General features: G+C 62.0%; 54 protein-coding genes, 2 pseudogenes and 1 riboswitch. Of the genes and pseudogenes, 37 read left to right on the forward strand and 19 right to left on the reverse strand.

The genetic code is table 11. The features are described from left to right. The 3 genes from ANI01nite_RS13690 to ANI01nite_RS13700 form a co-directional block, all read left to right on the forward strand. Positions 1 to 1,096, forward strand: a 1,096-nt coding sequence (locus ANI01nite_RS13690; RefSeq protein ID WP_141358607.1) for an FHA domain-containing protein, incomplete at its 5' end; no start/stop codon positions are given. Continuing rightward, complete coding sequence (locus tag ANI01nite_RS13695; protein WP_141358609.1) at positions 1,093 to 2,643, forward strand: serine/threonine-protein kinase; 1,551 nt, start codon at positions 1,093 to 1,095, stop codon at positions 2,641 to 2,643. The genes ANI01nite_RS13690 and ANI01nite_RS13695, both read left to right, overlap by 4 nt. Before the next feature lie 18 nt (positions 2,644 to 2,661). Beyond that, positions 2,662 to 3,363: an FHA domain-containing protein gene (locus tag ANI01nite_RS13700; protein ID WP_141358611.1), complete on the forward strand. Its 702-nt coding sequence runs from the start codon at positions 2,662 to 2,664 to the stop codon at positions 3,361 to 3,363. A 79-nt stretch (positions 3,364 to 3,442) separates the two neighbouring features. Here the strand turns inward: ANI01nite_RS13700 and ANI01nite_RS16765 are convergent, their stop codons facing one another. Then, on the reverse strand, positions 3,443 to 3,661 hold the full coding sequence (locus ANI01nite_RS16765) for an acyl-CoA carboxylase subunit epsilon (RefSeq protein ID WP_073706666.1): 219 nt from the start codon (positions 3,659 to 3,661) through the stop codon (positions 3,443 to 3,445). A 52-nt stretch (positions 3,662 to 3,713) separates the two neighbouring features. Beyond that, positions 3,714 to 5,324, reverse strand: a complete 1,611-nt coding sequence (locus ANI01nite_RS13710; protein WP_038989817.1) for an acyl-CoA carboxylase subunit beta — start codon at positions 5,322 to 5,324, stop codon at positions 3,714 to 3,716. A gap of 195 nt (positions 5,325 to 5,519) precedes the next feature. On the opposite strand from ANI01nite_RS13710, the gene ANI01nite_RS13715 reads away from it, so the two are divergent. The 7 genes from ANI01nite_RS13715 to ANI01nite_RS13745 all read left to right on the forward strand — a co-directional run bounded on the left by ANI01nite_RS13715 (position 5,520) and on the right by ANI01nite_RS13745 (position 13,228). Then, positions 5,520 to 6,377 carry an SDR family oxidoreductase gene (locus ANI01nite_RS13715; protein ID WP_141358613.1) on the forward strand — a complete coding sequence of 286 codons (858 nt, stop codon included), beginning with the start codon at positions 5,520 to 5,522 and terminating at the stop codon, positions 6,375 to 6,377. 58 nt (positions 6,378 to 6,435) lie between these two features. Beyond that, the gene (locus ANI01nite_RS13720; protein ID WP_170214657.1) at positions 6,436 to 7,302 is read left to right on the forward strand and encodes a biotin--[acetyl-CoA-carboxylase] ligase; all 867 of its coding nucleotides are present in this window, start codon (positions 6,436 to 6,438) and stop codon (positions 7,300 to 7,302) included. An 86-nt stretch (positions 7,303 to 7,388) separates the two neighbouring features. Beyond that, on the forward strand, positions 7,389 to 7,937 hold the full coding sequence (locus ANI01nite_RS13725; RefSeq protein WP_141358617.1) for a hypothetical protein: 549 nt from the start codon (positions 7,389 to 7,391) through the stop codon (positions 7,935 to 7,937). Further along, entirely contained in the window at positions 7,934 to 9,145 is a 1,212-nt protein-coding gene (locus ANI01nite_RS13730; protein WP_141358619.1) for an adenylate/guanylate cyclase domain-containing protein, read from the forward strand. The genes ANI01nite_RS13725 and ANI01nite_RS13730 overlap by 4 nt, the downstream gene beginning before the upstream one ends. Further along, positions 9,145 to 10,101, forward strand: a complete 957-nt coding sequence (locus ANI01nite_RS13735; RefSeq protein ID WP_052253520.1) for a PP2C family protein-serine/threonine phosphatase — start codon at positions 9,145 to 9,147, stop codon at positions 10,099 to 10,101. Before ANI01nite_RS13730 ends, ANI01nite_RS13735 begins: the two co-directional genes overlap by 1 nt. A 47-nt stretch (positions 10,102 to 10,148) precedes the next feature. Next, positions 10,149 to 12,425, forward strand: a complete 2,277-nt coding sequence (ligA, locus tag ANI01nite_RS13740) for an NAD-dependent DNA ligase LigA (RefSeq protein WP_255314545.1) — start codon at positions 10,149 to 10,151, stop codon at positions 12,423 to 12,425. Between the two features lie 2 nt (positions 12,426 to 12,427). After that, on the forward strand, positions 12,428 to 13,228 hold the full coding sequence (locus ANI01nite_RS13745) for an inositol monophosphatase family protein (protein ID WP_141358623.1): 801 nt from the start codon (positions 12,428 to 12,430) through the stop codon (positions 13,226 to 13,228). On the opposite strand, the gene ANI01nite_RS13750 is transcribed toward ANI01nite_RS13745, so the two are convergent. The 4 genes from ANI01nite_RS13750 to ANI01nite_RS13765 all read right to left on the reverse strand — a co-directional run bounded on the left by ANI01nite_RS13750 (position 13,225) and on the right by ANI01nite_RS13765 (position 16,485). Further along, positions 13,225 to 13,845 carry a hypothetical protein gene (locus tag ANI01nite_RS13750; RefSeq protein WP_141358625.1) on the reverse strand — a complete coding sequence of 207 codons (621 nt, stop codon included), beginning with the start codon at positions 13,843 to 13,845 and terminating at the stop codon, positions 13,225 to 13,227. The genes ANI01nite_RS13745 and ANI01nite_RS13750 overlap by 4 nt on opposite strands. A gap of 84 nt (positions 13,846 to 13,929) precedes the next feature. Further along, the gene (locus tag ANI01nite_RS13755; RefSeq protein ID WP_073706673.1) at positions 13,930 to 14,379 is read right to left on the reverse strand and encodes an SRPBCC family protein; all 450 of its coding nucleotides are present in this window, start codon (positions 14,377 to 14,379) and stop codon (positions 13,930 to 13,932) included. A 29-nt stretch (positions 14,380 to 14,408) separates the two neighbouring features. After that, a complete protein-coding gene (gene nagB, locus ANI01nite_RS13760) occupies positions 14,409 to 15,215 on the reverse strand; it encodes a glucosamine-6-phosphate deaminase (RefSeq protein WP_073706674.1) in 807 nt (268 codons plus the stop codon). 70 nt (positions 15,216 to 15,285) lie between these two features. Further along, entirely contained in the window at positions 15,286 to 16,485 is a 1,200-nt protein-coding gene (locus ANI01nite_RS13765; protein ID WP_141358627.1) for an ROK family transcriptional regulator, read from the reverse strand. A 121-nt stretch (positions 16,486 to 16,606) separates the two neighbouring features. On the opposite strand from ANI01nite_RS13765, the gene ANI01nite_RS13770 reads away from it, so the two are divergent. Both ANI01nite_RS13770 and ANI01nite_RS13775 read left to right on the forward strand, forming a co-directional pair. Then, complete coding sequence (locus tag ANI01nite_RS13770; protein ID WP_141358629.1) at positions 16,607 to 17,137, forward strand: GNAT family N-acetyltransferase; 531 nt, start codon at positions 16,607 to 16,609, stop codon at positions 17,135 to 17,137. A 93-nt stretch (positions 17,138 to 17,230) separates the two neighbouring features. Then, complete coding sequence (locus tag ANI01nite_RS13775) at positions 17,231 to 19,144, forward strand: penicillin-binding transpeptidase domain-containing protein (protein ID WP_141358631.1); 1,914 nt, start codon at positions 17,231 to 17,233, stop codon at positions 19,142 to 19,144. Between the two features lie 16 nt (positions 19,145 to 19,160). Here the strand turns inward: ANI01nite_RS13775 and ANI01nite_RS13780 are convergent, their stop codons facing one another. Further along, the gene (locus tag ANI01nite_RS13780; protein ID WP_170214658.1) at positions 19,161 to 19,760 is read right to left on the reverse strand and encodes a GNAT family N-acetyltransferase; all 600 of its coding nucleotides are present in this window, start codon (positions 19,758 to 19,760) and stop codon (positions 19,161 to 19,163) included. Positions 19,761 to 19,845: 85 nt separating this feature from the next. On the opposite strand from ANI01nite_RS13780, the gene ANI01nite_RS13785 reads away from it, so the two are divergent. The 5 genes from ANI01nite_RS13785 to ANI01nite_RS13805 all read left to right on the forward strand — a co-directional run bounded on the left by ANI01nite_RS13785 (position 19,846) and on the right by ANI01nite_RS13805 (position 24,738). Next, positions 19,846 to 20,397 carry a maltokinase N-terminal cap-like domain-containing protein gene (locus ANI01nite_RS13785; protein ID WP_083586679.1) on the forward strand — a complete coding sequence of 184 codons (552 nt, stop codon included), beginning with the start codon at positions 19,846 to 19,848 and terminating at the stop codon, positions 20,395 to 20,397. A gap of 84 nt (positions 20,398 to 20,481) precedes the next feature. Next, a complete protein-coding gene (gatC, locus tag ANI01nite_RS13790; protein ID WP_038989805.1) occupies positions 20,482 to 20,778 on the forward strand; it encodes an Asp-tRNA(Asn)/Glu-tRNA(Gln) amidotransferase subunit GatC in 297 nt (98 codons plus the stop codon). 5 nt (positions 20,779 to 20,783) lie between these two features. Next, positions 20,784 to 22,322, forward strand: coding sequence for an Asp-tRNA(Asn)/Glu-tRNA(Gln) amidotransferase subunit GatA (gatA, locus tag ANI01nite_RS13795; protein ID WP_371858973.1), 1,539 nt, complete (start codon positions 20,784 to 20,786; stop codon positions 22,320 to 22,322). 5 nt (positions 22,323 to 22,327) lie between these two features. Beyond that, positions 22,328 to 23,836, forward strand: a complete 1,509-nt coding sequence (gene gatB, locus ANI01nite_RS13800) for an Asp-tRNA(Asn)/Glu-tRNA(Gln) amidotransferase subunit GatB (protein WP_141358637.1) — start codon at positions 22,328 to 22,330, stop codon at positions 23,834 to 23,836. Between the two features lie 314 nt (positions 23,837 to 24,150). Continuing rightward, on the forward strand, positions 24,151 to 24,738 hold the full coding sequence (locus tag ANI01nite_RS13805; protein ID WP_141358639.1) for a GNAT family N-acetyltransferase: 588 nt from the start codon (positions 24,151 to 24,153) through the stop codon (positions 24,736 to 24,738). Between the two features lie 169 nt (positions 24,739 to 24,907). Here the strand turns inward: ANI01nite_RS13805 and ANI01nite_RS13810 are convergent, their stop codons facing one another. Beyond that, complete coding sequence (locus ANI01nite_RS13810; RefSeq protein WP_141358641.1) at positions 24,908 to 25,855, reverse strand: GlxA family transcriptional regulator; 948 nt, start codon at positions 25,853 to 25,855, stop codon at positions 24,908 to 24,910. A gap of 70 nt (positions 25,856 to 25,925) precedes the next feature. On the opposite strand from ANI01nite_RS13810, the gene ANI01nite_RS13815 reads away from it, so the two are divergent. The 4 genes from ANI01nite_RS13815 to ANI01nite_RS13830 all read left to right on the forward strand — a co-directional run bounded on the left by ANI01nite_RS13815 (position 25,926) and on the right by ANI01nite_RS13830 (position 28,687). Beyond that, on the forward strand, positions 25,926 to 26,501 hold the full coding sequence (locus tag ANI01nite_RS13815) for a cysteine hydrolase family protein (protein WP_218024324.1): 576 nt from the start codon (positions 25,926 to 25,928) through the stop codon (positions 26,499 to 26,501). A 92-nt stretch (positions 26,502 to 26,593) separates the two neighbouring features. Further along, the gene (locus ANI01nite_RS13820) at positions 26,594 to 27,127 is read left to right on the forward strand and encodes a GNAT family N-acetyltransferase (RefSeq protein WP_141358643.1); all 534 of its coding nucleotides are present in this window, start codon (positions 26,594 to 26,596) and stop codon (positions 27,125 to 27,127) included. Between the two features lie 177 nt (positions 27,128 to 27,304). After that, entirely contained in the window at positions 27,305 to 28,216 is a 912-nt protein-coding gene (locus ANI01nite_RS13825) for an aminoglycoside phosphotransferase family protein (RefSeq protein WP_084083616.1), read from the forward strand. Between the two features lie 168 nt (positions 28,217 to 28,384). Then, a complete protein-coding gene (locus tag ANI01nite_RS13830) occupies positions 28,385 to 28,687 on the forward strand; it encodes a hypothetical protein (RefSeq protein ID WP_141358645.1) in 303 nt (100 codons plus the stop codon). A 263-nt stretch (positions 28,688 to 28,950) separates the two neighbouring features. On the opposite strand, the gene ANI01nite_RS13835 is transcribed toward ANI01nite_RS13830, so the two are convergent. Together ANI01nite_RS13835 and ANI01nite_RS13840 are read right to left on the reverse strand one after the other, a co-directional pair. Beyond that, the gene (locus ANI01nite_RS13835; protein ID WP_141358647.1) at positions 28,951 to 29,634 is read right to left on the reverse strand and encodes an HAD family hydrolase; all 684 of its coding nucleotides are present in this window, start codon (positions 29,632 to 29,634) and stop codon (positions 28,951 to 28,953) included. Between the two features lie 30 nt (positions 29,635 to 29,664). Continuing rightward, entirely contained in the window at positions 29,665 to 30,111 is a 447-nt protein-coding gene (locus tag ANI01nite_RS13840; RefSeq protein ID WP_038989796.1) for a MarR family winged helix-turn-helix transcriptional regulator, read from the reverse strand. A gap of 114 nt (positions 30,112 to 30,225) precedes the next feature. Here ANI01nite_RS13840 and ANI01nite_RS13845 point away from each other — a divergent pair, with 114 nt between their 5' ends. Together ANI01nite_RS13845 and ANI01nite_RS13850 are read left to right on the forward strand one after the other, a co-directional pair. Further along, complete coding sequence (locus ANI01nite_RS13845) at positions 30,226 to 31,407, forward strand: MFS transporter (RefSeq protein WP_141358649.1); 1,182 nt, start codon at positions 30,226 to 30,228, stop codon at positions 31,405 to 31,407. A gap of 45 nt (positions 31,408 to 31,452) precedes the next feature. Beyond that, on the forward strand, positions 31,453 to 32,283 hold the full coding sequence (locus ANI01nite_RS13850; RefSeq protein ID WP_141358651.1) for an aldo/keto reductase: 831 nt from the start codon (positions 31,453 to 31,455) through the stop codon (positions 32,281 to 32,283). 60 nt (positions 32,284 to 32,343) lie between these two features. On the opposite strand, the pseudogene ANI01nite_RS13855 reads toward ANI01nite_RS13850, so the two are convergent. The 3 genes and pseudogenes from ANI01nite_RS13855 to ANI01nite_RS13865 form a co-directional block, all read right to left on the reverse strand. Next, a pseudogene (locus tag ANI01nite_RS13855) lies at positions 32,344 to 32,920 on the reverse strand (GNAT family N-acetyltransferase). A 92-nt stretch (positions 32,921 to 33,012) separates the two neighbouring features. Then, positions 33,013 to 34,200, reverse strand: a complete 1,188-nt coding sequence (locus ANI01nite_RS13860; protein ID WP_255314546.1) for an MFS transporter — start codon at positions 34,198 to 34,200, stop codon at positions 33,013 to 33,015. 146 nt (positions 34,201 to 34,346) lie between these two features. Then, entirely contained in the window at positions 34,347 to 35,252 is a 906-nt protein-coding gene (locus ANI01nite_RS13865) for a LysR family transcriptional regulator (protein ID WP_141358653.1), read from the reverse strand. 134 nt (positions 35,253 to 35,386) lie between these two features. On the opposite strand from ANI01nite_RS13865, the gene tdh reads away from it, so the two are divergent. From tdh to hutI, 7 genes and pseudogenes are all read left to right on the forward strand, one after another. Beyond that, on the forward strand, positions 35,387 to 36,439 hold the full coding sequence (tdh, locus tag ANI01nite_RS13870; protein ID WP_038989792.1) for an L-threonine 3-dehydrogenase: 1,053 nt from the start codon (positions 35,387 to 35,389) through the stop codon (positions 36,437 to 36,439). Positions 36,440 to 36,470: 31 nt separating this feature from the next. Further along, positions 36,471 to 37,670 (forward strand): glycine C-acetyltransferase, encoded by a 1,200-nt coding sequence (locus tag ANI01nite_RS13875; protein WP_141358655.1) that lies wholly within the window; start codon positions 36,471 to 36,473, stop codon positions 37,668 to 37,670. Between the two features lie 70 nt (positions 37,671 to 37,740). After that, on the forward strand, positions 37,741 to 38,757 hold the full coding sequence (locus ANI01nite_RS13880) for a LacI family DNA-binding transcriptional regulator (protein WP_141358657.1): 1,017 nt from the start codon (positions 37,741 to 37,743) through the stop codon (positions 38,755 to 38,757). A gap of 134 nt (positions 38,758 to 38,891) precedes the next feature. Further along, positions 38,892 to 40,250, forward strand: coding sequence for an ABC transporter substrate-binding protein (locus ANI01nite_RS13885; protein WP_141358659.1), 1,359 nt, complete (start codon positions 38,892 to 38,894; stop codon positions 40,248 to 40,250). A 68-nt stretch (positions 40,251 to 40,318) separates the two neighbouring features. After that, a complete protein-coding gene (locus ANI01nite_RS13890) occupies positions 40,319 to 41,458 on the forward strand; it encodes a carbohydrate ABC transporter permease (protein ID WP_038989787.1) in 1,140 nt (379 codons plus the stop codon). Then, positions 41,455 to 42,403, forward strand: a pseudogene (locus tag ANI01nite_RS13895) (carbohydrate ABC transporter permease). The gene ANI01nite_RS13890 and the pseudogene ANI01nite_RS13895 overlap by 4 nt, the downstream one beginning before the upstream one ends. Positions 42,404 to 42,538: 135 nt before the next feature. Continuing rightward, positions 42,539 to 43,738 (forward strand): imidazolonepropionase, encoded by a 1,200-nt coding sequence (gene hutI / locus ANI01nite_RS13900; RefSeq protein WP_141358661.1) that lies wholly within the window; start codon positions 42,539 to 42,541, stop codon positions 43,736 to 43,738. A 180-nt stretch (positions 43,739 to 43,918) separates the two neighbouring features. Here hutI and ANI01nite_RS13905 read toward each other — a convergent pair whose 3' ends face one another. Continuing rightward, on the reverse strand, positions 43,919 to 44,545 hold the full coding sequence (locus ANI01nite_RS13905; RefSeq protein WP_066139503.1) for a class I SAM-dependent methyltransferase: 627 nt from the start codon (positions 44,543 to 44,545) through the stop codon (positions 43,919 to 43,921). Between the two features lie 98 nt (positions 44,546 to 44,643). Between ANI01nite_RS13905 and tpx the strand changes: the two genes are divergently transcribed. Next, entirely contained in the window at positions 44,644 to 45,141 is a 498-nt protein-coding gene (gene tpx / locus ANI01nite_RS13910; protein WP_066139500.1) for a thiol peroxidase, read from the forward strand. A gap of 110 nt (positions 45,142 to 45,251) precedes the next feature. Here the strand turns inward: tpx and ANI01nite_RS13915 are convergent, their stop codons facing one another. Continuing rightward, a complete protein-coding gene (locus tag ANI01nite_RS13915) occupies positions 45,252 to 46,097 on the reverse strand; it encodes a phosphotransferase family protein (RefSeq protein ID WP_141358663.1) in 846 nt (281 codons plus the stop codon). A gap of 96 nt (positions 46,098 to 46,193) precedes the next feature. On the opposite strand from ANI01nite_RS13915, the gene ANI01nite_RS13920 reads away from it, so the two are divergent. After that, a complete protein-coding gene (locus ANI01nite_RS13920) occupies positions 46,194 to 46,976 on the forward strand; it encodes a CPBP family intramembrane glutamic endopeptidase (RefSeq protein ID WP_141358665.1) in 783 nt (260 codons plus the stop codon). A 97-nt stretch (positions 46,977 to 47,073) separates the two neighbouring features. Here the strand turns inward: ANI01nite_RS13920 and ANI01nite_RS13925 are convergent, their stop codons facing one another. Then, the gene (locus ANI01nite_RS13925) at positions 47,074 to 47,718 is read right to left on the reverse strand and encodes a VOC family protein (RefSeq protein ID WP_038989778.1); all 645 of its coding nucleotides are present in this window, start codon (positions 47,716 to 47,718) and stop codon (positions 47,074 to 47,076) included. Positions 47,719 to 47,890: 172 nt separating this feature from the next. After that, positions 47,891 to 48,010, forward strand: a riboswitch (SAM riboswitch). 92 nt (positions 48,011 to 48,102) lie between these two features. On the opposite strand from ANI01nite_RS13925, the gene ANI01nite_RS13930 reads away from it, so the two are divergent. Both ANI01nite_RS13930 and metX read left to right on the forward strand, forming a co-directional pair. Continuing rightward, complete coding sequence (locus tag ANI01nite_RS13930; RefSeq protein ID WP_141358696.1) at positions 48,103 to 49,446, forward strand: bifunctional o-acetylhomoserine/o-acetylserine sulfhydrylase; 1,344 nt, start codon at positions 48,103 to 48,105, stop codon at positions 49,444 to 49,446. A gap of 2 nt (positions 49,447 to 49,448) precedes the next feature. Further along, entirely contained in the window at positions 49,449 to 50,594 is a 1,146-nt protein-coding gene (metX, locus tag ANI01nite_RS13935; protein ID WP_141358667.1) for a homoserine O-acetyltransferase MetX, read from the forward strand. A gap of 80 nt (positions 50,595 to 50,674) precedes the next feature. Here the strand turns inward: metX and ANI01nite_RS13940 are convergent, their stop codons facing one another. Together ANI01nite_RS13940 and ANI01nite_RS13945 are read right to left on the reverse strand one after the other, a co-directional pair. Then, positions 50,675 to 51,532 carry an SGNH/GDSL hydrolase family protein gene (locus ANI01nite_RS13940; RefSeq protein ID WP_038989775.1) on the reverse strand — a complete coding sequence of 286 codons (858 nt, stop codon included), beginning with the start codon at positions 51,530 to 51,532 and terminating at the stop codon, positions 50,675 to 50,677. Between the two features lie 67 nt (positions 51,533 to 51,599). Then, entirely contained in the window at positions 51,600 to 51,998 is a 399-nt protein-coding gene (locus tag ANI01nite_RS13945; protein ID WP_141358669.1) for an SHOCT domain-containing protein, read from the reverse strand. A 333-nt stretch (positions 51,999 to 52,331) separates the two neighbouring features. On the opposite strand from ANI01nite_RS13945, the gene ANI01nite_RS13950 reads away from it, so the two are divergent. Beyond that, on the forward strand, positions 52,332 to 52,982 hold the full coding sequence (locus ANI01nite_RS13950; RefSeq protein WP_141358671.1) for an alpha/beta hydrolase: 651 nt from the start codon (positions 52,332 to 52,334) through the stop codon (positions 52,980 to 52,982). Here ANI01nite_RS13950 and ANI01nite_RS13955 read toward each other — a convergent pair whose 3' ends face one another. Beyond that, positions 52,983 to 53,213 (reverse strand): RNA-binding S4 domain-containing protein, encoded by a 231-nt coding sequence (locus ANI01nite_RS13955; RefSeq protein WP_073706704.1) that lies wholly within the window; start codon positions 53,211 to 53,213, stop codon positions 52,983 to 52,985. A 180-nt stretch (positions 53,214 to 53,393) separates the two neighbouring features. Here ANI01nite_RS13955 and ANI01nite_RS13960 point away from each other — a divergent pair, with 180 nt between their 5' ends. Beyond that, positions 53,394 to 54,779: a glycine--tRNA ligase gene (locus tag ANI01nite_RS13960; protein WP_066139473.1), complete on the forward strand. Its 1,386-nt coding sequence runs from the start codon at positions 53,394 to 53,396 to the stop codon at positions 54,777 to 54,779. A 6-nt stretch (positions 54,780 to 54,785) separates the two neighbouring features. Continuing rightward, entirely contained in the window at positions 54,786 to 55,715 is a 930-nt protein-coding gene (locus tag ANI01nite_RS13965) for a GNAT family N-acetyltransferase (RefSeq protein WP_038989766.1), read from the forward strand. Positions 55,716 to 55,795: the final 80 nt, after the last annotated feature.

Here is a 55,795-nt window from a genome sequence, read left to right on the forward strand (position 1 = left end):
TAAGGCTGCTTCCGCATCTGATGCGGCCAAACCAGCTGAGGCGCCAGCAAAGGACCCGGCACCGGCTGCGGCCAAGCCAGCTTCTGCTCCGGCTAAGGCTGCTTCCGCATCTGATGCGGCCAAACCAACTGAGGCGCCAGCAAAGGACACGGCACCGGCGGCGGCCAAGCCTGCTGCTGCACCGAACGCTGCACTAGCCAAGGAAGCTGCAGATCCCAAGGGCCCAGCTGATGTGCTGGCACGGGCAGCTGACGCTGCCAAGGCGGCCGATGAGGCCACGCTAGTCAAGGCATCGGCAAAGGATGCCGAGGACGACCGGACCTTTGACTCAGAAGCAACCCAGGATCCAGCGCAATACGAGCAGGAAGTTGTCTCGGAGGAACTCTCGCTTGCCGGGCAGCTGCTCGGAGCCAGAGGTGCGGCAGAGACCGTTTACGATACCGGCCAGGGCGATGACCAGGACACGATTATCAAGTCCCGTCCGGCAGGTCCTGCCATCGCTGGGCCTCCCGCCGAACCAGCTGACGACGAGCACACGATCATCCGCGGCTCCAGTGTTCCGAAATCCAGGCCTTCATCAGGGTTGGATGCCAAGGACGGTACAGAAAGTTCGGTGTCCCTGAATGAATTCATCCTGGCGCGCTCTTGCTCCAAGCGGCACCCCAATCCACCCACCGCGTCGACGTGCAGGCAATGCGGCGAGCGATTGACCGCCCAGGCGCAGCAGGTTCGCAAGCCTGCCATGGGCCGCATGATTGTCAGCGACCACGGCGGTACCCGCGAATACGCCCACGAGCTGAACCGCTCGGTGGTTCTCGGACGCCAGCCAAGCGCAGGAGCCGTCAAATCCGACAGCGAACCCCGCCTGCTGAAGGTTGAAAGCCCCAGCGGCGACATCTCCCGTTCGCACCTGCACGTGCGTGTGGAGGGATGGCATGTGCAACTGGTGGACCTTGGTGCGACCAATGGCACCGTGCTGCTGCGCGAAGGGCAGCGGCCACGGCGCCTGTCCCGCCACCAGGAGATCATGCTGATCAACGGCGACGTCGCTGACTTGGGTGATGGCGTCAGCATCCGCTTCGAGGATCTGCCGTGAGTCCAAAGCGCGCGCCAGCTCCGGCACCGCAAATACCGGGATTCGCGTACGTCAAGCCACTGGGTACCGGCGGATTCTCCGATGTCTATCTTTACGAGCAGCACCGGCCCAACCGCAAGGTGGCGGTCAAGGTGCTGCTGGCTGATGTCAGTGATGAGGAAGCCCGCCAACGTTTCGAGGCCGAGGCCAATTTGATGGCCCAGCTGTCCACCCATCCTTATATCGTCACGATCTACCAAGCGGAGATCACCGATGACGGACGTTCCTATCTGGCCATGGAGTATTGCTCCCGGCCTTCCTTGGATGCCCGTTACCGCCGCGGTGTCTTGAGCATCGATGAAACGCTGACCTTGGCCATCCAATTGTGCTCAGCGGTCCATACCGCGCATCTAGCGGGCATCGTGCATCGAGACATCAAGCCGGGAAACGTGCTGACTACTGACTACAACCGGCCGGCCCTGACCGACTTCGGCATCTCGGGAACCATCGGATCGCACACCGCAGGGCTGTCGGTGCCATGGTCCGCCCCGGAAGCGTTCAGCGGCGACACGCCTCCGGGCGTGCGCATGGACGTATACTCGCTCGGTGCCACGATCTATACAGTTCTGGCAGGGCATTCGCCGTTCGTCCGGCCGGGACAGGATAATGCGCAGCCAGTGCTCATTGAGCGGATCTGCAATTCTCCATTGAAACCGTTGGAGCGGCTTGACGTTCCCGAGTCGCTGAACCAGGCGTTGTCGGTAGCCATGGCGAAGAACCCGGCTTCGCGATTCGGCTCGGCCGCCGAATTCGCCCGCTCCCTGCAGCGAATCCAGATCGAGTTGGGCTTCTCGGTCACTCCTTTTGAGGTTATCGAAGAACCTGCCGAAGCGGCTGAGGAGGAGGACGGTGAAAGCACTCGCGTCCGCAATGTCATTTCGATCAGCGACGTGCAGCGTCCGCTGCCTTCTGCACCGATGATTTCCTCCGTTCCCGGGCAACACGCACGGCGGGTACGACCGTCAGCGCCGATACCGCGGCTGCACATGCCGAAGGAACCTGCGCCGGCTCCGAACCCAGAAGATAACGCGCAAGACGAATCCGGAACGCCATCGGCCAAGCCGGCAGAGCCGAAGCAACGCCAGAGCCTGCCGAAGGTATTCATCGCGGTGGGCATAGTGCTGTTCATCTTGGTTGGCGGCGCCTTCATTGCAAACATGTTCTTGCCGGAGCAGGAAGCCGCGCAGCGTACCGGCCCGCCCATTACCGCCACGGACGGTCCCAAGGACGCATTAGTTGGCGGCACCGTCCCCAAGGTGGATAATTTCGAGTACTCTACGGTGGGAGAAACGGTAACCTTCCGCTGGTCCAACCCGGAACCGAATAAGGATGACCATTACCGTTGGGCTCCCATTACCGCAACGGAAACGGGAGAGTTCAAGCAGACGAAGTCTCCCAGCGCGACTACCGACATCGGCGAAGGCGGGCAAACTTGTATCGAGGTCAAGCTCGTGCGCGATGATGGACGTATCTCGGATGGAGCACGGTTCTGCACCGGAGCAGGTTAAGCAAGGTAGGCATAAGCGATGAGTGAAGTAACTATCGAGTACTGCGGGCAGTACTATCCTGTCCAGGACGGCACGCCCTTCACCATCGGACGTGAAGGCGACCTCGCAATCGACGACAATCCGTACTTGCACCGGCACTTCCTGACGATTAGCAAGCACAGCGGGCTGTGGTGGCTCAACAACGTGGGCAGCCGGCTGACCGCGACCATTGCGGATCGAACCGGCGGCCTGCAAGCCTGGCTGTCGCCGGAGTCGAGCCTGCCGCTGGTGCTCAATCGGGTGGGCGTGGTGTTCACTGCCGGTCCCACCACCTATGAGCTGTCGATTCATGTCGCGCAGCCGGCATTCCGCCAGGACTACCTGGAATACGATGCCTGCGGCGAAACCACCATTGGGCCGGTGCTGCTGACCAGTGCCCAGCGGGCGCTGGTTGTGGTCTTGGCTGAGCCGATGCTGCGCCGCGAAGGCACCGGGCTGAGCTCGATTCCCACCAGCGCGGCGGCTGCCGCACGGCTGGGGTGGGGAATTACGAAGTTCAATCGCAAACTCGATAACGTGTGCGACAAATTGGACAAGGCGGGCGTTGCCGGACTGCGCGGGGGACCGGGAAAACTGGCCACCAACCGTCGCGCTCGGCTGGTGGAGCACGCCGTGAGTTCGCATCTGGTCACCCGTGCCGATTTGGCCATCTTGGATGCCGAAGTACCCGACGAAGACTAGGTTCCCGGCTGGTACGCCAAAGGCCAATGGGCTGGACGATTCCCTGCGGTATTGTTCAGCACATTGGCCTTTGGAATGCTCAGCGGCGTCCGATGGTCCAGCCTAAACGCGGAACGAGTGCGCGGCGCCGGCGAATCCGATCTACGCGCTTCTTGGGCTCTGCGGCCTGCGGTGCAGGCGCGGGAGCGTTGCCCATGGCAGCGAGCAATGCGGTGACCACCGCCAATTCCTCGTCACTCGGGTTTCCCTTGGTGACGCGGATCTGCGGGGCAACAGGCAAGGCGCTGTTCTGGTCCATCGGCGTGCTCCTTTGTGGTTCTGGTGGGTACTGGTCGGGCAGGATCTGCCGCTTACAGCGGAATGTTGCCGTGCTTCTTCGGAGGCAGGGTCGCATGCTTCTCGCGCAGCGCGCGCAGACCGCGAACCAGCTGGAAGCGGGTCTCGCTCGGGGCGATGACCGCATCCACGTAGCCCAGCTCAGCGGCCTGGTAGGGGTTGAGCAGTTCGGCCTCGTAGTTGTCGATGATCTGCTTGCGGCGGGCCTCGACGTCTCCGCCTTCGGCTTCCACCGCGGCCAGATCGCGGCGGTAGAGGATGTTCACCGCGCCCTGGGCACCCATCACGCCGATCTGCGCGGTAGGCCAAGCCAGATTCAGGTCTGCGCCCAGCTTCTTCGAGCCCATCACGATGTACGCTCCGCCGTAGGCCTTGCGGGTGATCACGGTCAGCTTCGGCACGGTGGCCTCGGCGTAGGCGTAGAGCAGCTTTGCACCGCGGCGGATGATGCCCTGGAACTCCTGGTCCTTGCCCGGCAGGAAGCCCGGCACGTCCACGAAGGTGAGGATCGGGATGTTGAAGGCGTCGCAGTTGCGCACGAAGCGGGCGGCCTTTTCCGAGGCGGCAATGTCCAAGGTGCCGGCGAACTGCATTGGCTGGTTGGCGACAATGCCCACGGTGCGGCCTTCGATGCGGGCGTAGCCAATCATCACGTTGGGTGCGTAGAGCGACTGCATCTCGAAGAAGTGCTCATCATCGACAACCGACTCGATCACGGTGCGCATGTCATAAGGCTGGTTTGCCGAATCCGGGATGAGCGTATCGAGCTCCAGGTCCTCGGCGGTGATATCCAGTTCTTCATCGAATTCGGCAATCAGCGGATCCGAGAGGTTGGAGGACGGGAGGAAGTCCAGCAGTTCCTTGCAGAACTCCACAGCGTCTTCCTCATCGGAGGCAAGGTAGGTGGCGGTACCGGTATTGGCGTTGTGCTGGCGGGCGCCGCCCAGGGTTTCCATGTCGATTTCCTCGCCGGTCACCGTCTTGATGACGTCCGGGCCGGTGATGAACATGTGGCTGGTCTTGTCGACCATGATCACGTAGTCGGTCAGCGCGGGGGAGTAGGCGGCGCCGCCGGCCGATGGGCCCATGATCAGCGAGATCTGCGGGACAACGCCCGAGGCGTGGACATTGTTGCGGAAGATGTCAGCGAACATGGCCAGGGACGCGACGCCCTCCTGGATGCGGGCACCGCCGCCATCGAGGATGCCGACTACCGGGCAGCCGTTGCGCAGCGCGAATTCCTGGACCTTGACGATTTTCTCGCCGTTGACCTGGGACAGCGAGCCGCCGTAAACGGTGAAGTCCTGCGAGTAGACGGCCACCAGGCGGCCATCCACGGTGCCGTAGCCGGAGACCAGGCCATCGCCCAATGGCTTCTTCTTCTCCATGCCGAAGGCGGTGGAGCGGTGGACTGCAAGTGCGTCGAACTCGACGAAGGAGTCTTCGTCCATGAGCATTTCAATGCGTTCGCGGGCAGTGTGCTTGCCGCGGGAGTGCTGCTTTTCGATCGCCGCTTCGCCGCTTGGCGCTTCAGCGAGCTTCTGGCGGCGGCGGAACTCAGCAAGCTTTCCGGCGGTGGTGGACAGGTCGATTGACTCGGCTGCCTCAGTTCTGCCCTGCGTCATGCCTTCGACTCCCTTGAGTTGTCTTCAATGTGTAGGAATGGCACAAGAAAAATGCCATCCAAGCCAGTCTAGCTGGGGAAACAGCTCTTTCGGTTGTAGGAATCTTACAAAATGGCCCGATATCTGGTGCGTGGCACGCCAGAATAAGTTACTGATCGGTAGCTTAGTGGCGGATCATCGCGTAATCTGTATCACATGACTACTGAATCGCGCACTCTTATCGCGCCCGTTCCCGGCAACCTGAAGAACCGTACCATCCTGATGAGCGGGGGCAGCCGCGGCATCGGCCTGGCCATCGCGTTGGCCGCAGCCCGGCAAGGGGCCAACGTGGTTCTGCTCTCCAAGACCGATACACCTCACCCGACGCTGGAAGGGACCATCCATACCGCCGTTGCGCAGATTGAGGAAGCCGGCGGCCAGGGCTTGGCCGTTGTCGGCGATGTCCGCGTGGACGCCGACGTGCAGCGCGCCGTGGAGGAAGCGGTGGCAAAATTCGGCGGCATCGACATCGTGGTCAACAACGCCTCGGCCATCAACCTGGCCAAGACCGACCAGGTCGATATGAAGCGCTACGACCTGATGCAGGACATCAACGTCCGAGGCACCTTCCTGCTGTCCAAGACCGCGCTCCTGTACCTGCGCGCCTCCGAGCATGCCCATATCCTGACCCTCTCCCCGCCACTGAACCTGGACCCCAAGTGGGCAGGGCAGCATCTGGCCTACACCATGGCCAAGTACGGGATGTCGCTGACCACCCTTGGGCTGGCTGAAGAGCTGAAGGAAGACAGCATCGGGGTGAACTCGCTCTGGCCTGAAACCCTGATCGACACCGCAGCAATCCGCAACCTGCCAGGCGGGCAGAAAATGGTCCAGGGCGCACGCGACGCTTCGGTCGTGGCAGACGCGGCCATGGCAATTCTTGCCAGCCCGCCCGCGGGCGTCAGCGGCAATTTCTTCACCGACGGCCAGGTGCTGACCTTGGCCGGGGAAACGGATCTGGAGAAGTACACCCTGAACCCGCAGATCCCGCTGGTCCAGGACATCTTCTTGTAAGCGGTCAAGCGGGGTAAAACAGGGAATAATGGGCGGCCGGTGCCATAGGGTTGGAGATATGGAAAACCCGTATGGCACCGACCGCGCTGTTCTCGATCCCCGGATCTTCAATGAGCTCACCGCCCCGTTGGATTTGGGGCTGGTCAATCTCAAGCCAACCTCCGGTTCTACGAATACCGAGCTGGCGCAACTGGCCAGCACCGGCGAGGCCGGACATCTCAGCGTGTACTACACCGAGCACCAGCAGGCCGGCAAGGGGCGCTTGGGCCGTGAATGGGTGACCCCGGCAGGATCTTCCCTCACCGTCAGCGTCCTGGCCGTGCCCGGACCTGGCTTCCCTCCCGAATCCCTCTCCTGGTACACCATGCTGGCGGCGCTGGCCTGGAGCCGGGCGGCCGAGAATACCTGCGGCGTTCCACTGGGCATCAAATGGCCCAACGACCTCTTGGCTGGCGAGCAGAAAGTCTGCGGCATCCTGGCGCAAATGGTTCCTGCCGGCAACGGCTATGGCGTGGTGGTCGGGACCGGAATCAATGTGAACCAGAGCCGGGAGGAACTTCCGGTGGCTACCGCGACATCCCTGCGGCTGGCCGGTGCGAAGAACCTGAACCGCACCGAATTGCTGGCTGAGTACCTGAAGCAATTTGCGGCTTTGGACCGGGGATTCCGCCAAGTCGGCGGCATGGCGCAGATGCCGTTGCCTGGAAACAACGGGAAATCCTTGCACCAGCTGGTCAGCGCCAAGCTGGCCACGCTGGGACATGACGTGCGTGTGGAATTCCCTGACGGGTCCACGCTGGTGGGCACTGCCGTAGAGCTGGGCACCGATGGCTCGCTGGTGCTGGAACACGGCACCGGGCAGCGTGAACATGTGCTGGCAGGCGACGTGCACCACGTGCGGCGCGCCGACGGAAAGTATGCCTAACCCGGCTTGGGTATTGGCCCGGGACTAGTATTGGAAGAGACGACCGAAGCACTCAGCCGGGAACAGGAGGGACGAGGAACAACACGATGAAGTTGCCGCTGCATGAAAGGGAACGAATGATCATCAAAACTCGTGAGCATTCCCGAGTGCTGCGCCAGCCCGTGGGGGCCTTCCTCGTCTTGACCGCACTATGCACGTTTTCGCTTGGCTATCTTTCCCGGGATGATCTGTCGGACTGGCTGGCTTCCAATGCAAATGTGTGGATGATCGTTGCGGTAGTCCTTTGGGCCGCGCTGGTGCTCATCTGGAGCGTGATTCCCTGGGCCCGGTGGCTGCGCAGCCGCATCGTGCTGACTACCGAGCGGATCATGTTCCGGCCGACGTATAACGACGGCAAGCTGCAATCTGTAGGATTATTTACAGTTCGCGACCTGGTCGCGCACAGCAAGGCGAAAAATGCCATGACGCGTGCGGGAACCTTGGATATCGTGCTGAACCAGGGATACGTGCGGCTCACGCATGTGCCCTCGGTACAGTATTTCCGTTCCCTGGCCATGGAGGCGATGGCGAACCTGCGCAGCAGCCAGAGTATGGCGCACACCGAAACGACGAACAGTGAGGGCATGGGGGCATGAGCACCGAGCACACCAACACACCTCGGGCAGACTCTCCGCAGTCCGCCGCCGAGGCTGTCCGTGGCGCCCGCCAGCACGCTCCCGCGGCAACCCCCGCCGAATCGGATCCAATTCTCGAACTTGCCGAGGCCATGGAAGGCCCGCTGCGCATTCCGGCCCACACCCCCGAGGCTGTCCGCGACACCGTCGCCTCGCTGGAAAAACGGCTCATCGGCGGCCAGCGCGAATTCCGCCGCCGCGAAGTCGCCTCCGAGGCAGGGGTCTCCCTGCACTCGGCACGCAAGCTGTGGCGCGCCATGGGCTTCCCGGAACTCAGCGATGACGAAGTGTTCTTCACCGAGGCCGACAAGAAAGCCCTGGGCACCATGGTGGGCATGGTCCGCGAAGGCACGCTGACCGAGGAAACCGCCATCTCGCTGATGCGTTCGGTGGGCCAGATGACCGACCGCATGGTGGTCTGGCAGATCGAGGCCCTGGTCGAAGACATGATCGCCAACCAGAACCTGTCCGACCGCCAGGCCCGCCGCCAGCTGTTCAGCCTGCTGCCTGAAATCATCCCCGCCATCGAGGACCTGCTGCTCTACTCGTGGCGCCGCCAGCTGAACTCCGCCGTGCACCGCATGGCCTTGCGCGTGGAAACCGGCGTGGCCGCCTACAACCAGGACCGCGGCGAGGACGATGGCGGCACCCCGTTGCCGCTGGCCCGTGCGGTGGGCTTCGCCGACCTGGTCTCCTACACCTCGCTGTCGCGGCGCATGAACGAGCGCACGCTGGCCCAGCTGGTCCAGCGTTTCGAGGCCAAGTGCGCGGAAATCATTTCCGTGGGCGGCGGCCGCCTGGTCAAGACCATCGGCGATGAAGTGCTCTACGTGGCAGAAACCCCGCAGGCCGGCGCGCAGATCGCGCTGTCCCTGTCGCGCGAGCTGGCCAAGGACGAGCTCTTCCCGCAAACCCGCGGAGCGGTGGTCTGGGGCCGGCTGCTCTCGCGCCTGGGCGATATCTACGGACCGACGGTGAACATGGCGGCCCGGCTGACCTCGCTGGCCGAGCCCGGCACCGTGCTGACCGATGCGATTACCGCGAATACGCTGCGCAATGATGTACGCTTCGTGCTCACCGCCCAGGAAATTACCGCGGTGCGCGGCTTCGGGGATATCCAACCCTACGAACTCTCGGCAGGCGAGGGAGCAGGACTGGTGATTGACTGATGGCTAATGAACCAGCCCCGGTTCCCTTCATCCTCGCCGCGGCGGGCCTGACGGACGTGGGACGCAAGCGCTCGCAGAACCAAGACCGTATCCTGATGCACGACATCGTGTACGCGGTTGCCGACGGCATGGGCGGGCATGAAGCCGGCGAGGTGGCCAGCCAGCTTGCGGTGGAAACCATGGAAGAAATCTGCACCTTCGCCAATAAGACCTCGGTGCGGAAACTGCCCTCGGTGCCGGATGTCCAGCGGCAGGTGCAGCTGGCCGATGACCGCATCCGCGAAGCGCTTGAATCGCGCGGCGGCACCACCCTGTGCGCCCTGGTGCAGATCAAGACCCCCAGCAAGGGCCGGGACAGCGTGACCGCTCCGCTGGCCGCCGTGCCGCCGTGGACCTCCAGCTTCGCAATGACGCAGAATACCGACGTGATTTCCAAGATCACTCCGCAAATGCTGGAGAACCACCGCGCCAATTTGGCGCCGGCTACCGCGCCGCTGCCGGTGGCCACCGAGGAAGTCCCGAGCCTGCTGCTGGTCAACGTGGGAGATTCGCGCGGCTATCGGCTGCGCGACGGTGCGCTGCAGCAGCTGACCCGCGACCACTCGGCCGTGCAGGAAATGGTGGATGCCGGGCAGATCACCGAGCTGGAAGCGCGCAACCATCCGCACCGGAACCTGATTACCCGCGCCCTGGGCGCAGGCGCCGAAAGCCAGCCGGACGTCACCGTCCTGCAGCCACGCATCGGCGACCGCTACATGCTGTGCAGCGACGGGCTCTCCGGCGAATTGACCGAGGACATTTTGCAGACCCTGCTGGTGAACTACAAGGACCGCACCGAAGCGGCCCGGATTCTCACTGCGGCTGCGCTGGAAGCCGGCGGCCGGGACAACATCGCAGTGATCGTGATTGACGTGCTGGCAGCCGAACCCGCACCAGCGGACGCACCTGGGAACTAGGGCTCCAAGCCAGCTAAACTGTCCGCCGGTGGGGCACAATTGAATACGTGAGTGAAAAAGACGCAGCACCAGTCGAGACCGCCGACGTACCGCCGGAAGCTGACAAGACCCGCTATGAACAGCTGGTCGAGCAGATCCGCGCCCACCGCGAGGCCTATTACCAAAATGATGCTCCCCTGGTCTCCGACGCAGAATACGACGCGCTGTTCCAGGAGCTCCAGCTGCTCGAGGCGACCTATCCCATCCTTGCTGGACAGGACTCGCCTACCCAGGAAGTCGGCGGCGAAGCCTCCGCCGCCTTCGCATCGGTCACCCACGCCAGCCGGATGTACTCGCTGGAAGACGTTTTCTCGCTTGATGAACTCGACGCGTGGCTGGAACGAGCACAGGCCAACGCCGAACGCCTGCACCCGCAGACCCCGGTCAAATGGCTGTGCGAAGTCAAAATCGACGGCCTGGCACTGAACCTGACCTACCGCGAGGGCAAGCTGATTCGCGCGGCCACCCGCGGGGACGGCACCACCGGAGAAGACGTGACCCACAATGCGCTGACCATCAGCGATATCCCGCAACAGCTGTCCGGCTCCGGCTGGCCTGCGGAATTCGAAGTCCGCGGCGAAGTCTTCATCGCCACCGAGGACTTCAACAAGTTCAATGAGGCACTGATTGCCCAGGGCAAGGCGCCGCTGGCCAACCCGCGCAACGCCGCCGCCGGGTCCTTGCGCCAGAAGGATCCGGAGCAGACCGCCAAGCGTCCGCTGCGCATGTTCGTGCATGGCCTGGGCCGCAGCCGCGATTTCAACCTGACCGAGCAGTCCCAGGCCTATGAGCTGATGCGCAGCTGGGGCCTGCCGGTCTCTCCGTACGGCCGCGTGGTCGGCAGCCGCCAGGAAGCCAAGGACTACATCGCCGAGCACGGCGAGAAGCGCCATGATTTGATCCACGACATCGATGGCATTGTCATCAAGGTCGATGACCTGGCCACCCAGGAACAGCTGGGCTACACCTCCCGGGTTCCGCGCTGGGCCGTCGCCTACAAGTACCCGCCCGAAGAAGTGCACACCAAGCTGCTGGACATCCAGGTCCAGGTGGGCCGCACCGGCCGCGTGACCCCCTTCGGCGTGATGGAACCAGTCCTCGTCGCCGGCTCCACCGTCGCGCGCGCGACTTTGCACAACCAGGAAGTCGTCAAGGCGAAAAACGTCAAAATCGGCGACACCGTCATCCTGCGCAAGGCCGGAGACGTCATCCCGGAGATTGTCGGCCCGGTGCTCCCGCTGCGCGATGGTAACGAGGACCTGCGTGATTTCGTCATGCCCACCGAATGCCCTTCCTGCGGGCAACCGCTGGCCCCGGCCAAGGAAGGCGACGTGGATATCCGTTGCCTCAACGCCGAATCCTGCCCGGCACAGCTCACCGAGCGCGTGGCATACCTTGCCGGACGCAGTGCACTGGACATCGAAGCCCTCGGCTACGAAGCGGCAGCTGCCCTGACCAGCGGTCCGGGCGAGGACCCGGCCACCCAGGGCGGCGTCATCCTGCCCGCCGGACCCGGCCCGCTGAAGAACGAGGCTGACCTGTTCAACCTCAAGGACAAGCTCGACGAGCTTGGAGAAGTCAAGGTCTGGCGGGAAAAGCGCTCCAAGGGGGAGGGCACCGGCAAGTACGAGCTCGTCCCGTACTTCTATTCCAAAGCCACCGCCAAGAAGCCTTCGGTGCCGACCAAGAGCACCCTGAAGCTGCTTGATGAGCTGGAGAAGGCCAAGGGCAACCCGCTGTGGCGGGTGCTGGTAGCCCTGTCCATCCGCCACGTCGGCCCGAACGCCTCGCGGGCCATTGCCACCCGCTACGGCTCCATGGACGCCCTTCTTCAGGTCCTTGACTCGGGCAACGCTGTGGCGGAACTGGCCGAAATCGATTCGGTGGGCACCATTATCGCCGAAGCGCTGGTTGACTGGTTCGCGGTGGATTGGCACCGCGAGATCGTCTCCTCCTGGCAGGCCTCCGGCGTGCAGATGGAAGACGAGCAGGATGCGAACATCACCAAGAACCTCGAAGGCCTGGCCATCGTGGTGACCGGTACCCTGGAGAACTATTCCCGGGATACCGCCAAGGAAGCGATCATTGTCCGTGGCGGCAAGGCCACCGGCAGCGTCTCGAAGAAGACCGACTTCCTGGTGGCCGGCGAATCCGCCGGGTCGAAGCTGGACAAAGCCCAGTCCCTGGGCGTTCCGGTACTGGACGAAGCCGGATTCGGCATCCTGCTGGAGCAAGGACCAGAAGCAGCACGCAAGGCAGCACTCGCCGCACCAACGGAAGGCTAGATATGGACCGCGCAGTAACCCACGATCCGCTGGTGATGGTGGCCCGCCGGGCTGCCGCCGCCGGCGCCGAAGTACTTGGCCGCCGCGACGAATCGCAGTTCAACCTCACCGACAAGTCGGCGGCAGGGGACTGGGTCACCGACTTCGACCGCGCCGCCGAGGAAGCGATTCGCGAGGCCATTGTGACCTCCCGGCCCAACGACGAGTTGACCGGCGAAGAATATCCCAGCGCCAAGCCGGTGCATCCCAGCGGGCTGCGCTGGAGCATTGATCCGCTGGATGGCACCACGAACTTCGTGCGCAACATTGCCTACTACTGCTCTTCGGTGGGCGTCTGCCAGCGCAACGATGATGGCAGCGAGACCTGGCTGGCCGCGGCCATCGTCGCCCCTGCCTTGCAGGTGGAGTACTTTGCCGGCAAGGGATTAGGCGCATGGAAACTCGACCTGCGTTCCGGAAAGCTCACCCAGCTCACCGGACCCGAGGAATCGGAAACCAGGATCCTGGCCACCGGCTTCGGCTATGATTCCGGGCGCCGGCAGTTCCAAGCCGAGGTGCTTGGGAAGATGCTTGAGGACTATGTGAATGTGCGCCGGCTCGGCTCGGCTGCGCTGGATTTGTGCCTCGTGGCCGAGGGGTCTTTGGACGCCTACGCCGAATACGGCACCCAGGAGTATGACTGGGCCGCCGGCGCGCTGATTGCCGAGGAAGCAGGATGCCAGGTTGGCCGGCCCATCAGCAATCCGGGCTGGCAGTACGCCGGATTGGTGGACCCGGCTAAGCTCACGGAGCCTGGCGCTTAAAGCAGAACGGCTGCCATCCACTCATGCGCGTAGTGGATGGCAATGCCCACGGCGACACCGCCACACACTTGTGTGGCGGTGTGCTGGAAACTGCGGATGCGTGCCCAGGACAGCACCGCAATGAAGAACACCACCAGCGGCATCAGCTCGTTCAACTGCCCGGCCACCTGCAAGATCACGTAGGTGCCCACGGCCAGGTGCACCGAGACCTTCCACCACATATTGATCACAGCGACGACTGCCAATCCCAGCAGGATGCTGAGCACTTCGAGGTACATCCGCGTCCCGGCGTCCATGAGCCGCAGTACGAGCAGGCCGCAGAGGATCAATCCGGCGGTATAGGCGTAGATCCAATGCCGCTGATGCCTTACGGTCACGTGCATGTCGGTGACCTTGCCACGCAGTTTCGCGCCGGCCAGGATCAGCCACGGAATAATCGTGGTGAACAGGGCCGCGGTGACCGACTCGCTGAAGCGCACCGAAGCATCCCGCCATGGAGTGGCCAGCAGCAGCACGGTAGCCAAGATGATAGGGGAGAGCAGGTGGGAAACCACCAGAGCGAATTTCCGCTCTGTGGTCGGGGCGTTGGCTTGCGAGGTCTGCTGCATTCGGGTCATTGGCCTTCATCTGGGTAGCGGGTTGCTGACGACTATGCGACTAGTCCACTGTACAAGCAGTTCCGGTGCTACCATTCTGCAGAGTCAGCTTTGCTCCGCGACCAGGTAGTCATTGCGGATCCGGATGAGCTTGGGCAGGTACCAGCCGAGGACGAGCCGTTCGGCCAGCCACCCCAATGGACCAAGCGGAGCACTGAATTGGATCTTGTCGACCATCAACGTCCCGTGGTCCATTGCATGGAATTCATGGACGTGGTGGAAGGATTTGAACGGTCCGCGCAGCTGCTGGTCGGTGAAGCTGCGCGGGGCATCCACGGCGGAAATCGTGGAGGTCATCCGGATGGGAATGCCAAAATGCTTGGCCCGCCAGGTTACGTGCTGGCCCAGGCCAATGGTTCCGCTGGTCACCCCAGCCACTGCCTGCTCCTGCGAATCGGCCATCGAACCGGTATGCGCGTCGATGCTCAACGATTTCTCGAAGAGCTCAGCAGGGCTGAGGTTGGCTTGCGTAACGCATTCAAAGTAGACGGCCATGGCTAAAGTATGCCACTGGCAAGGGAGTTTTAGCGGACGGTGAGGTCCAGAACGGTCAGATCTTCAGCCGCGTCGTCGTAGTAGTCACGCAGCTTCAGGCCCTTGGCCGCTGCCTCGTCAACGACTACCACTGCGTCCTGGTGCAGCTGCAGGACAGATGCCGGGCAGGAAGCTGAGATCGGGCCTTCCACGGCAGCGGCAATTGCATCTGCCTTGCCGGAGCCCACGGCAACCAGGACCAGGCGGCCTGCGTCCAGGATCGTGCCGAGGCCCTGGGTGACGCAGTGGGTGGGAACATGCTCAATGCCGTCGAAGAAGCGCGCATTGTCTTCACGGGTATTCGCCGCCAAGCGCTTGATCCGGGTGCGGCTTCGCAGCGCGCTGCCCGGTTCGTTGAAGCCCAAGTGGCCGTTTGATCCGATGCCCAGGATTTGCACATCGATGCCTCCGGCCTGTGCGATGGACGCATCGTACGCGCGGGCCGCTGCCTCAATGGCTTCAACCGAGGCTGCCATGCCCTGCGGAACATGCAATGAGTCCGCAGACAAGCCGATGACGTCGCAGACTTCGTTGAGCAGGGTCTGTCGGTAGGACTGTTCATGGGTGTCGGGGATCCCGATGTATTCATCGAGGGCGAATCCCTGTGCACGGCTGAAATCGGCGCGACCTTCCTGAACTGCGCGGGACAATTCACGATACAGTCCTAGCGGGGAGGAGCCCGTGGCAAGCCCTAGAACCGGTTCAGCGCCAGCGCTGTGGTGAGCCAGGCCGGCCAACACGTTGTCGGACGCGATCTTTGCGACTTCTTCCGGGGATGAACCAATGAGTACTCGCATGGTGTGGACTCTCCGATCTTGGCATTGATGATTAGTGGAATAGCAGAAACAAGTGGGCGAAAAGGAGCCGCTAAGCGATCCCTAGTTCGTGGAACCGCACGTTCACGGCGCAACCCCGGAGCACCAGATGCTCTGGATCTTCGCTGAGTGAAAGTCTGAAGTTTTCGGAGCGAGCCGTATGCGAGCGCAGGGCCAGTGCTTCGCGCAACGCTTGTGCGAGAGGCTGATCTACGATGTCTGGGGTGCCGGTGAAAATGACGTTTCGAATGTCCAGAATTGAAAGAAGCGGAGCAACTGCGCCAGCAAGATAGGCCGCGACCCGCTGGTTCAATTGCCCTTTCTCTTCCCCTTCGGCCAAGGACTTCCAAATTGCAGGAACGGAAGCATAGGCTTCCAGGCAGCCGATTTCTCCGCAGCTGCATAAGGCCGTGTCCTCTGCACGCTGGCGGACATGGCCCAGCTCGCCGGCGGCAAAATCCGAGCCGCGCACCAAAGTGTTGTGGGTGATGACGCCGCAACCTACACCGCGCCCGAGGCGCAGCAAGACCATGTGGTCGCTGCCTTGGCCAAACGTGTGCTCGGAGAGAATGGCGCAGTCGGCGTCATTGAGGATATGGGTGTTGATGCCGGTAGCCTGTTCGACTGCGGCGCCCAAGTCGAAGCCGCGCCAAACGAACTTTTCGGCAGCAATGACAATTCCCTTATCGGTCACTACCCCGGGGGAACCGATGCCGATGCCAAGAATCGGTGCGTCGCAGTGCCGTATCGCAGTGTCGATCAGTTCCAGGAGCTGGGCTACCGCCGCTTCCCTTGTTGCATCGCGCTTCGGGGAAGAAAAGCTCTGGAGAATGGCACCATCCAGATCCATGATCGCTGCGCGGAACGGGACAACGCCGGATAAATCCACACCGATGATCCTGAGCCCGGGACGATTCAAATCGAGGAGGGTTGAGGGTTTTCCCGGGCGTTTGCCTTCTTGCTGTCCGGTCTCGATAACGTGGGAACGATTGATCAATTCGGCGACAAGTTCTGAGATGGTGACACGTGTCAGACCGGTCGCGCGTGCCAGATCGGCACGGCTCATTTCGCCTTGGTCTGAAAGTGTTTGCAGAATCAGCGAGAGGTTGTGTTCCCTTCCATGGGACGGCAAAATGGCGCTGCCGTGGGACAGCATATTCCAATCCTTGCGCGGGGAAGTCACAAGGTTAGTTAACTCTATTAACAAACTTTTGGGCAAGTCTTCTCCGGTACATTGCCTTGCAAGATCCATTACCGCCAATGGCTGCAGATCGGAGAATCGTCGGCGGCAACGGCTTGCAGCAATGCATTATTTCCGCAGCGGCCGCTGAACTGCGGCAGACCGCCAAAAGCCGTGGCACACTTGGAAGATCATGACTGACGAGCAAACTTTTTCATACTGCAGTGGCGATCTGTCGATTGAACTAGCCACGCCGGCCGATTACCAGCGGGTGGGGGAGCTGACCGCTGAGTCCTACTTTGCCGCTGGGCATTTCAGCAGCCCGCAGGACGAATACCTGAACTTTGTCCGCAAGGTTGCCGAGCGGGCAACGCAGACCGAAGTCTATGTGGTCCGCCGAGCCGGTGAAATTGTAGGTTCCATGACCTTGATCCGTGCGGGCAGCGACTATGCGGATATCGCCCGAGCCGACGAGCTGGAAATCCGCATGCTCAGCGTTGATCCGGCCGCTCAGCGCGGCGGGATCGGGCGGGCCATGGTGCTGGCCGCCATTGATCGTGCCCGGCTTATTCCGGGAATCAACGCCGTCTCCTTGACCACCGGCAGCACGTGGGCTTCCGCCCGGGGTTTGTATGAAACCCTCGGATTCGCCCACCATCCAGAACGCGATTGGGTGGTGCCGAACACCGATATCAAATTGGTGGTCTACGCCTACCGCCTCTAGCCACGGCGGATTCCTCCACACTCCAGCTGAACCGCCCATGACATAGGCAGACACGCATTGTGGTCTGCCAAAGCGCATGAATAGAATGGCGCCATGAGTGCTGTTCGCCGAAGTGTCACCGCCATGTCCGTCGCCGCTCTCGCCCTCGGGCCGCTGAGCGCCTGCAGCGCCGGCGCACCCGACCCGGCACCATCAGCCGATGCGCTGGTGGCCGCCATGAACAGCGGCGATTTCGCCGGCGTGCAATTTACCGGCACCAGCCCGCAGGACGCGGCGAAGGCCCAGGAAACAGCCTTTGGCACCATGGGCGAAATCAAGCACACGAGTACCGTCAGCTCGGTAGCAGAGGACGAAGAGGAACAAGACGGAGTCAAGACGGCCACCGCGAACATCACCACGGTGTGGGATGTCGACGCATCGGACAAGGACCTGAGCTATGACACCCGGGCCGTCTGGGAATACGACAAGGAAGCCGAGGCCTGGAAACTGCGCTTCGACCCGTCAATCCTCGCCCCGGGATTCGAAAGCGGCGACTACCTCAAGGCGGCATTCGAGCCGGCAGCACGCGGCAGCATCACCGATGCAGAAGGCCAGAACATTGTCGCTGACCGGCCGGTGATACGTGTCGGCATGGACAAGACCCATACCGGCAAGGAGAACTGGGAAAGCTCAGCGAAGAAGCTGGCCAAGCTGGTGGACATCGATGAGGACGCGTACGCGAAACGCGTGATGGCCGCAGGCGATAAGGCATGGGTGGAAGCCATCGTCTTGCGCGATGACGCAACCCGTGAGGTTACCGACGAAGAAATCAAGGCCATCCCGGGAGCCAACTTCCAGAATGACGAGCTGCCATTGGCACCCACCCGTTCCTTCGCCCGTCCGCTGCTGGGCAGCGTAGGAAAGGCCACTGCGGAAATCATCGAGAAGTCCGAGGGCAAGGTCAAGGCCGGCGACCAGGTAGGCAAATCGGGATTGCAGGCCGCCTACAATGACACCCTCTCGGGAACCGCCGGAGTCACGGTGTCGCAATACGATGCTGAGCATGAAGAGCTAGCGGAACTGTTCGCCAACGCCCCGGTGCCAGGCAAGGACCTGAAGACCACCCTTGATACCAGCCTGCAGCAAGCAGCGGATGAACTGCTGGAAGATGCCGAATCGAACTCGGCCATAGTGGTTATCCGGCCCTCGGACGGCAGCGTCCTGGCTGCGTCTTCCGGCCCGGTATCCTCCGGCTTGAACACCGCCCTGCAAGCGTCCTATGCGCCGGGCTCCTCCTTCAAGGTCATCAGCGCCTTGGTCATGCTGCGTGAAGGCGCCACCCCGGGCTCCGAGGTCAAATGCCCGGCAACCACGGTGGTGGACGGAAAGAGCTTCAAGAACTACGACGGCTACCCGGCGTCCGCGGTAGGCACCATCCCGCTCTCCGAGGCGATTGCCCAATCCTGCAACACGGTCTTCGTGAACCAGGGGCAGGAGATCAGCGGCAAGAAGCTGGCCGAGGCCGCAACCTCGCTCGGCTTGCTGGCCGAGGACGGCACCGGCACCGGCGCCGTGTTCGGTTCGGTGCCCGAGGATTCGACAGGCACCACCCAGGCCGCGAACATGATTGGCCAGGGCGTGGTGGAAGCCTCGCCGCTGGGCATGGCCACCGTGATGGCATCTATCCAGGCCAAATCCACCGTGCAACCCAAGCTGGTGCTCTCGCCTGAACCCGAGGCGGCTGCCAAGCCGGCCTCTACGCTCACCGAAAAGGAAGCCGAGCAGCTGTCGGCGATGATGGCCGAGGTCGTGGACCATGGAACCCTGAAGGATTTGAAGGGGACAGGCAGCGGCAAGATCATCGGCAAGAGCGGCACCGCAGAATACGACAGCGAGAAGAACGCGCATGCCTGGGCCATCGCCGCCCAGGGCGATCTGGCCATTGCCGCATTCGTCGAGGACGGGGACGGCGGTGCCCAATCGGCCGGACCACTGGTGAAGTCCATGCTCCAGGAAGCTGCCAAGTAGCTTCGCGGGGTGCCGCTCAGCCTTGCTGGGCGAAATATTCTTCGGAGAGCAGGCTCAGCAGCACCTGGTCGTGGAATGCCCCGTCATGGAAGTGCACCTCGCGTTGGCGTCCTTCCTGGATGTACCCGGCGTTTTCATAGGCCTTGATGGCCCGCTGGTTGAAGGCGGCAACGCACAGGCTGATCCGGTGCAGCCCCAGCTCGCGGAAACCGTAGGCTGACATCAGCTTCGTGGCGCGGGTGCCGAAGCCCTGGCCGACAAAGTCCGGGCCAATCATCACCGCCAGCTCGGCCGCGCGATGCGGCAGCTGTCCGCCATGCAGCGTGATGTGGCCGATGAAGCTTCCGGTGCCGCGCTCAAAGATGCTGAAACCGGCATCGCCGCTATTCGGCTCGTTGCGGCTCCACTGGGCGAACATGTCCATGAGCCCAGTCTCGGGGCGCGGCTTGATGATCCGCTGCTGGAGCACCGCCCAAGCCGGGTCATTCCACCACCGGGCCATGGCCGCGAAGTCCTCCGGCTCGGACTCGCGAAGTTCAACGGCGGCATCGCGCAGCAGGCGCTCGCCGTACTGCTGCGCCTGCTGGAGATCATTCCACGGCTCATCGGTGTGCATGGATCTATCGTAGGAGCTTTTGCCCGGACCAAGAACCATTGCGCCAACACTTGTGCCTAATACGAGCTGTTGACAGACTATGCTCATGGGAATCGTCTACAACACCACCATGTCTCCAACGAAGACCGAGCTGGTGACCGCCTGGCTGGCCAAGCAGGAGTTCTACACCGGCCAGGGCGCCCCGAAACTTGAGAACATCGGCGGATTCCGCCTCGAAGACCCGCAGGGCGAGGTCGGCATCGAGCTGAGCTTCTACGCCGACCACGCCGACACCTCCGACGTGGTCTACCACGTTCCATTGACCTATCGAGATGCCCCTATCGAAGGCGCGGAGCAGCACCTGCTGGGCACCAGCGAGCACGCGATCCTGGGCCTGCGCTACGTCTACGATGCCGCCGGCGATCCCGTCTTCCTCGCCCAGGCCCGCGAGCTGCTGGCCGGGAACGCGGTGCCGCAGCACCGCACCGAATCCTTCACCGACGATCCGCGGATCCGAGTCAGCGGGCAGACCGCCGGCAAGCAGGCGGTGATCATCCGCAAGCCGGTGGCCGGCGAACCAGCCGAAGCAGGGGTGATCGGGTTCTGGGAGAACGCCCTCGGGCAGGATCTGAGCGGTTTGGTATTGCGCACAGCATAATGAAGGCCCCGGAATAATGCGTCGGGCCCGGCGCGCAAGGGATAGACTTGTCTATGAAACCCAACCGCCATTCTAGGGAGATACATGTCTGCCATCAGCCGTGAGGACGTTGTGCATCTGGCACACCTTGCCCACATCGAGATGAGCGACGCGGAGCTGGACAAAATGACCGGTGAACTCGACGCTATCGTCGGTGCCATCGCGTCCGTCAGCGAAGTCGCCGCCTCCGACGTCCCAGCCACCAGCCACCCGATCCCGCTGACCAACGTGTTGCGCGAAGATACGGTGGGGCAGACGCTGAGCATCGAGGAAGTTCTGCTCAACGCGCCTGATTCGGACTCGGACCGCTTCAAGGTCCCGGCAATTCTGGATGGTGAATAATCCCAGTGAATGAACTGATCAAGCTTTCCGCCACCGAGCTGGCAGCCAAGCTGCGCGCCGGCGAGGTGACCTCCGTCGAAGCAGTGCAGGCCCACCTTGACCGCATCGCCGAAGTCGACGGCACCCTGAACGCCTTCCTGCACGTGAACGCCAAAGAGGCGCTCGCCGTGGCCGCCGAGGTGGACGCCATCCGCGCCGCCGGCGGTGCCGGAGCCGAAGCCCTGCACCCGCTGGCCGGCGTGCCGATCGCCATCAAGGACCTGATCGTCACCAAGGGCCAGCCCACCACCGCGGCATCGAAGATGCTCGAGGGCTGGATGAGCCCGTACGACGCGACCGTGATCGAGAAGATCCGCGCCGCCAAGCTGCCGATGCTGGGCAAGACCAACCTGGACGAATTCGCCATGGGTTCCTCCACCGAGCACTCCGCCTACGGCGTGACCCGCAACCCGTGGGACCTGAACCGCATTCCGGGCGGTTCCGGCGGCGGTTCGGCCGCAGCCGTGGCCTCCTTCGAGGCACCGCTGGCCCTGGGCACCGACACCGGCGGCTCCATCCGCCAGCCGGGCGCCGTCACCGGCACCGTCGGCGTGAAGCCGACCTACGGTGCTGTCTCGCGCTACGGCGCGATCGCCATGGCCTCCTCGCTGGACCAGATCGGCCCGGTCTCCCGTACCGTGCTGGACTCGGCCTACCTGCAGGAACTGATCGGCGGGCACGACCCGAAGGATTCCACCTCGCTGCCGAACGCCCTGGAAGGCCTGGTGGCCGCCGCCGAATCCGGCGCCGCCGGGGACCTGGAGGGCCTGCGCATCGGCGTCATCAAGGAATTGACCGGCGAGGGCTACCAGGAAGGCGTGCAGGCGCGCTTCAACGAGTCGCTGGAACTGCTCAAGGCTGCCGGCGCCGAGATCGTCGAGGTCTCTTGCCCGAACTTCAAGTACGCGCTGGGCGCCTACTACCTGATCATGCCTTCGGAGGTCTCCTCCAACCTGGCCAAGTTCGACGGGGTGCGCTACGGAAAGCGCGTGCTGCCGGAAGACGGCCCGATGACCATCGAGCGCGTCATGGGCGCCACCCGCGCCGCAGGCTTCGGCGACGAAGTCAAGCGCCGCATCATCCTGGGCACCTACGCGCTGTCCGCCGGCTACTACGACGCCTACTACGGCTCGGCGCAGAAGGTCCGCACGCTGATCCAGCGCGACTTCGCCGCAGCCTTCGAGCAGGCTGACGTGCTGGTCTCGCCGACCGCGCCGACCGTGGCTTTCGAGCTGGGCGCGAACGACAACGACCCGCTGGCCATGTACCTCAACGACGTGGCCACCATCCCGGCCAACCTCGCCGGCGTCCCGGGCATCACCGTGCCTGGCGGCCTGTCCGAGAACCTGCCGGTGGGCATCCAGTTCCTGGCTCCGGCCTACGAGGATGCCCGCTTGTACCGTGCCGGCGCGGCGCTGGAAGCGCTGCTCGAAAAGCAGTGGGGCCACTCGCTGATCTCGCAGGCACCAGCCATTGACACCGCTTCGATCGCGCAGGAGGCCTAGGCACCATGAGCAACTACACCGATGAACTGGTCGACTTCGATACGGCGCTGGACCGCTACGACCCGGTCCTGGGCTTCGAGGTCCACGTCGAGCTGAACACCAAGACCAAGATGTTCTCCGACGCCCCGAACGCCTTCGGCGACGAGCCGAACACCAACGTCACCCCGGTGGACCTGGGCCTGCCCGGCGTGCTGCCAGTGGTCAACAAGACCGCCGTGGAGTACTCCATCCTGATCGGCCTGGCATTGAATTGCCAGATTGCCGAGAAGTGCGGCTTCGCCCGGAAGAACTACTTCTACCCGGACACCCCGAAGAACTTCCAGACCTCGCAGTACGATGACCCGATCGCCCACGACGGCTGGCTGGATATCGAGCTGGAGGACGGCGAGGTCTTCCGCGTGGAGATCGAGCGCGCCCACATGGAGGAGGATGCCGGCAAGCTGACCCACATGGGTGGCGCTGCCGGGCGCATCCAGGGTGCGGACTACTCGCTGGTTGACTACAACCGTGCTGGTGTTCCGCTGGTGGAAATCGTCACCAAGCCGATCGTGGGCGCCGGCAAGCGCGCCCCGGAGCTGGCCCGCGCCTATGTGGCGGCGATCCGCGAGATCGTGAAGAACCTGGGCGTCTCGGATGCGAAGATGGAACGCGGCAACGTGCGCTGCGACGCCAACGTGTCGCTGATGCCAAAGGACGCGGACAAGTTCGGCACCCGTACCGAGACCAAGAACGTGAACTCCCTGCGCGCTGTGGAGCACGCCGTGCGTTTCGAGATCGAGCGCCACGCTGCCGTACTGGATTCCGGGGCGAAGATTGTCCAGGAAACCCGCCACTGGCATGAGGACACCCGCTCCACCACCTCGGGGCGCCCGAAGTCGGACGCCGATGACTACCGCTACTTCCCGGAGCCTGACCTGGTGCCGATCGTTACCACCGCCGAGTGGGTCGAAGAGCTGCGCTCACGCCTGCCGGAGCCTCCAGCCGAGCGCCGCAAGCGCCTGAAGGCCGAGTGGGGCTACGCGGACAAGGAATTCCGCGACGTGGTCAACGCGGGTGTGCTCGACGAGATCGAAGCCACCGTGGCTGCCGGCGCAAGCGCTGCCGTGGCCCGCAAGTGGTGGATGGGCGAGATCGCGCGCCTGGCCAAGGCCGCGGACAAGGAGATCGCTGATCTGGGCGTCACCCCTCAAACCATCGTCGAGTTGAACTCGTTGATCGAGGGCAAGAAGATCAACGACAAGATCGCCCGCCAGGTGCTTGAATTCGTCATCGCCGGCGAAGGCACCCCAAGCGAAATCGTCGAGAAGCGCGGCTTGGCTGTGGTGAATGACGATGATGCCCTGGGCAAGGCAGTGGATGAGGCCATGGCCGCCATGCCTGATGTGGTCGAGAAGATCAAGGGCGGCAAGATGCAGGCCATCGGTGCGCTGATGGGCCCTGTCATGAAGGCCACCCGCGGACAGGCCGATGCCGGCCGCGTTCGCGAGATCGTGATGGAGAAGCTGGGCCTGTAAGGTCCGCATTCTTGCAGCGGCGGCCCGTATTCCCGGTGGGGAGTACGGGCCGCCGCTGTCTCGTTTGGGCTTCTTCGTCATCGGCTCCCTGCTTGCACTGCATCGAAGCTGGCCGAAGGGCCGGCATCACGGCACTGCCGGGGCGCCGAGTGCTGGTTATCAAGCCGAATGCGGCTTGGCGGCTGCACGCGGATGGATTCGGAGAGGTCGAACCCGGACTCCGGGTTCGCTAGAGTATGCGTAAGCACATGCACAGGCCCCTCCGGGGGGGCTGGGTCGGATGCATTGAGCTGACCGAGGCTGAAGGAATCGCAATGATCGAAATCAAACGGGTTGATGCACTGGCCGGATTTCAGCCATCGGACATTGCCGCGGTGCTCGTCGGCGGTTTCGCCGAGGACTTCGCCTACTTTTCCAAGGATCAGGAAACGTTGGCGCGGGCGTTTGCCCACATGATCATCCCGGAACGTTTTTATGTGGCGTTGGTGGACGGGGTTCCCGCCGCCATCGCGAGCCTCACCGAAGCCGATCAGGAGTGCTTCACGCCGGACCGGAGCGAATTCCAGCGCCATCTCGGAACGTGGCACGGGCTGATCAGTTATTTCATCGTCCGCACGCAGTTCCTGGGAGCTTTCAAGGGGGCTCGGCCCGGACTGGCGGAAATCGGATTCGTGACTACCGCACCCCAATACCAAGGCCGTGGGGTGGCCACGGAGTTGATGAAGCACCTGCTGGCCCTGCCGTTCGATGAATTCGTGCTCCGCGATATCAAGGACACCAATGTCGCTGCGTTGTCGTTGTACCGCAAGCTCGGTTTTAGCGAGTCGGATTCGCGCCCGGCCAGGTTCGCGAAACGTGCTGGCTTTTCGCGCTACGTTTCTATGAACAGGAAAGCCGCATAGCCATCCCTGTGCCGCTCCGGGTCCCCTGGCATCGAGCAATACGAAGTTGCCACGGTGGTCGGCCGAAGCATTGCATTTCTGGCGATTGCAGAAGCTGATCTGAAAAGGGACCGGGCCAAGAGCGTTGGCATTTGCAGCCATGGCTGCTCCAGCGGCAAGCCTCAATCCTCTACGGACGTTGCTGGCGGAAAACTGCCGCGTGGCCCGTTGGGGTAATTCCCAAGCGGGAAGTGAAATGCTTGCGCAATGGATCGTCCGAAGCAAAGCCGACCTGCTGGGCGACGGCGCCAACCGGCAGGTCACTCTGCTCAAGCAGGCGTTGGGCCTCGCGTACCCGAAGATCATTGAGCCACGTAATTGGGGTCGTCCCGACCGTGTCGGAGAACCAGCGGTGAAAAGTCCGCGTTGACATAGCACAGACTGCCGCGAGTTCCTTGACGCTCCAGTGCTGTTGGAGATCCCTGCTGACCTCCAATTGCAGTTTCTCCACTGATGGCGAGGATTTGGCAGGAAGATTTGTATCCGCGTACTGGGCTTGTGTGCCCGGCCTGAACACTGGGGTGACCATAGCCTTCGCTATGGTCTGTGCGGCGTCGGCACCCCAATCTTGGCGGACCAAATGCAAAAGGAGATCAATTCCGGCAGTAACTCCGGCTGAAGTCCACAGCTTGCCTTCACCGCAATATAAATCCCGGGCGCGGACGTCGACACTGGGGTAGCGGCGGGAAAGCTCATCGGCAAAACGCCAATGTGTCGTAGCCTGGCGCCCGTTGAGCAATCCAGCAGCGGCCAGGGTGAAGGCTCCGGTGCACAACGATGCCACGAGTACTCCAGCCGCTGCAGCGCGGGCCACGACCGCGACTTCCTGACAGGATGGTTCCGAATGCGGATTGTCGCTTCCAGGCACCACAAGGATGTCGAGTTCTTCGACAGTGGAGAAGTCGTGGGTACGTCGTATTGAGTGCACGGGGTCAAGCACCGTGACGGCTTGGGCCGCGAGGAGGCGCACTGCAGGTCGGGGGAGTCCTCGATCCGAACGGTCATCGTACACCTCGCGTGCCACGGAGATATCAAAAGCGCGGCGCTCCGGACCCACCAGAATTCCCACATTCGTCATGGCGCAATCTTATCGGACTATGTCATTCATGCCACTGGCCCGGTCCCGCCAGCACTGATGAACTAGAGGCATGATGAGAAATGACAAGACGGCATTGATCGTGGTTGACATGCAGAACGGCTTCTATGACGCTTGGTGGGGCAACACGGTCAATTACCCGGGATGCGAGAACAATGTCGAGCTGTTGCTGATGGCGTGGTCCGAACGGAAGATGCCCATAGTGATCGTCAGACACGATAGCATCAATCCGAGCTCGCCGCTCTTCTCCGGTGGGCCAGGAAATGCGCTTCAAGAATCGGTGGGAGCGGTGCCCGCGGACCTGGTCGTGGCAAAGACGGTGAACTCCTCGTTCTATGGGACCCCGGATCTGGAACAGTGGCTGCGCTCTAGCAGAATTGAGCACATAGTCGTTTGCGGGATACAAACCAACATGTGCGTCGAGACGACGGCACGCATGGGTGGCAACCTCGGGTTCGACGTCATTATTCCGCTCGATGCGACGCGCACCTTCGATCTGGCAGGACCTGATGGCACCGTCATTTCAGCAACAGCGCTGATGCAAGCCACGGCAGCAAATCTGCATGGCGGAGAATTTGCTCAGGTCCTATCCACTCAGGACGTTCTGGACTGGTTGGCGAATGCATGAAACTGGCCTGTATTCGCGCAATGGCCAACGCCTGCTTGGAGAATCCACCATCCTGCAAGCCATACCTCGGTCGAAGTGGATAGGCTTGGGCCATGAATATCTCGTTCACGCCGTTGGGTCCTGAAGACAGCGATGGCATCGTCGCATTTCTGCTCGGCAACAAGTTCCCCTTCCATGTCCGTCGAGACTGGACGCAGACGGAGCTGCGGGCACTGGTTGATGGCGGAAGATATTGGAACAGCGAGAGCCAAGGTTTCTGGATCATGGGCAATGGCGATTGCCTGGGCATGGTTGTTCTTGAAGATCTGGAAGACGACACCCCGATGTTCGACCTCCGCCTTGCGGAGGCTTATCGGGGGCAAGGATTGGGTACGCGGATACTGAAGGAACTGTGCACCAAGGTCTTCAATGAGAACCCGGAGACTGTGCGCTTCGAAGGGCAAACCCGGGAAGACAACATTGCGATGCGCAAGGTGTTCCTGAAGTCCGGCTTCCTCAAGGAAGCTCACTACCGGATGGGCTGGCCAGCTGAAGACGGCTTACGATTGGCTTCGGTCGCCTACGCCATTCTCCGCCAGGACTGGGAGTCAGGAGAAACGACCGCCTTCGACTGGAACGATGTGTAAATCTGAGTTCTACGCCCAGGGTTTCAAGAAGCGGGGAGGACCAGCACGTCCCGGGTGATTTCCAGATGCCCCAAGTGCTGGTTGAATTCGATTTGCGCCTGACTCTGCGTGATTTTGGGCAGATCGGCCTGAAGAACAAGGTTGAGGCCTGCGAATGAGGACGATTACGATTGAGCGATGAACCTGCCACCGGCTAAGAAGACAGCCATGCCCGAGGCTGAAGTGTCCATTGATCTGGCATTGGTGCGCGAGTTGATTGCAGCACAAGCTCCGCAATGGGACCATGAAAAGATCAGTTACCTGGCTACCGGTTGGGATAACGAAGTCTATCGTCTCGGAGAATCCCTGCTGATTCGTTTGCCCCGGCGACAGCTGGGGGAGGACATCGGAGTCAAGGAGCGACGCTGGCTCCCTCAGCTGGCACACGACTCCGGGGTGGACATCGACCTGGCGATCTTTGAAGGCCGTCCCACTTCCAGTTATCCCTTTACCTTTTCGATCTGCCCCTACGTTCCGGGCATAAGTGCAGCTCGGCTCAATCGGCAGGAACGCGATGAATACGTGCAGGAGTTTGCTCGTTTGCTGAGAGCCATCCATCAAATCGCAAACTCGACGGAACCACGAAGCGACTTCCGAGGCTGCGCATTGTCCCAAGTTGATGAGCGGACTCGAGTGCAAATCTCAACCTTGGACCCGTCGTTTCAGAGGGCGGCATTGGAACTTTGGCAGGAAGCGCTGGATGCGGAGGTGTACGAGGGCAGCCCAGTGTGGCTGCACGGAGATCCGCATCCATCCAACACTGTTGTAGACGGCGAAGAGCCATCCCTGACCGTTTCTCTGATTGACTACGGTGACTTATGCGTCGGCGACCCGGCATCAGATCTAGGCATGTGCTGGATGCATTTCAGTTCCGCGGGCATCGGCCAAGCCTTCGAGGCATACGGCATCGCAGTGGGAAGCCCAACGTGGAGGCGAGCGCGAGGCTGGGGTCTGCGCTACGCCATGATGACCGCAAATCTAGGCGCCGACGATCTTCTGGGCATAGTTGGGCGGGAGACCCTGAACTCACTCTTGGGTAGTTCCGTTTAGGCGCACTCCAGATCCATCCGACCTGTCTCAGTCCGTCAGCTGAGTTCCAAATGACCTAAGGAATCCTGATCGGTCCTTTTGACGATAGAACGATTTCAACGTCAATCGTAGGATTCATAATCGGAGGTCGTCGGTAACGCCGCAGGAGTGTTTCCTTAGACTTGATTCATGGAGACCAGCAAGCGCCAAAAGTACGTTGATTACTTGGTGGGTGAACACGGATATGACGCCCGGGTAACACCATGGGGTATCTATATTGAATACCCCAATTTCGACGACAACGGCACGGCCGTCGTGAATTGGCGGGTTACGGAACACGAACTTGCTGGTTTGAACGGCATTCGAATGCCGAGAGGGTTTACCGGTGGCCAACAGTACGCATTTTCGGAATTGACAGCAGCTCTTCATGCATTCACTGGTTCACGCGGGACCATGCACGGGGCAAGGATGAGGATAGAAATAGATAACTGACAACGGCTACAGAGCCAAACCTCGGTAGACCTGATTTTCCGTCCTGATTCGTACCAAAATTCGGCACGTATCCCCTTACAGCTGGCGAGCATCGACCGGTAGGATCAGCCAAGCCTTGACCAGTTATCAAGAACGTGATTTTGAGCCGAGTGCTCGATTCCGTTCGCGTGGTTGAGCTGGCGCTCGTGCCACAGCAACGACTTCGCTCGAGAACCGTGGGGCTGGGTTGAAGTGATGTCCGGGTCTGGGAGGCATGAACTCAGTTAATTCTGGGTGAGAAGTCCTGGCAACTGAGCCATGTCCGTGAACACGGCGGTGGCCCCCGCGGCTAAGAGCTTTTCCTTGGTGCTGCTGATAGGTCCGCCTGGGCAGTAGCCGAAGACCGTAGCTCCGGCCGCGACGCCTGCAGTTACGCCGGTGACAGTGTCCTCGATGACCGCTGCCTGGCTCGGATCGATTCCCAAGCCAGCAGCCGCTGCCAGATAGACATCCGGAGCAGGTTTGCTCTGCGCGCACTCCATGCCGCTGTAAACATGCTCGCCGAAGAATGGTGCCATCTTCGTCAGGGATAACTGCATCTCGACTTTTCCGCGGTCAGCGCCCGTAGCGCATGCAACTCTGCCGTTGTAGCTGGCAGAGATGTGCTTCACCGCATCCAGGGCACCAGGTATGGCCTGCAAGCCTTCACGTAGGGCAATATCTCGACGCTGCCTGAAGCCAGCGATCCACTGCTCATCAATTCGTACACCCGTATTAACAAAGATGGGTACCCACTGGTCTTTCAGGGCCTTGCCGATGAAGATGCTGATGCATTCTTCCTGGCTGATGTTCCATCCCAACTCAATGAGCATTTCGCGGAGCACTGCGTTGGTGATGGATTCGGAATCGACCAACACGCCATCGCAATCGAACAGGGCGGCGGAGAATTTTGGACGCGACAAGGACATGGCTGGCTCTTCCTTCAAATGTGCGATTCGCTAGACTGCGGAGAATTCATGAAGAATGCGGGCCAGCGGCGCCAGCTCAGGCTGTTCTTCGGCCTGTTTCAGTACGCGTTCCAACGTGGCATCGTGAATGGGCTTGGCTTTTTGATACAGCTCGTGGCCTGCGGGGGTCAGCTCGGTATAGATTCCACGGCGGTCATCGGCGCACAGAACTCGCGAAAGCAGGTTGCGGTCTTCGAGCCGGGTGACCAAGCGCGTGGTTGCACTCGGGCTCAAGGCGGTGGCGCGGGCGAGCTGAGCCATGCGCATATGCCACCCATCCTGCCGATTCAAGGCGTCCAATAATGTGTACTCGACCACAGAAAGGCCTACCTGGGCAGTCAGATCCTTTTCCAGTGCGGCATCGATTAATCCGTGCAATGACGCCAAAGTGCGCCATCCGCGAGCACGGATTTCGACAGCATCATCTGCGATTCCCATGGTTCCTCCAAGAAATACTTGCTTGCGCCGGTTGCTTGCGTGTGCAACGATATTGGATATCGCGCAATAACAAGCGTGTGCAACTAATCTATCCAGTCTATCAGGAGTATCGCTATGCCGCTCGGCCTTATTGCGTTAGCCATCGGTGCCTTCGGCATCGGGCTTACTGAATTTGTCATCATGGGCTTGTTGCCAGATGTGGCCGCCGACTTCGCCGTCAGCGAGGCAGCAGCTGGTTGGCTCATTTCCGGATACGCACTCAGCGTTGTGGTTGGTGCATTGGGGCTTACAGCGGCAACCATCCGCTTGCCGCGCAAGCCGGTGCTTGTCGGCCTGCTGGTCTTGTTTATCGTTGGCAACTCGCTCACCGCAATCGCTTCAACTTATGAAGTGGCCATGCTCGGCAGGGTGATTGCCGCCTTGTGCCATGGTGCCTTCTTCGGCATCGGCTCGGTTGTAGCTGCCGACATGGTGCCGGCCAACAAGCAGGCCGGCGCCATTGCCATCATGTTCACTGGCCTGACCGCAGCCAACGTTTTGGGCGTACCCTTTGGAACCCTGCTCGGCCAGCACTCAGGGTGGCGTTCGACCTTCTGGGCAATCTCCGGCATCGGCGTTCTGGCGCTCGTTGGGATTCTTGCACTGGTTCCGGCCATCAGGCACGTCGCCGAGGGAATCTCGCTGCGCCAGGAAATTGGCGCATTCACCTCGCTGCAGGTCTGGCTGTCCCTGGGCGTCACCATCCTGGGCTACGGCGGCATGTTCGGTGCCTTCACCTACATCGCCTACACCTTGACCGAAATTACCGGATTCAACGCAACCACCGTGCCTTGGCTGCTGATGCTCTTCGGAGTTGGCCTCTTCGCAGGCAACTGGATCGGCGGGCGCATGGCCGATAAGAGCATCGACCGCACACTGCTCTTCTTCATCTCCGCGCTGCTGGTGGTGCTTGTCCTCTTCGGATTCTTTGCTGGCAATCAGGTCGCCACCGTACTCGCTTTGCTGTTCATGGGCGGTTTCGGTTTCGGCACCGTTCCAGGACTGCAAAGCCGCATAATGCAGTACGCCGGCAATGCACCGACCCTGGCATCCGGCGCCAATATCGGTGCATTCAATGTCGGCAATGCGCTGGGCGCATGGGCTGGCGGCCTGGGTATTGCGGCAGGCTTGGGCTACACCTCGCCGATCTGGATTGGTGCACTGATCACCCTCGTTGCGTTGCTCGTTATCGTTCTGGCCATGATCTTGGCCAAGAAGGCTTCAGTCGCATCGCCCCAGCTGGTCGCAGCCGGCTAATCCGCAGTTTTCCCCTCTCCCCCAACCAATTTTTAGGAGCTAGGCATGGTTACCGCCATTCCAACCATCACCCTGAACAACGGCGTTGAAATGCCCCAAGTAGGATTTGGAGTCTTCCAGGTCCCCAACCAGGAAACCACCGACGCAGTGAGGTCGGCTCTCAAGGCTGGCTACCGCAGCATCGATACCGCCGCGATTTACGGCAACGAAGGGGGCGTCGGCAAGGCTTTGGCCGAGTCGGGCATTGCTCGCGAAGAACTGTTCATCACCTCCAAGGTCTGGATCGCCGACATGGGGTACGAACAGACACTTGAAGCCTTTGACGCAAGCCTGCGGCGCTTGGGCCTCGACTACCTGGACCTGTTCTTGATCCATTGGCCAGCTCCCGAAAAGGACCTCTACGTTGAGACGTGGAAGGCCTTGGAAAAGCTGTACGCAGAGAACAAGGTCCGTGCCATTGGCGTGTCGAACTTCCAGCCGGATCACCTGGACAAGCTGATCGCCGAGGGAACTATCGTTCCTGCCGTGAACCAGGTGGAATTGCATCCGGCGTTGCAGAACCGCGAGGTGATTGCCGCCAACGGGCAGCACGGAATTGCCACCGAAGCCTGGAGCCCGCTCGCTCAGGGAGCGCTGCTCGCCGACGAGACCATCCTGGAGATCGCGCAGGCCCATCAGGTGACCGCCGCCCAGGTGATCCTGCGCTGGCACCTGCAGCAGGGCCGGGTGATCATCCCGAAGTCGGTGACCCCGTCACGCATCGCCGCGAACCTAGACCTGTTCGGCTTCGAGCTGTCCGCCGCGGAATTGGCATCAATTGACGCACTGGATAGCGAAGGGCGCACCGGCCCGCACCCGGAGACGTTCAACGGCTAGCGGCAGTTTCCACCAGGCCGTCCGTCCTGCGCATGGGGCGGGCGGCCGCACATGCTGCATTCAGGGCCTGGAGGCAATGCGGCGATCCAGTTCGTTGCGCACCTGCGGCCATTCGGCTTTCAGAATTGAGAACACCACGGTGTCCCGCAGGGACCCGTCCGGCATCCGCGCATGGGCGCGCAGCACGCCGTCCTGCTTGTCACCCAAGCGGCTGACGGCCATGCGCGAACGGAGATTCATCCAGCGTTTCGAAGGCATGGCCCAGCAACAGGCGCTTGCTTTCGGCATTGGTGCCTGAACCGTGACTGCTGGCGGCGTTCCAGGTGTAGCCGATCTCCACCCGGGGCAGCACGCGGTCAATGCCGCAGTAGGTGGTCATCCCGATGATCCGGCCAGGCAGTCCGCTGACGGGATCATTGAGCCGGGTGGTGAAGGCCAGCATCGACCCTTCCGCCTGCAACGCAAGGCGCCTGCGGATTTCTTCGCGCATGTTCTCAGTACGTGGCACCGAGGTGTACCAGAGGTTCCACAACTCGCCGTCGCTGGCAGCCTGCACCAGACCGTCGTGGTGTTCCATGGACAACGGTTCAAGGGTGACATGGGCACCACGCAGGGTGAGTGGCTCAAGGGCATTCATGCGAATACTGTACGCGCCGAAATACCATCGCGGCACCCCTGCGCTGCTGCCAGTTTCTGCGGTGGGATGGCATTGCAGGATCCGGGAACCGATTAGCCGGCGCTCTGCGGACGTTCCGCGGATGAAGCCGTGGAACGCATCATGCTGGCACCGCCTGCCGCCGCCACAGCGCAGGCAACAGCCAGTGCTCCCAGGCCCAGCGGCAGGGTAGCCGCACCGGCCACCAGACCCACGAGGATCGGTCCGCCGGCATCTCCCACTTCGCGTCCGAGCTCGGCGCTGCCCATGGTGCGGCCCATGCGCTCTGGAGGCGTGGTAGCGGCCAAGCGTGCGAATCCGAGCGGGGTAATCAGGCCGACTCCCACGCCGATTGCCGCCGCGCCCAGCAAGATCACCGGCAGTGACGGAACAGCCGCGAACAGCACCACCGCTGCAATCAGCAGGACCGCACCAGCCAGCATCAGGGTATTGGCCCGTTGCGGGGCGGCATCGTGGATCCGCCCGATCCGCGGCTGCACCACGGCCGAGATGACGGCCAGGATGCTGACGGCTCCCATGCCGAGGATCGGGTCGGCGCCGAGGCGGGCTGCGAGCAGCGGGATGAAGCCCACCGCGGCTCCCAGGATCGCGGTGGCAGCAGCCAACAGGAGCACCGGGCCAAGGAAGGCTGGTGCGGTGGATTGCTTCACCACGTCAGCTAGCGTGGCACGCTGCTTGGGCAGGACCGGTATGGAAGGCATGTGCAGGGCGGTCCACAGCGCTGCGCCCAGCGAGAGCACTGCCAGAACCAGGAAGAGCGCTGGCAGGCCAGCCCAGGTGATGAGGGCCGCTCCCAGCAGCGGACCGCCGGCATACCCGAGCCCCTTCCAGGAACCATATTTGCCGAAGTAGCGTCCGGCCAAGGACGGCCCGACCATCCGGGCTACGGCCGAAGAGGAAGCGGGGGAGAAGCCTGCCGCTGCGGCTCCCTGAGCCAAACGCGCCATGGCGAGCAGCAGCGGGGAAGCAGCGAAGGCGCCGAGCAGCGAGGCCGCCGCAAATACCAGCAGCCCGCCCACGATTACCGGCTTCACCCCGATCCGGTCGCTCAGTGCGCCGAAGACCGGTTTCAAGATGACCTCGGCGATGTCGTAGGTCGCCAGGATGAGGCCAAGGGCGGCAAAAGTCAGGCCGAGATTATCGGTTTCGGTGCCCAATGCCGCCGCGATGCCATGGGCGCCGAAAGCCGTCGTGAATCCTGCCAAGTACAGCGGACCCATGCCGCGTTTCTGATCAACCACGCCCCCAGTTTAACTGCGAGACTCGTGGAGATGGCCATTCGGCGTGCATATTTCGGAGGTTGGCTCCGGTACGCGTTCCTTGCAGATTCTCAGGCAGCCAGGATTGATTCAGTGGCGGCTTCGGTGCGTAGGCAGGAAGTTAACGGCTAGGCGCCGACAAGCCCCCGGATGGTCTGCCGTATCGCCTCGATGACGTCCATGACTGGTTCTCGGTGGAGGTGCTCCGCACGAACCAGAACGTCGATTTGTCGACCGGCTGAGAGGCCTTTGATTGGTCGTAAAGTCACCGTGTTGTCCAGTGACTTCCGTGCTGTATAGCGAGGCAGGATCCCGAGGCAGCCGCTGGCTTCAACCAGGGCTCCGGCGGTGGCGTAGTCATTGACCCGGTGCTCGATTCGCGGAGCTTGGCCGGCCAGTGCAGCGATGGTTTCAAGGACGTCGGCCGGGGAGTAGCCGGAGCGCGAAACGACCCAGGGCTCGTCGATGACCTGCTCGGGGGAGAGCTGCTCGAATTCGGCCAGCGGATGGTCCCGGTGGATTGCGACGTCCAGCGGTTCGAAAGCCAGTGGTATGACGCTGATCCGGTCTTCTGGCCACGGGGCCGTGTGCGGCATCCGGTGTGCCAATACCAAGTCGTATGTCGAGGTCAGGGCAGGGAAATCCTGCTGCGAGACGTCCTCGTCGGAAAAGCGCAACGGGGGCAACTGGCCTTCCGGGTAGGTCAGCAGCGGGGCGAAGATGGTCTGCCCGATGGAGTGGAATCCGGCGATCCGGATGGGGGTGTCCCGTTCCTGTTCCTGGGTGCGGATTCTCGCTGAGACCTCTGCCAGGGTCGAAGCGACCGAGGCCGCTGCGGAGGCCAGCAGTTTTCCCTCTGCAGTCAGCACCAGCCTGCGTCCGTCCTTCTGGGTCAGGGGCGCAGGGAAGTTGCGTTGCAATTGCGCCAAATGCTGCGAGACCGCCGAAGGCGAGACGAAAAGGGCCTTGGCTACAGCATTAACGCTGCCCAGATCCGCGAGTTCACGCAGAATCCTCAACTGATGCAATTCCATGAAGTAAATACTAAATCGTTGGATCAGTAAATCAGTGATCTTCTAAGGTGTTACCTCGAGCTGTTGGGTGCGACACTTGAAGCGACCCCATGTCTGTCTTGCGCACAGCAGGTGCCCAATCCTAAGGAACCAGCATGAAAGCACTGTACAAGTCCGGCCCGCACGCGGGACTGGAACTCGTTGATCGCCCAGAACCGGAAACCGGCGCGCACGACGTGAAGATCCGCGTCATGACCGCTGGCATCTGCGGCACCGACCTGCACATCGAAGCCTACGACGATGCCGCCAAGGCCATGATCAACACCCCGCTGGTTCCCGGACACGAATTCTATGGCGAGGTCGTGGAGGTCGGCAGCTTCGTCCACGGTGTCAAGGTCGGCGACCGCGTCTCCGGCGAAGGGCATGTCGTGTGCGGGCTGTGCCGCAACTGCCGCGCCGGCCGCAAGCAGATGTGCATCAACGTCGACTCGGTCGGTGTCCAGCGCGATGGCGCCTTCGCCGAATACGTGGTCATCCCCGAAAGCAACGTCTACATCCACCGCGACGAGCGCATCACCCCGCTGCTCGGCGCCATCTTCGACCCTTTCGGCAATGCCGTGCACACCGCGCTGCAATTCCCGATGGTCGGCGAGGATGTGCTGATCACCGGTGCAGGCCCCATCGGCCTGATGGCCGCGGCAGTGGCCCGCCACGTCGGCGCCCGCAACATCGCCATCACCGATGTCTCCGAGCAGCGCCTGGAACTGGCCCAGAGCATGGGCATCGACCTGGCCGTGAACGTCGCGAACACCCGCATCAGGGAAGCGCAGCAGCAGCTGGGCATGGTCGAAGGCTTCGACTACGGCATGGAAATGTCCGGGCATAAGACCGCCTTGCCGGAAATGATCGAGAACATGAACCACGGCGGCAAGATCTGCATGCTCGGGCTGCCCAGCACCTCCATCGATATCAACTGGGGCAAGGTGGTCACCCACATGCTGACCCTGCGCGGCATCTACGGCCGCGAGATGTTCGAGACCTGGTACGCCATGAGCGCCATGCTCACCTCCTCGGAAGTGATGCGCGAGCGCATTGCCTCGGTGGTGACCGACTTCCTGCCGGCCACCGAATGGCAGCAGGGCTTCGAAGCTGCCCGCAGCGGCCACGGCGGCAAGGTCGTGCTCGACTGGACCGTTTTCCCAGGCTAAGAATTTCCCGGATCAACAAGGAGTATTTGCAATGTACACGGATCTCAAAGACCAGCTTGCCGCCGAACTGGACGAGCTGAAGTCCTCCGGCCTGTTCAAGGCAGAACGCCACATCGACTCGGCCCAGTCCGCGTCCATCCTGGCAGGCTCGCTGGGTGACGATGCACGGAAGGTGCTGAATTTCTGCGCCAACAACTACCTGGGGCTGGCCGATAACCAGCAGATCATCGACGCCGCCAAGTCCGCCATGGACGAGCGCGGCTTCGGCATGGCCTCGGTCCGCTTCATCTGCGGCACCCAGGACCTGCACCTGGAATTGGAATCCCGGCTCTCGAAGTTCCTGGGCACCGACGACACCATCCTGTTCTCCAGCTGCTTCGATGCCAACGGCGGCGTTTTCGAGTCGCTGTTCGGCAAGGAAGACGCCATCATCTCCGATGCGCTGAACCACGCATCGATCATCGACGGCATCCGCCTGTCCAAGGCCGCGCGCTTCCGCTATGCCAACCAGGACATGGCCGATTTGGAAACCCAACTGCAGGCCGCCGCGCAGCTCAACGACGGGGCGGGTGCACGCCGCACCATCATCGTCACCGACGGCGTCTTCTCCATGGACGGCTACCTGGCACCGCTCGAAGCCATCTGCGATTTGGCCGACAAGTACAACGCGCTGGTCATGGTCGATGATTCCCATGCGGTAGGCTTCATGGGCGCCACCGGCGCCGGCACCCCCGAGCATGCAGGGGTCTCGGACCGCGTGGACATCTACACCGGCACCTTCGGCAAGGCCCTGGGTGGCGCCTCGGGCGGCTATGTTTCCGGCCGCGGCGATATCGTCGCGATGCTGCGCCAGAAGGCCCGCCCGTACCTGTTCTCCAACTCGCTGGCCCCGTCGATTGTCGCCGCAACCCTCAAGGCGCTGGACCTCGTGGTGGATTCCGGGGACTTGCGCGAGAAGCTCTTCGAGAACGCCGCGCATTTCCGCCGCCGCATGACCGAAGAGGGCTTCGAGCTGCTCGACGGCGAGCACGCCATCATCCCTGTGATGTTCGGCGACGCGGTCAAGGCCGCAGAGGTGGCAGGCAAGATGCTGGAACAGGGCGTCTTCGTGACCGCCTTCAGCTTCCCGGTGGTGCCCAAGGGCGCCGCGCGCATCCGCGTGCAGCTCTCCGCCGCGCATTCGGCCGAGGACATCGAGGCTTGCGTGCAGGCCTTCGTTGCCAGCCGCTGACCAGCTCGGTTGGCCCGGCGCCGTGTTTCAATAGGGATGACGAATTGGCATAACCAAAGGCGGAGGACTCATGGCTACCAGGGATGATGTGGCGCGCTTGGCCGGTGTATCTCCCAGTACCGTGTCCTACGTGATCAGCGGCCGGCGCAGCATTTCCGAGGCGACCAAGGCCAGGGTCCTGGCGGCCATGCGGGAGCTGAACTACACCCCGGATGCCTTTGCCCAGGGCCTGGCCGGATCCCGCCGGGGGATCCTTGCCCTGCACTTTCCCACCAGCGTGGACGGCTATTCCTCCACCGAGTTCGAATACGTCACCGCCGCAATGGAGCGTGCCCGCGCGCTGGGCTACCACATGCTCTTATGGTCCAATCCGATGACCGATGTCATGGGATTGGAAAGCCTGGTCGGGCAGAAGTTGGTGGCCGGGGTGCTGCTGATGGAAGTATCGATCAATGACCCGCGCTTCGATGTCCTGCGGCGCGCGGGCATACCTTTCGCTTCCATTGGCCGTCCCGATGACAATGCCGACCTGTCCTATGTCGATAATGATTTCGCCCAGGCCGGGCGCATCGCGGTGGACTACCTGGCGGACCTCGGCCACCAATCCATCATGTACATCAACGTCTCCGTGGAAGACCAGGAGGCCGGTAACGGTCCGGCTATCCGCACGACCCGCGCCATCTCTGAAGCCGTGCGCCTCCGCGGCATGTCGATGCAGGAAGTCCCGGTGGAAAACAACGCGCGCGGCGGACGGACGGCGTTGGATGCCTACCGGGACCTGCACCCCCGCCCCACGGCGGTGCTGGCGCTCAAGGAATTCGCCACTGCCGGTTTCGTCAACGCCGCTGGCATGGCGTCGTTGCGCATCCCAGAAGACCTCTCGGTAATTGCATTGGGTGTCGGCGATCGCTCGGCCGAAATGGTAGCCCCGGCACTGACCACGGTCGCCCCACCGGGCGAGGCGGTCTCCCATGCGGCGGTGGACGCACTGGTGCAGAAAATCGAAGGCCGTTCCCAGGGTGCCATGCAGCAGCTTATCGCGCCGCTGATGACGGTTCGCGACAGCACCGGCCCGGCTCCGCGCTGAGCATCCCACGACAATCTCTGGACGATCGTCTTCCATAGGTGTTGACGCGCGTCGATGATCTACGTCACTATAGAGGGGATCATTCGTGCCAGGCCGCTTCACTCGGCAAGGTACTAGTCAACGTGGAGGGCATCATGAAGAAAGCACAACGCAGGCTGAAGCTCGCGCCGGTTATCTCGATGGCAGCTATCGGCATGCTCCTGGCCGGCTGCTCGGGCGGGGCAGACCCCAATGACCCCAACGCCTCCGGAGGCGGCACAGCCCAGGTGGGCGAAGCCGACGGTGTCGTGGACATCTATGGCCCGGTCACCGGCATCGAGGCGGAACTGCTGGAAAAGTCGTGGGCCAAGTGGTCCGAGGAGAACGGCATCAAGATCCGCTACACCGGAGACAAGAACTTCGAATCCCAGATCGGGATCAAGGTCCAGGGCGGCGACACCCCGGATTTGGCAGTCTTCCCGCAGCCCGGCCTGCTGCACGCCACCGTGGCCCAGGGCAAGGTGCAGCAGCTGCCCGAAGCAGTGCAGGCCCAGCTGCAGAGCAACTGGTCCGAGGACTGGCAGAACTACGGCAAGGTCGATGGCGTGCAGTACGGGGTGCCGCTGATGGCCAGCGTCAAGGGCTACATCTGGTATTCGCCCAAGCAGTTCGAGCAGTGGGGCGTGAGCGTGCCTGAAACCTGGGATGAGATGATCGCCCTGGGCACCGAAATCTCGAAGAAGACCGATGAACCGGCCTGGTGTGCCGGATTCGCATCAGGCGAGGCATCGGGGTGGCCGGGCACCGACTGGATCGAGGACGCGGTGCTGCGCCAGTCCGGGCCCGAGGCCTACGACAAGTGGGTTTCCGGCGACCTGGAATTCACCTCGCCGGAAATCACCAGCGCCTTCGAGTCCGTCGGGAAGATCCTGCTCGACCCCGAACAAGTCAACGCCGGATATGGCGATGTGAAGTCGATCAACGCCACCGCCTTCGGCGATGTCGGTACGGCAGTGGCCAAGGGAACCTGCCCGCTGACCCACCAGGCCTCCTTCCTGGAAGGCTATGTCCTCGATTCCAAGAATGCCGATGGCGAGAAGGCCACCGTGGCACCTGACGGAGATGTCTGGGCCTTCGTCGCACCTCCAGCCAAGGCCGATGACCCGGTATCCATCGTCGGCGGCGGCGAATTCGTCGCAGCTTTCTCCAACGATGAAGAGACCGCCAAGGTCCAGGAATACCTGGCCAGCGCGGATTGGGCCAATAGCCGGGTCTCGCTCGGCGGCGTGATCTCGGCCAACTCCGGGCTCGATCCAGCGAACGCCAGCAGCGACCTGCTGCGCTCCGCCGTTGAACTGCTGCAGGATCCGAACACCACCTTCCGCTTCGACGGGTCTGATCTGATGCCCAAGAGCGTGGGTTCCGACTCCTTCTGGAAGGGACTGGTGGACTGGATCGACGGCAAGCCGACCGAGGAAGTGCTGGAGAACATCCAGTCCGGTTATGACTCCTAGCCACCAACTTGCAAGCCGCCAACGGCCGGGAATCCCGGCCGTTGGCGAGATGACAGGAGCCTGAGACCATGACCGAATTCTTCCAATGGCTTGCCGGCGTCCCGCCGCTGATCCAGGTGCCGGTGGTGCTGCTTGCCTTCGCGATCCTGATCGCGGCGATCCTCGGCTTTGTCGAGATAGCAACCAATGGCGGACGCGCATTCGCCGTGGTGCGCTTCCTCGCCGCGGTCGTGGTTCCGGCAGCGATCCTGCTGGTCCTGGGGCTGTACAACTCGGTGATGTGGGTGGCCGCGCTGGCCGCCGTGCTCGGCGCGGTGCTGTTCTTCGCGGACCGGCGCTCGCGGCACGGTGCCGGCTCGCTGCTGCAGCTGACAGGGTTCCTGGCTCCGGCCATGCTGCTGCTCGCCATCGGGTTGATCTACCCGACGATCCGCACCGCCATCAGCGCCTTCATGGCCAATGACGGGTCGGGCTTCGTGGGCCTAGGGAACTTCCGCTGGGTATTCACCAGCCCCGATGGCCTGACAGCCCTGCTCAACACCCTGGTCTGGGTTCTGGTGGCGCCGGTGGTTTCCACCATCATCGGCTTGGCCTATGCGGTGTTCATCGACAAGAGCCGCGGCGAGAAGTTCTTCAAGCTGCTCGTGTTCATGCCCATGGCGATTTCCTTCGTGGGCGCATCGATCATCTTCAAATTCTTCTACGACATTCGCCAAGGCGACCAGATCGGCGTGCTCAATGCGATCATCACGGCATTCGGCGCCAAGCCGGTCGACTGGCTCGGGCTCGAACCGTGGAACACGTTATTCCTGGTGGTCATCCTGATCTGGACACAGGCAGGATTCGCCATGGTGATCCTGTCCGCGGCCATCAAGGGCGTGCCGGCAGAGCAGCTGGAGGCGGCGGCCCTGGACGGAGCCAGCCCATGGCAGCGCTTCGCCAATGTCACCCTGCCGGGGATCCGCTCCACGGTCATCGTTGTCTTGACCACGATTTCCATTGCCTCGCTCAAGGTCTTCGACATCGTCTCATCGATGACCGGCGGACGCTCGGATACGACGGTCCTGGCCTACGAAATGGTGCGCCAGTTCCAGCTTGGGGCCCGCACCGGCTACAGCTCGGCCCTGGCCGTCATCCTGTTCATCCTGGTGCTGCCGATCATCATCTACAACGTCAGGCAGCATAAGAAGCAGGGGGTCATGCGATGAGCACCGTCGGCGAATCCACTCGGCGCCTGATGGCGGCCACCGAGAAATCCAGCGGGAAACTGCGCAAGGCCACGACCTCCCGCGGCGCAACCATTGCGGCGTTCATCATTGCCGCAGTGTGGACCATCCCCACCTTCGGGTTGTTCGTCTCCTCCTTCAGGCAGGCTGATGACATCAAGACCACGGGCTGGTGGACGGCCCTGTCCAACCCGTCGTTCACGCTGGACAACTATGTGCAGGCCTTCGCCTCCGGCGACAGCCTTCCGCTGTCCAAGGCCTTCCTGAATTCGCTGGTCATCACCATTCCGGCGGCGATTGTGCCGATCCTGATTGCCAGCTTGGCTGCCTACGCGTTCGCCTGGATCAACTTCAAGGGACGCAATACGCTCTTCGTGCTCATTTTCGCCCTGCAGATCGTTCCGATCCAGATGGCGCTGGTGCCGCTGCTCCAGCTCTTCTCGGACGGGGTGAAAATTGGCGGGCTGTATATCCTGCCAGGCTTGGGCGTCAACGGATTGGATGGCGCCTACGCCAAGGTCTGGATTGCGCACACGATCTTCGCCTTGCCCTTGGCGATCTTCATGCTGCACAACTTCATTTCGGAGATCCCGGATGAGGTCATCTGAGGCCGCGCGCGTTGACGGAGCCGGGCACGGGAAGATCTTCTCGAAAATCGTCCTGCCCTTGTCGATGCCGGCCATTGCTTCCTTCGGAATCTTCCAGTTCCTCTGGGTGTGGAATGACCTGCTGGTGGCAACCGTCTTCACCTCGGGTGGGGAATTGCCGATTACCAAGGCGCTCCAGGACCTCTCAGGTACCTATGGGCAATCTTGGGAGCTGCTTACCGCAGGGGCGTTCATCTCGATGATCATTCCGCTGGCGGTGTTCTTCGCGCTGCAGCGGTTCTTCGTGCGCGGCTTGCTGGCAGGCGCCACCAAGGGATAAACCTGCCCTGAAACAAGGCACAAGGGTGCCCGTCTGAAATTTCAGACGGGCACCCTCTTGTTTTGCCCCGCAGGCGGCAAGCCATAGGTAGGCTCGTGCCTGAAGGATTGGAATTACCACGAAGGCGGAGCGCTCATGGCAACCTTGTTGCTTACCAACATCGGACAGCTGACGACGGTTGACGCGAAAGGCAGCGTGCTGGAAGACGCCGCGGTGCTAATCGAAGATGGCCTGGTTGCATGGGTCGGCCACATGGCGCAGGCACCAGCAACGGCGCACGAGATCGATTTGGGCGGCCGTGCGGTGCTGCCCGGCTGGGTTGATTCCCACAGCCATCTGATTTTCGGCGGCGACCGCGCCGAAGAATTCGTGGCCCGCATGGCAGGCCAGACCTACGCCGCCGGAGGCATCGCGGTCACCACGTCGGCCACCGGGCAGCTCTCCGACACGGAGCTCGCAGGAATTGTGGCTGAACGCCGCCGTGAAGCCCTGGCCATGGGCACCACCTGGATGGAAACCAAGACCGGCTACGGGTTGACACTGGAAGAAGAGACCCGGCATTCCGTGCTCGGCAAGCCGCTGGTGGATTCACTGACCTTCCTTGGCGCCCACCTGGTTCCGGCAGGTTGGGATGCCGAGGCCTATACGGATTTGGTCACCGGACCGATGCTTGATGCGGTGGCAGGCAACGTCGACTTCGTCGACGTCTTCTGCGAACGCGGTGCATTCACCGAGGATCAATCGCGCCGGGTTCTGGAAGCCGCGCAGCGCAAAGGGCTGGCGACCAAGGTCCATGGAAACCAGTTGGGCCCCGGCCCGGGAGTGAAGCTGGCCGTAGAATTCGGCAGCCATTCGGTAGATCACGTGAATTACCTGGATGAAGAGGACTTCAAGGCGCTCGCCGACAGCTGGGCCGGTTGGGATGCCTCGGCGCGTTCGGGCAAGCCGGGCACGGTAGCTACCTGCTTGCCCGCCTGCGACCTGTCCACCCGGCAGCCGCTTGCGCCGGGTCGCGAACTGCTTGATGCAGGGGTGCGAATCGCGCTGGCGAGCAACTGCAATCCGGGGACCAGCTATACGAGCAACATGAACTTCTGCGTTGCTACGGCGGTGCTCCAGATGAACCTGTCCCTGGCTGAAGCCATCGAGGCGGCAACCTACGGAGGGGCGCTTGCACTCGGGGTTGCCGACCAGGTGGGATCCATCGAGGTCGGCAAGCGCGCAGATCTGCATGTGCTTGACGCTCCGGTTGCGGCGCATCTGGCGTACCGCCCCGGAATGAACCTGACGCATAGCGTGTATCGGGCGGGCGAACTAGTTGATCGACTTACGTGATTCCTCGGAAGCTGTTCTTCCAAAGGAGACATGATCCAGCCACCGGTGGGATAGAGCGATCATCTCGATTTTTAATGTAGTTGGCTACGAAGTACCGTTCGATTCCAGGAAACGATTTCCGGAGTTGCAGAGCTTGTGCCCAATCCGGTAGCGGCTAGAGTTTCGAAGGGAATTACGACATTAGGAAGGCAAGACGAATATTCCGTCAGGCATCCCGAACCCGGACCGTTGCGCAGTCCGCGCATACACACTCACGGACCACAGAGAGTCTGAACCGTAGGGGCCTAAATGCCAGTCCGCAAATCGGTGTACGAGCTGCAGCGAGGTTCCTTTGAGAATATCGGTCTGGTCCGTGGGGCCGCCATGGGCGTTGCTGGTGGTCCCAACGATGAGTACTCCATTTGAACGGATCACCCGATCGGCAAAATCGAATACGCTTCGCAGTTCGCCACGTGAAATGAAGGCAGGCACATTTCCGGTCATCAATATGGCGTCGTACTGTTCCGGCAGCGAATGCTCGTTGAGTGTACCCAAGCTCAGCTGGTCGGCTGATAACTGTCTGAACCAGCTTCCATCGAATAGGTCTTTTGCTACATCCAGAACTTGGGGCGTTGGATCTACGCCATAGGCATCATGTCCGCAGCGACGCAACGCATTGACGGTATTGCCAATTCCGCAACCGATATCGAGAATTCGTGAATTACGAGGACAGAGCATGTCCGCGAAACGGGCAACTACGTCCAGATCAATCCCGTCCATTGTTTGAGCACGCATTTTCGCCGCGTATGAATCGTAGTTGGGGCCCATGTCCACAGTTTTGCATGGATGCAGTGTCTGAACGACTTGTTTGCGCTAGTAGGCTGAAAATATAGCTCCGAATTAGGCATTCATGATAGACAAGACCTATGGCTAATACTGCTTTCAAGGGAACCCCTGTACAGACTATTGGTGATCTGCCGGCCGTTGGCTCGCAGGCTCCAGCTTTCACTCTCACCGACACCGGCCTTGCAGATGTCACCAGCGAATCGCTGGCTGGCCGTCGCGTTGTCCTGAACATTTTCCCGTCGGTTGATACCGGCGTTTGCGCTGCCAGCGTGCGTCGCTTCAACGAACTGGCTGCCGGCCTGGAGAACACCACCGTCGTGTGCGTTTCTGCTGACCTGCCATTCGCACTGGGCCGCTTCTGCGGTGCCGAAGGCATCGAGAATGTTACCGCTGGTTCGGTCTTCCGTTCCGACTTCGGTTCGGACTACGGTGTCACCCAGGTCGACGGACCACTGGCTGGCCTGCTGGCCCGTTCGGTTGTTGTGCTGGATGAGGACGGGAAGGTTGTTTACAACCAGATCGTCCCGGAGATCACCACCGAGCCTGACTACGATGCAGCTATCGCAGCCTTGAGCTAAGCAAGCATTGCACCCGATACGGTGCATGAGAGCCCGCCTGACAACATTCAGGCGGGCTTTCTTTACGCTCCAGATGGCTTGCTCATCGGCGGGTCAGGCCAAATCGCTTCCTACCCATTGATTGATTGCGCTGCAGTGAGGATGCGCGGACCAATCTTGCGCATGAGCTTGCCCATCTTCGGGTTGTCCGAGCGCGAGAGCGTATCCGATAACCGTTCAAGGCTCATGAGACCCAACCAGATTTTGGCCCGGTGCGCTTCCTCAGAGTTGGGAGCAATCAAATCCACCATTTCCAAACCATGCCACAGGCTCAGGTACGCGGTGTTCAAGGCAGGGTCCCACGCTGCTGCGAGGTCCCAATCCAAGATGCCAATCAGCTTCTCGTCAATCCAGTGCATGTTGTGGCCAGCCAAATCACCATGCACCAGTCCCGCTGGAACCTGCGCCAGAATATCGAGCTGATCCCAAAGTGCGGTTGCAGGAGCTCGAAGTTCCTCGGGCAGCGCATCGAAGCATTGCTGCTGCCGGGCTTGGGTCCATTCGCCACGGAATGAAAACGGTTTGGCCAGATGAGCGCTGATCTGTTCCAGCGGCACCTCGGCCAATTCCTTCACCAGCTGGCCCAGCACCTTTGGATCCCCGTAATGAGGCTCATGCGCGCTTCCGGGGATGAAGGACATGGCAACTGAGCTGAGCCCGTCGACATGCAGGATCTCGGAGACCGCCACCGGGATCTGATAGTTGAGCTGGCTTTCCAGCAAAGACAGCAGCTCGACGGTTCGCGGCATCTGTTCGGTCGCCGCTGGCGTGCGCGCCATGCGAATCACCGCCTGCGGATTGCCAATGACCACCTTGTGGAATTGTCCGCCTTCATTCACGGCCGCATCTTCCCACGAAAGATCGGGGCAGAGCTGGCGGGCGATTTGCAGTTCTCCACTGGTGGCAGGACGACTCATCCGTACCCTTCTCTTTCAGCTCGCTGGTGGTCTCACCTTCAGGCTATCGCAGGTTTGCCACGTGGCTACTCAGTACGCGCACAGCCAGATCGGCCTATGATCGAGAACGTGAACGCTGAACAAATTGAGCCGACGGCAACCCGCAGAACCCTCAGGTTCGAGATCATTTTGGTTCTCGCCCTGTCCTTGGGGCAGAGCGCGGTCTACTCGCTGCTGAGCTTTGCGGATAAAGTCACCAGGGCACCGTTGCGTGATCAGACGACATCGCTGAACAACCCGCTGAGCACACGCGAGTTCTTTGATTTCACCTACCAGCTTCTGGACATTGTCTTCGCGCTGGTGCCCGTGGTGCTGGCACTCTACCTGATGAAGCGCACGACCGGCCGAACCATCCGTGACATCGGCTTCGACATGCGACGTCCGGGCAAGGACACGATGCTCGGGGCGGGGCTGTTCCTGGCCATGGGCGTGGGGACGCTGGGCGTCTATGCTGCCGGACGGGCACTGGGCGTCACCACAGCACTGTCAGCAGCCAATCTCGGTGATTATTGGTGGAGCGTCCCCGTGCTGCTGCTGTCGGCTGTACGCCATGCAGTGCTCGAAGAAGTGCTGATGCTCGGCTTCCTGTTCACCTATGCCAAGAAGCTGAAGCTGGGACTGTGGAGCACCATTATCGGTTCTGCAGTGCTCCGCGGCAGCTACCACCTCTACCAGGGCGTGGGGCCGATGATCGGCAATATGCTCATGGGCATCGTCTTCGGCTGGGTGTACCAGAAGTACGGCCGGGTGATGCCGCTGGTCATCGCCCACTTCCTGCTCGATGCTATCGGCTTCGTCGGCTACGCGCTGATTGGGCCTGCCATCGGAATCGGCCAGTAGTGCCCGAAGGCCTGCGCCAGCGACTGAAACGCCATTAACGAAAAAGGTAGGTGGGGACGCCATTGTCCCCGCCTACCTGCGTTCGTTTCCGAGTTTCCTACAGCACCACGGTGCCGGACTCGGTTTCAAAGGTTACCGACATGATGCCCGGAGTGCCATTCGGCGCTTCATATTGCATGGTGACGGCGCCCAAATTGACGTTCTGCGGCTGGCCCAGCCAATCCAGCACCCGATCGCGTGAGCCGGCGATGGAGATCTGGCTGATCTCGCCGACAGGCTCCAGCGCCTTGGACGGATGCAACGGCTCGGAGCCTTCATCCCAGGAAATCAGGTACGGGACCTGCGGATCAGCGATCAGGCCCTTGATGCCGATTTGCTGCCAGGTAAGTTCGCGGCCATCCGGGAACTTGCGGTTCCCCGGCACGGACTTGCGGCCCAAGCGGTCTTCGGCACTGGATAGATCCTCCACCGAGACGCACCATCCCATCCATCCGCCGCCGAGCTCCGAGCGGGCGCGCACGGCCTGGCCGAAGGGAGCCTTGTCGCTGGCCGGGTGGTTCAGGACTTCAACCACTTCCAGGTACTGGCCATGCTTGAGCGGGAAGATGACATTGCGTGTTCCGAATCGTGGATGCACGCCGCCCTTGACGAATTCCAGTCCCAGGGACTCGGAGATTCTTTCAGCGGTTGGCAGCAGCCCGTCCGGGCCGCATGCATAACTTACGTGATCTAGCCTCATCATGTGCCCATCATGGCAACATGTGATGCGAGTCTCTACTTAGGCTCCCCTAAGTGCGATGATGTTATCGAATACCCTGCGGAAAATCTGCGGAATTCGCGAAATATGACCGATTGAGTCCAATCCTGGTCCACTGCGTTGCAAAGATCTTCGGTTTTCGGGCAAACTGATAGCAGGTCATGAGTTCCAGTAACAAGCCCCGGCTTACTGGGCGGCAACCCTCCAACCGCGGTGGGGTGCCCCGGGTGAAGACCTGGCCCTTGAATGCACAAGGCATCAAGGACAAGCGCGGGTTACCCCCTGGAAGTCGTTTCGATACGGTGCTTCCTGTCGGTGTCTTTTCAGCGGCGTACCCCCATAGTCATGAAACGCTATTTGGAGGAAACCATGAGCAACAACTGGTCATTTGAAACCCGTCAGATCCATTCCGGCCAGACCCCGGATCCGACGACCGGAGCGCGAGCTCTCCCGATTTTCCAAACCACTTCCTTTGTCTTCCCGAGCGCCGAGAGTGCCGCTGCCCGTTTCGCGTTGCAGGAACTGGAACCGATCTACACCCGTATCGGCAACCCGACCACCGACGCCGTGGAAACCCGCATCGCTGATCTGGAAGGCGGCGTTGGCGCGCTGCTGCTGTCCTCGGGACAGGCCGCCACCACCTTCGCCATCCTGAACCTGGCCGAAGCCGGCGACCATCTGGTAGCCAGCCCGAGCCTGTACGGCGGAACCCAGAACCTGCTCAAGCACACGCTCAAGCGCTTGGGCATCGAAGTCAGCTTCGTCTCCGACCCGGACAACCTGGACGAATGGCGTGCCGCGGTGCGCCCGAACACCAAGGCCTTCTTCGGCGAAAGCATCTCCAATCCTCGGCAGGACGTGCTGGATATCGAGGGCATCTCGGAGATCGCCCACGAAGCCGGCGTGCCGCTGCTGGTGGACAACACCCTGGCCACGCCATACCTGATCCGCCCCATCGAGTGGGGCGCCGATATCGTGATCCATTCGGCCACCAAGTTCCTTGGCGGCCACGGCAATGCCATCGCCGGGGTCATCGTGGACTCGGGCAACTTCGACTTCGCCAAGGACGCCGAACGCTTCCCGGGATTCAACACCCCGGACGAGTCCTACAACGGCCTGGTCTTCGCCCGCGACCTGGGCATCAACGGCATCCTCGGCGCGAATCTGGCCTACATCCTCAAGGCACGCGTGCAGCTGCTGCGCGATCTGGGTTCATCAGTGGCGCCGTTCAATGCGTTCTTGATCGCCCAGGGCCTGGAAACCCTGTCGCTGCGCATTGAGCGCCACGGCCAGAACGCAGTGGAAGTTGCCAACTGGCTCGAAGCCCGCGAGGAAGTGCAGAAGGTCGCCTACGCCGGCCTGCAGTCCTCTCCGTGGCATGAGCGCGCGCAGAAGTACAGCGATCACGGCGCTGGCTCGATCATCGCCTTCGAGCTGGAGGGCGGCGCGGAAGCCGGACAGGCTTTCGTGGACGCACTGGTCTTGCACTCCAACGTCGCGAACATCGGCGACGTGCGCTCGCTGGTCATCCATCCGGCCTCCACCACCCACGCCCAGCTCTCCGAAGCGGAGCAGATTGCCGCCGGTGTGAGCCCGGGACTGGTGCGGCTGAGCGTCGGGCTGGAAAACATCAAGGACATCCTGGCCGATCTTGAGCTGGGCTTCGAAGCTGTTGCGGACCTTGAAAACAAGGAATTGCAGGAAACCCTCTAGGCATGCCATCCATTGTGACTACTGAAGATACTCTGCGCGCCGAAGAGCTCGCTGGCGGACAAGACGGCATTTTGCGCCGTAGTTCCGTGGGGGAGTACCACTTTGAATTCGGTGGATACCTTCCCGACGTGGTGCTGGCCTACGAGACGTGGGGGAAGCTAGCAGCTGATGGCTCCAACGCGGTGCTGGTGATGCATGCACTCACCGGTGACGCCCACGTCGCGCAAGGCGATTCGCACAGCGCCGGCTGGTGGGAAGGCTTCGTTGGCCCCGGCGCCACGGTTGACACCAATGAGTACTTTGTCGTGTCCATCAACATGGTGGGTGGTTGCAATGGATCCACCGGCCCCTCGTCCTTGGACGAGCAGGACCTGCCTTACGGCTCCAGATTCCCTTTCGTCACCATCAAGGACTCGGTGCGCCTCGAGGCGCGGCTGGCCAAGCAGCTGGGAATCGAATCCTGGCATGCGGTCATCGGCGGTTCGATGGGCGGTGCCCGCGCGCTGGAATACGCTGTCGAGTTCCCCGAGCAGGTCAAGAACCTGGTCGTGATGGCCTCTAGCGCCCAGGCGACTGCCGAGCAAATTGCCTTTGCGCAGGTGCAAACCCAATCCATCCGCTTGGATCCGCACTTCTGCAATGGCGATTACTACGGCAACGATGCCCGTCCTGACGCCGGTCTCGGCCTGGCTCGCCGCCTGGCCCACATCACCTACCGTTCCGAGGCCGAGCTGGAAACCCGTTTCTCGCGCAATCCGCAGGATGGCGAGAAGCCGACGGGCCAGCTGGACGGGCCGCGCGGGCGATACCAGGTGGAAAGCTACCTCGACCATCAGGCCAGCAAGCTGGTGAATCGTTTCGACGCGAACAGCTATCTGGTGCTGACCGAGGCGCTGATGAGCCACGATGTTGCTCGTGGCCATGAATCCCTGGAGGCAGCCCTGGCGCGCCTGGAGAAGGTCAACGTGGTGGTTGCCGCGGTTACCACCGACCGCTTGTACTTCCCCGAGCAGTCGGTGAAGCTTGCCTCGTCGCTGGCCAAGCCGAAGCCGGTGCACTACATCGATTCGCCGATTGGCCATGACGGATTCTTGACCGATGCGACGCAGCTGGATGGGGTGCTTCGGACCTTGGTCTTCGGAGACTAGAATCTGGGCGAAGTTTGGCAAGCCTTTAAAGCCTGAAGCGGTTCCGCCAGTAATCGGCGGAACCGCTTCAGGCTTTCTTGCTACTTGGCGCTGTCTCCGGCACCGAGCGAGTCGTTGGGCTTGGCATCGGCGAACGGCGTAGCCGAAGGCCGTTTCGGGGTGATGCCGTCGCCGGAGGACTGGTGGCGCAGGCGGCGCAGCACCCAGGGCGCCAGATGCTCGCGGGCCCACTGCAGATCCTCCTTGCGCGCTTCGCGCCAGCTGCGCTCATCCACGACCGGAACGATGTCGGTATCCAGCTGATGCGGGACGTTCAGCGAGTCGAGTGCCATGGCGGCAATGCGCTGGTGGCCGATGGGGGAGAAGTGCAGGCGGTCAGGCGCCCACATCTGGGACTGGTGCAATTCCTGCAATGCCCACATGTCGGCAACGATGGCGTCATGCCGGGCAGCGACGGTGCGCACGTTCTCGTTGTAGATCGCCACCTTGCCGCGGATGCTTCCAAGGACCGGGGTATCGCGGATATCGGGCCCGGTGAAGAGCAGGAGCGTGGCACCGGTGGCGGTGAGCTTGGCTACCGCGTCGTCGAGGATGTCCGCAATCTTGTCTGGATCGCCGCCCGGGCGCAGCACATCGTTGCCGCCCGCGCACAGCGAGATCAGATCCGGCTTCAGGTCGATGCAGGGATCGAGCTGTTCGGCAACGATCTGGCCGATGAGCCGGCCGCGGATGGCCAGGTTGGCATAGGAGAAGTCCGGGACGGTGCGGCTGAGCTCCTGAGCCAAGCGGTCGGCCCAGCCTAGGTGCCGTCCTGCGCTCGATGGATCGGGGTCGCCGATGCCTTCGGTGAACGAGTCCCCGATGGCTACATAGCGGCGCCATGGGTGGAGCGGGGAGTCGGCGGTGTTTGACGGTTCAGAAGCAATATTGTTGGGCACGAATCCATTGTTACCAAAGGGTAACTTCTAGTCAATCATTCCAGAGGATGATTCGGTGGGCGGCACTCTACCCGCCCAGGGCATCCCTGCGTGCTTGCAGGTACTCGTCGCGGGTAATGACTCCACGCGAGTGCAGTGAGTCGAGTTCGGACAGCTTGTCTTCAATCGATTTCTTCGGCGCCAGCAAAGCTGAATTCGCCGCTCTGGCCATCAGGTCGGTTTCCATGGTCAACGGATCGAAGCCGGCGCTCTTGGCTTTGCGGAAGTTGCGCACAATGACGAAGATGATGAGTCCGGCAAAGGCGATGAAAAGCACGGAGAACAGGGGAAGGCTGAATGAAAACATCGTGTCGACGGTATCGAAGAACGACGACGAGGTGCCGGGATCCAAATCGACGTAGTCGAGTTCAGCAAGATCCTCGGGTGCCAGTCCTGAAATTTCCTCGCTGTATTCGATTTCGCCCATGGTGCCATTGTCCTTTGCCGGTTGGAGCTTCTACCGGTGGGATCCCCAAGTCAGGTGGCCGTGAAGCAGTGAATCCAGTTGAACACGAAAAGCGCTTGAATGCCTAAGATAATTTTGGAGTTTTATTATCTTGTTACATGCCATGCGGATTTATGGAAGTGGAGAAACTGGTTTTCCATGCCGTTGGCACCGCTCCATCGGCCCGCCCGTCGGCCAAACACCGGACTTTCACCTGCATCCTGGCGCTGCGGATCGCGATACCCGGGGAAACGATGGCAGGGCTTTGCGGAACCGCCGAATCGGCGCGGCGCTGTTCGATAGTCTTGGGGAACTATGACATACCAAGACCAGGCTCCGGTAGCCATCATCTCCCGCAACGACGAATCCCGCCTAGGAACTCCGCTGCTGGTGTTCCTGCACGGCTACGGCTCCAACGAGCAAGACCTCATGGGGCTCTCGCAGCACCTGCCCGAAGAATTCACCTACCTCTCCGTGCGCGCACCGCTGCCGGCAGGCCCGGGATACAGCTGGTTCCCGCTGACCCAGGAAATCGACTACTCCATCGAGTCGGTGGCACACAGCGTCGAAGCGCTGTGGGCACTGCTGGAACCGCTGTCCCAGCAGCACTCGTCGATCACCCTGCTCGGTTTCTCCCAGGGCATGGCCATGGCCACCTCGCTGGCCCGCTACCAGCGCGATGCCATTGAAGCAGTCGTGGGTCTCTCCGGGTTTGCCGTGGATCCCAAGACCTTGGACATCTTCGATGATGCGAAGCTGGCGGACAAGCCGCTGCCGATGTTCTGGGGCCGCGACCTGGCTGACCCGGTGATCACCCGGGACAAGATCGAATACACCTTGGGCTGGGTCCCGGGGCATACCGTGTTGACCAGCGAAACCTACCCGCAGATCGGCCACTCGGTGTGCATGGAAGAAATCCAGGACGTTGCCGGCTTCCTCACCAAGGTCGTCCTGAAGAAGGGCTAGCTACGGCTGGGCGGTGACGCGCACGCATTCGCCGTTCACGCACACCACGTCGCCGGGGCGGATCTGCGCCCCGCGGCGGGTGTCCACCTCGCCGTTGACGGTGACAATTCCCTCGGAAATCATTTCCTTGGCGTGGATGCCGTCCTCTGCCAGCGAGGCGAGCTTGAGCAGCTGGCCCAAGCGGATGGATTCGTCACGGATTTCTAGGTCAAAAGCTTCATTGGCACTCATGGCTTCCATTCTTCCCTATATAACCGGCCTGCACCGTGGATATGGCCCAAAGGCGTGGAAGTTCACGCCAGCGTTACCTGATTCGGCTTCGTGCGCAGGGCGTTGAAACGATACCCTTGAAATGTATGTATTTTTCTACGGACCGCAACCAGCGGCCTCGTAAGTCCCATTGGAGTTGATATGGCGCCACAGTCCAAGCTAGACCAGGTTATTTCCCTCGCAAAGCGTCGAGGATTCGTTTTCCAGGCCGGTGAGATCTACGGTGGTTCCCGTTCCGCGTGGGATTACGGACCCCTGGGCACCGAACTGAAGGAAAACATCAAGCGCGAGTGGTGGCAGAACTTCGTTCGCGGCCGCGAGGACATGGTGGGCCTGGACTCCTCGATCATCCTGCCCAAGGCCGTCTGGGAAGCATCGGGCCACGTAGCCACCTTCACCGACCCGCTGGTCGAATGCATCCAGTGCCACAAGCGCCACCGCCAGGACCACCTGATCGAGGCCTTCGAAGCCAAGAAGGGCCGTGCGCCCAAGGACGGCATGAGCGAGATCGCCTGCCCCGACTGCGGCACCAAGGGCCAGTTCACCGAGCCGCAGATGTTCTCCGGGTTGATGAAGACCTTCCTGGGCCCAGTTGATTCCGAAGCCGGCCTGGCCTACATGCGTCCGGAAACCGCGCAGGGCATCTTCGTGAACTTCGCCAACGTGCTCACCGCCAGCCGCAAGAAGCCGCCATTCGGCATCGGCCAGATCGGCAAGGCCTTCCGCAACGAAATCACCCCGGGCAACTTCATCTTCCGCACTCGCGAGTTCGAGCAGATGGAAATCGAGTTCTTCACTGCACCGGAAGACGCACCGAAGTTCTTCGACCAGTGGGTCAAGGATTGCTGGGCATGGTTCATCGACCTGGGCATCAAGGAAGAGAACCTGCGCCAGTTCGACGTGCCCGAAGACGAACGCGCCCACTACTCGGCAGGCACCATCGACTTCGAATACCGCTTCGGTTTCGCCGGCTCGGAGTGGGGCGAGCTGATGGGCGTCGCCAACCGCACCGACTACGACCTGTCCAGCCACGCCAAGGCTTCGGGCTCCGAGCTGTCCTACTTCAACCAGGCCACCGGGGAACGCTACACCCCGTACGTGATCGAGCCGTCCTTCGGCCTGACTCGTTCGATGATGGCGTTCCTGGTCGATGCCTACACCGAGGACGAGGCACCGAACACCAAGGGCGGGGTGGACAAGCGCACCGTGCTCAAGCTCGATCCGCGCCTGGCCCCGGTCAAGGCCGCCGTGCTGCCGCTGAGCCGCAACGAGAACCTCTCGCCGAAGGCAAAGGACCTGGCCAACGAGCTGCGCAAGCGCTGGAACATCGACTTCGACGATGCCGGCGCCATCGGCCGCCGCTACCGCCGCCAGGACGAGATCGGCACCCCGTTCTGCATCACCGTGGACTTTGACACCCTCGAAGACCAGGCAGTGACGATCCGCGAACGCGACACCATGTCCCAGGAACGCGTGTCCCTGGACCAGGTCACCGCCTACCTGTCCGAGCGCCTGAACGGAGCCTAGAGCCCGATGAACGAACTGGAATTCCGTCCCTGGCGTTCCGGCGACGACCTGGAGCTGCTGCAGATCTTCGGGGACCCGCGTTCGCCGCAGGCCCACCAGGACCGCACCATGCTGCGCGAGAACAGCGATGCGCCGTTCTCCCGCACGCTGGTGGCCACGGTTGACGGTGTGGCCATCGGCGCTGGCGTGGTATTCGCCTCCTCGCTGCATCCGCAGCGCCTCTGGCTCTATGTCGAGGTGGCTGCCGAGCAGCGCCGTTCCGGCGTGGGCACCGCGCTGGTGCATCAGCTGCGCCAGCAGATCCCGGCAGGACAGGCGCAGGAGCTCAAGGCCCGCTACACCGTGACGGCCGGAGATCCGGCCACCGCGGCGGCCGGCTTCTGCCAGTCGCTGGGCCTGGGCGAAATCCAGGTCTCGCGCGATGTCGTGCTGGAACCGGGAGCGCTGGCCGAGCCGGTGTTCGACACCAACGACCGGGTGATCGAGGACTTGTCCACCGGCAGCGTCGAGCTGACCAAGCTGGTGATGGACTTCTACAATGCGGTGCACACCGATTGGGATCCGGCCAAGATGACCGTAGGCTCGGCGCAGCGCATGCTGCTCGATGAGCACACCGGCGCGCAGGGCGCACTGGTGCTGCGCGACAAGCCCAAGCGCGAGGGCGGCGTGCCGCTGGCCTTCGCGGTGAGCTACGTGCCGGCCCGCGAGAACGCCCCGACCGACGTGCTGGTGGGCCATAATCCGGCCTTCAGCGATGACGAGGTGGCCGAAGCGGTGCGCGACATGGTCGCCATGCTGATCCACCAGTACCCGGTGAAGCTGGAAGTCGACTCGTCGATGTTTGTCCTCTCCTCGCTGATCGACGCGTTGGCAGCGGTTGAGCAGGCCACCGTCATTTCCACGACGCATATCCTCGCCAGCGACGCGGCGAAGTAATGCCAGACAGAACGGGACCCGCCAGGCGGGTCCCGTTCTTGCGTTGCCGAGCCATCCTCCAGATCCCTGAAAGAACCCCG

The sequence above is a fragment of the Glutamicibacter nicotianae genome, assembly GCF_006539525.1.
GTDB lineage: Bacteria > Actinomycetota > Actinomycetes > Actinomycetales > Micrococcaceae > Glutamicibacter > Glutamicibacter nicotianae.

Coding starts and splice junctions, on each gene's coding strand:
- ANI01nite_RS13875 (WP_141358655.1), top strand. CDS start 36,471: ATGTACACGGATCTCAAAGACCAGCTTGCCGCCGAACTGGACGAGCTG.
- ANI01nite_RS13730 (WP_141358619.1), top strand. CDS start 7,934: ATGAGCACCGAGCACACCAACACACCTCGGGCAGACTCTCCGCAGTCC.
- ANI01nite_RS13700 (WP_141358611.1), top strand. CDS start 2,662: ATGAGTGAAGTAACTATCGAGTACTGCGGGCAGTACTATCCTGTCCAG.
- gatB (WP_141358637.1), top strand. CDS start 22,328: ATGAGCAACTACACCGATGAACTGGTCGACTTCGATACGGCGCTGGAC.
- ANI01nite_RS13750 (WP_141358625.1), bottom strand. CDS start 13,845: ATGACCCGAATGCAGCAGACCTCGCAAGCCAACGCCCCGACCACAGAG.
- ANI01nite_RS13920 (WP_141358665.1), top strand. CDS start 46,194: ATGATCGAGAACGTGAACGCTGAACAAATTGAGCCGACGGCAACCCGC.
- ANI01nite_RS13865 (WP_141358653.1), bottom strand. CDS start 35,252: ATGGAATTGCATCAGTTGAGGATTCTGCGTGAACTCGCGGATCTGGGC.
- ANI01nite_RS16765 (WP_073706666.1), bottom strand. CDS start 3,661: ATGGACCAGAACAGCGCCTTGCCTGTTGCCCCGCAGATCCGCGTCACC.
- ANI01nite_RS13835 (WP_141358647.1), bottom strand. CDS start 29,634: ATGTCCTTGTCGCGTCCAAAATTCTCCGCCGCCCTGTTCGATTGCGAT.
- ANI01nite_RS13950 (WP_141358671.1), top strand. CDS start 52,332: ATGACATACCAAGACCAGGCTCCGGTAGCCATCATCTCCCGCAACGAC.
- ANI01nite_RS13925 (WP_038989778.1), bottom strand. CDS start 47,718: ATGATGAGGCTAGATCACGTAAGTTATGCATGCGGCCCGGACGGGCTG.
- ANI01nite_RS13810 (WP_141358641.1), bottom strand. CDS start 25,855: ATGACGAATGTGGGAATTCTGGTGGGTCCGGAGCGCCGCGCTTTTGAT.
- ANI01nite_RS13735 (WP_052253520.1), top strand. CDS start 9,145: ATGGCTAATGAACCAGCCCCGGTTCCCTTCATCCTCGCCGCGGCGGGC.
- ANI01nite_RS13765 (WP_141358627.1), bottom strand. CDS start 16,485: ATGGATCTTGCAAGGCAATGTACCGGAGAAGACTTGCCCAAAAGTTTG.
- ANI01nite_RS13850 (WP_141358651.1), top strand. CDS start 31,453: ATGGTTACCGCCATTCCAACCATCACCCTGAACAACGGCGTTGAAATG.
- ANI01nite_RS13720 (WP_170214657.1), top strand. CDS start 6,436: ATGGAAAACCCGTATGGCACCGACCGCGCTGTTCTCGATCCCCGGATC.
- ANI01nite_RS13815 (WP_218024324.1), top strand. CDS start 25,926: ATGATGAGAAATGACAAGACGGCATTGATCGTGGTTGACATGCAGAAC.
- ANI01nite_RS13880 (WP_141358657.1), top strand. CDS start 37,741: ATGGCTACCAGGGATGATGTGGCGCGCTTGGCCGGTGTATCTCCCAGT.
- ANI01nite_RS13945 (WP_141358669.1), bottom strand. CDS start 51,998: ATGGGCGAAATCGAATACAGCGAGGAAATTTCAGGACTGGCACCCGAG.
- nagB (WP_073706674.1), bottom strand. CDS start 15,215: ATGCGAGTACTCATTGGTTCATCCCCGGAAGAAGTCGCAAAGATCGCG.
- ANI01nite_RS13780 (WP_170214658.1), bottom strand. CDS start 19,760: ATGCACACCGATGAGCCGTGGAATGATCTCCAGCAGGCGCAGCAGTAC.
- hutI (WP_141358661.1), top strand. CDS start 42,539: ATGGCAACCTTGTTGCTTACCAACATCGGACAGCTGACGACGGTTGAC.
- ANI01nite_RS13825 (WP_084083616.1), top strand. CDS start 27,305: ATGAACCTGCCACCGGCTAAGAAGACAGCCATGCCCGAGGCTGAAGTG.
- ANI01nite_RS13745 (WP_141358623.1), top strand. CDS start 12,428: ATGGACCGCGCAGTAACCCACGATCCGCTGGTGATGGTGGCCCGCCGG.
- ANI01nite_RS13715 (WP_141358613.1), top strand. CDS start 5,520: ATGACTACTGAATCGCGCACTCTTATCGCGCCCGTTCCCGGCAACCTG.
- ANI01nite_RS13805 (WP_141358639.1), top strand. CDS start 24,151: ATGATCGAAATCAAACGGGTTGATGCACTGGCCGGATTTCAGCCATCG.
- ANI01nite_RS13960 (WP_066139473.1), top strand. CDS start 53,394: ATGGCGCCACAGTCCAAGCTAGACCAGGTTATTTCCCTCGCAAAGCGT.
- ANI01nite_RS13915 (WP_141358663.1), bottom strand. CDS start 46,097: ATGAGTCGTCCTGCCACCAGTGGAGAACTGCAAATCGCCCGCCAGCTC.
- ANI01nite_RS13885 (WP_141358659.1), top strand. CDS start 38,892: ATGAAGAAAGCACAACGCAGGCTGAAGCTCGCGCCGGTTATCTCGATG.
- ANI01nite_RS13755 (WP_073706673.1), bottom strand. CDS start 14,379: ATGGCCGTCTACTTTGAATGCGTTACGCAAGCCAACCTCAGCCCTGCT.
- ANI01nite_RS13890 (WP_038989787.1), top strand. CDS start 40,319: ATGACCGAATTCTTCCAATGGCTTGCCGGCGTCCCGCCGCTGATCCAG.
- ANI01nite_RS13710 (WP_038989817.1), bottom strand. CDS start 5,324: ATGACGCAGGGCAGAACTGAGGCAGCCGAGTCAATCGACCTGTCCACC.
- ANI01nite_RS13930 (WP_141358696.1), top strand. CDS start 48,103: ATGAGCAACAACTGGTCATTTGAAACCCGTCAGATCCATTCCGGCCAG.
- ANI01nite_RS13775 (WP_141358631.1), top strand. CDS start 17,231: ATGAGTGCTGTTCGCCGAAGTGTCACCGCCATGTCCGTCGCCGCTCTC.
- ANI01nite_RS13905 (WP_066139503.1), bottom strand. CDS start 44,545: ATGGGCCCCAACTACGATTCATACGCGGCGAAAATGCGTGCTCAAACA.
- ANI01nite_RS13955 (WP_073706704.1), bottom strand. CDS start 53,213: ATGAGTGCCAATGAAGCTTTTGACCTAGAAATCCGTGACGAATCCATC.
- ANI01nite_RS13770 (WP_141358629.1), top strand. CDS start 16,607: ATGACTGACGAGCAAACTTTTTCATACTGCAGTGGCGATCTGTCGATT.
- ANI01nite_RS13840 (WP_038989796.1), bottom strand. CDS start 30,111: ATGGGAATCGCAGATGATGCTGTCGAAATCCGTGCTCGCGGATGGCGC.
- ANI01nite_RS13830 (WP_141358645.1), top strand. CDS start 28,385: ATGGAGACCAGCAAGCGCCAAAAGTACGTTGATTACTTGGTGGGTGAA.
- tdh (WP_038989792.1), top strand. CDS start 35,387: ATGAAAGCACTGTACAAGTCCGGCCCGCACGCGGGACTGGAACTCGTT.
- tpx (WP_066139500.1), top strand. CDS start 44,644: ATGGCTAATACTGCTTTCAAGGGAACCCCTGTACAGACTATTGGTGAT.
- ANI01nite_RS13820 (WP_141358643.1), top strand. CDS start 26,594: ATGAATATCTCGTTCACGCCGTTGGGTCCTGAAGACAGCGATGGCATC.
- ANI01nite_RS13845 (WP_141358649.1), top strand. CDS start 30,226: ATGCCGCTCGGCCTTATTGCGTTAGCCATCGGTGCCTTCGGCATCGGG.
- gatC (WP_038989805.1), top strand. CDS start 20,482: ATGTCTGCCATCAGCCGTGAGGACGTTGTGCATCTGGCACACCTTGCC.
- ANI01nite_RS13965 (WP_038989766.1), top strand. CDS start 54,786: ATGAACGAACTGGAATTCCGTCCCTGGCGTTCCGGCGACGACCTGGAG.
- metX (WP_141358667.1), top strand. CDS start 49,449: ATGCCATCCATTGTGACTACTGAAGATACTCTGCGCGCCGAAGAGCTC.
- ANI01nite_RS13785 (WP_083586679.1), top strand. CDS start 19,846: ATGGGAATCGTCTACAACACCACCATGTCTCCAACGAAGACCGAGCTG.
- ANI01nite_RS13725 (WP_141358617.1), top strand. CDS start 7,389: ATGAAGTTGCCGCTGCATGAAAGGGAACGAATGATCATCAAAACTCGT.